The organism is Embleya sp. NPDC055664, from assembly GCF_053618075.1.
This window is the reverse complement of the sequence record NZ_JBSHGZ010000004.1, coordinates 340,506-396,386: the sequence shown is the minus strand read 5'-3', so window position 1 is coordinate 396,386 and position 55,881 is coordinate 340,506. Positions and strand designations below refer to the sequence as shown.

The 55,881-nt window shown below is 72.0% G+C and carries 52 protein-coding genes and 1 riboswitch (2 of these 53 running past the window's edge); of the genes, 26 read left to right on the top strand and 26 right to left on the bottom strand.

Annotated elements, in window-relative coordinates; translation table 11 throughout:
* The 5 genes from ACWGR4_RS09575 to ACWGR4_RS09555 all read left to right on the top strand — a co-directional run.
* Positions 1–94 carry the 3' portion of a hypothetical protein gene (locus tag ACWGR4_RS09575; protein ID WP_452128787.1) on the top strand. The gene continues 62 nt to the left of window position 1, outside the view, so 94 of the gene's 156 nt are visible here — the last part of the coding sequence; its start codon lies off the left edge, out of view; it ends in the stop codon at positions 92–94.
* 901 nt (positions 95–995) lie between these two features.
* Positions 996–2,030 (top strand): ADP-ribosylglycohydrolase family protein, encoded by a 1,035-nt coding sequence (locus ACWGR4_RS09570; protein WP_452128788.1) that lies wholly within the window; start codon positions 996–998, stop codon positions 2,028–2,030.
* A gap of 375 nt (positions 2,031–2,405) precedes the next feature.
* Positions 2,406–4,562, top strand: a complete 2,157-nt coding sequence (locus ACWGR4_RS09565) for an MMPL family transporter (RefSeq protein ID WP_452128789.1) — start codon at positions 2,406–2,408, stop codon at positions 4,560–4,562.
* On the top strand, positions 4,559–5,680 hold the full coding sequence (locus ACWGR4_RS09560) for a sensor histidine kinase (protein ID WP_452128790.1): 1,122 nt from the start codon (positions 4,559–4,561) through the stop codon (positions 5,678–5,680). Before ACWGR4_RS09565 ends, ACWGR4_RS09560 begins: the two co-directional genes overlap by 4 nt.
* Positions 5,681–5,786: 106 nt before the next feature.
* Positions 5,787–6,482, top strand: a complete 696-nt coding sequence (locus ACWGR4_RS09555) for a response regulator transcription factor (protein WP_452128791.1) — start codon at positions 5,787–5,789, stop codon at positions 6,480–6,482.
* 100 nt (positions 6,483–6,582) lie between these two features.
* On the opposite strand, the gene ACWGR4_RS09550 is transcribed toward ACWGR4_RS09555, so the two are convergent.
* Both ACWGR4_RS09550 and ACWGR4_RS09545 read right to left on the bottom strand, forming a co-directional pair.
* Positions 6,583–7,590 carry a transporter substrate-binding domain-containing protein gene (locus tag ACWGR4_RS09550; protein ID WP_452128792.1) on the bottom strand — a complete coding sequence of 336 codons (1,008 nt, stop codon included), beginning with the start codon at positions 7,588–7,590 and terminating at the stop codon, positions 6,583–6,585.
* A 281-nt stretch (positions 7,591–7,871) separates the two neighbouring features.
* A complete protein-coding gene (locus ACWGR4_RS09545; RefSeq protein WP_452128793.1) occupies positions 7,872–8,501 on the bottom strand; it encodes a TetR/AcrR family transcriptional regulator in 630 nt (209 codons plus the stop codon).
* A 127-nt stretch (positions 8,502–8,628) separates the two neighbouring features.
* On the opposite strand from ACWGR4_RS09545, the gene ACWGR4_RS09540 reads away from it, so the two are divergent.
* Positions 8,629–9,783: an FAD-dependent oxidoreductase gene (locus tag ACWGR4_RS09540; protein ID WP_452128794.1), complete on the top strand. Its 1,155-nt coding sequence runs from the start codon at positions 8,629–8,631 to the stop codon at positions 9,781–9,783.
* Between the two features lie 86 nt (positions 9,784–9,869).
* Here ACWGR4_RS09540 and ACWGR4_RS09535 read toward each other — a convergent pair whose 3' ends face one another.
* Positions 9,870–11,192: a trans-sulfuration enzyme family protein gene (locus ACWGR4_RS09535; protein ID WP_452128795.1), complete on the bottom strand. Its 1,323-nt coding sequence runs from the start codon at positions 11,190–11,192 to the stop codon at positions 9,870–9,872.
* Between the two features lie 60 nt (positions 11,193–11,252).
* Here ACWGR4_RS09535 and ACWGR4_RS09530 point away from each other — a divergent pair, with 60 nt between their 5' ends.
* The gene (locus tag ACWGR4_RS09530; protein WP_379998406.1) at positions 11,253–11,759 is read left to right on the top strand and encodes an Lrp/AsnC family transcriptional regulator; all 507 of its coding nucleotides are present in this window, start codon (positions 11,253–11,255) and stop codon (positions 11,757–11,759) included.
* Positions 11,760–11,774: 15 nt separating this feature from the next.
* Here ACWGR4_RS09530 and ACWGR4_RS09525 read toward each other — a convergent pair whose 3' ends face one another.
* Together ACWGR4_RS09525 and ACWGR4_RS09520 are read right to left on the bottom strand one after the other, a co-directional pair.
* A complete protein-coding gene (locus tag ACWGR4_RS09525; RefSeq protein WP_452128852.1) occupies positions 11,775–12,959 on the bottom strand; it encodes a low temperature requirement protein A in 1,185 nt (394 codons plus the stop codon).
* A 650-nt stretch (positions 12,960–13,609) separates the two neighbouring features.
* Positions 13,610–14,863 (bottom strand): lactate 2-monooxygenase, encoded by a 1,254-nt coding sequence (locus tag ACWGR4_RS09520; protein ID WP_452128796.1) that lies wholly within the window; start codon positions 14,861–14,863, stop codon positions 13,610–13,612.
* Positions 14,864–15,002: 139 nt separating this feature from the next.
* Here ACWGR4_RS09520 and ACWGR4_RS09515 point away from each other — a divergent pair, with 139 nt between their 5' ends.
* Entirely contained in the window at positions 15,003–16,283 is a 1,281-nt protein-coding gene (locus ACWGR4_RS09515) for an alpha/beta fold hydrolase (RefSeq protein ID WP_452128797.1), read from the top strand.
* An 89-nt stretch (positions 16,284–16,372) separates the two neighbouring features.
* Here the strand turns inward: ACWGR4_RS09515 and ACWGR4_RS09510 are convergent, their stop codons facing one another.
* The 7 genes from ACWGR4_RS09510 to ACWGR4_RS09480 form a co-directional block, all read right to left on the bottom strand.
* Complete coding sequence (locus tag ACWGR4_RS09510; RefSeq protein WP_078978057.1) at positions 16,373–17,056, bottom strand: GntR family transcriptional regulator; 684 nt, start codon at positions 17,054–17,056, stop codon at positions 16,373–16,375.
* A gap of 122 nt (positions 17,057–17,178) precedes the next feature.
* Positions 17,179–18,180: a proline racemase family protein gene (locus ACWGR4_RS09505; protein ID WP_452128798.1), complete on the bottom strand. Its 1,002-nt coding sequence runs from the start codon at positions 18,178–18,180 to the stop codon at positions 17,179–17,181.
* Positions 18,180–19,121 carry a dihydrodipicolinate synthase family protein gene (locus ACWGR4_RS09500; protein WP_452128799.1) on the bottom strand — a complete coding sequence of 314 codons (942 nt, stop codon included), beginning with the start codon at positions 19,119–19,121 and terminating at the stop codon, positions 18,180–18,182. Before ACWGR4_RS09500 ends, ACWGR4_RS09505 begins: the two co-directional genes overlap by 1 nt.
* Entirely contained in the window at positions 19,118–20,494 is a 1,377-nt protein-coding gene (locus ACWGR4_RS09495) for an FAD-dependent oxidoreductase (protein ID WP_452128800.1), read from the bottom strand. The genes ACWGR4_RS09500 and ACWGR4_RS09495 overlap by 4 nt, the downstream gene beginning before the upstream one ends.
* Positions 20,491–20,778, bottom strand: coding sequence for a (2Fe-2S)-binding protein (locus ACWGR4_RS09490; protein WP_379998393.1), 288 nt, complete (start codon positions 20,776–20,778; stop codon positions 20,491–20,493). Before ACWGR4_RS09490 ends, ACWGR4_RS09495 begins: the two co-directional genes overlap by 4 nt.
* Entirely contained in the window at positions 20,775–21,923 is a 1,149-nt protein-coding gene (locus ACWGR4_RS09485; protein WP_452128801.1) for an NAD(P)/FAD-dependent oxidoreductase, read from the bottom strand. Before ACWGR4_RS09485 ends, ACWGR4_RS09490 begins: the two co-directional genes overlap by 4 nt.
* A gap of 137 nt (positions 21,924–22,060) precedes the next feature.
* Positions 22,061–23,089 (bottom strand): glycerophosphodiester phosphodiesterase, encoded by a 1,029-nt coding sequence (locus ACWGR4_RS09480; RefSeq protein WP_379998389.1) that lies wholly within the window; start codon positions 23,087–23,089, stop codon positions 22,061–22,063.
* 141 nt (positions 23,090–23,230) lie between these two features.
* Between ACWGR4_RS09480 and ACWGR4_RS09475 the strand changes: the two genes are divergently transcribed.
* Positions 23,231–23,401 carry a hypothetical protein gene (locus ACWGR4_RS09475; protein ID WP_379998387.1) on the top strand — a complete coding sequence of 57 codons (171 nt, stop codon included), beginning with the start codon at positions 23,231–23,233 and terminating at the stop codon, positions 23,399–23,401.
* A gap of 183 nt (positions 23,402–23,584) precedes the next feature.
* Here the strand turns inward: ACWGR4_RS09475 and ACWGR4_RS09470 are convergent, their stop codons facing one another.
* On the bottom strand, positions 23,585–24,364 hold the full coding sequence (locus ACWGR4_RS09470; protein WP_452128802.1) for an SDR family NAD(P)-dependent oxidoreductase: 780 nt from the start codon (positions 24,362–24,364) through the stop codon (positions 23,585–23,587).
* A gap of 255 nt (positions 24,365–24,619) precedes the next feature.
* Between ACWGR4_RS09470 and ACWGR4_RS09465 the strand changes: the two genes are divergently transcribed.
* Positions 24,620–25,891: a TetR/AcrR family transcriptional regulator gene (locus ACWGR4_RS09465; RefSeq protein ID WP_452128803.1), complete on the top strand. Its 1,272-nt coding sequence runs from the start codon at positions 24,620–24,622 to the stop codon at positions 25,889–25,891.
* A gap of 21 nt (positions 25,892–25,912) precedes the next feature.
* On the opposite strand, the gene ACWGR4_RS09460 is transcribed toward ACWGR4_RS09465, so the two are convergent.
* Positions 25,913–26,716: an IclR family transcriptional regulator gene (locus tag ACWGR4_RS09460; RefSeq protein ID WP_379998381.1), complete on the bottom strand. Its 804-nt coding sequence runs from the start codon at positions 26,714–26,716 to the stop codon at positions 25,913–25,915.
* 132 nt (positions 26,717–26,848) lie between these two features.
* On the opposite strand from ACWGR4_RS09460, the gene aceB reads away from it, so the two are divergent.
* The 3 genes from aceB to ACWGR4_RS09445 all read left to right on the top strand — a co-directional run bounded on the left by aceB (position 26,849) and on the right by ACWGR4_RS09445 (position 29,432).
* Positions 26,849–28,468, top strand: coding sequence for a malate synthase A (gene aceB / locus ACWGR4_RS09455; protein ID WP_452128804.1), 1,620 nt, complete (start codon positions 26,849–26,851; stop codon positions 28,466–28,468).
* Between the two features lie 139 nt (positions 28,469–28,607).
* Complete coding sequence (locus ACWGR4_RS09450; protein ID WP_452128805.1) at positions 28,608–28,997, top strand: allophanate hydrolase-related protein; 390 nt, start codon at positions 28,608–28,610, stop codon at positions 28,995–28,997.
* Between the two features lie 84 nt (positions 28,998–29,081).
* The gene (locus tag ACWGR4_RS09445; protein ID WP_452128806.1) at positions 29,082–29,432 is read left to right on the top strand and encodes a hypothetical protein; all 351 of its coding nucleotides are present in this window, start codon (positions 29,082–29,084) and stop codon (positions 29,430–29,432) included.
* Positions 29,433–29,453: 21 nt separating this feature from the next.
* Here ACWGR4_RS09445 and ACWGR4_RS09440 read toward each other — a convergent pair whose 3' ends face one another.
* The 6 genes from ACWGR4_RS09440 to ACWGR4_RS09415 form a co-directional block, all read right to left on the bottom strand.
* A complete protein-coding gene (locus ACWGR4_RS09440) occupies positions 29,454–30,869 on the bottom strand; it encodes an 8-oxoguanine deaminase (protein ID WP_452128807.1) in 1,416 nt (471 codons plus the stop codon).
* A 34-nt stretch (positions 30,870–30,903) separates the two neighbouring features.
* Positions 30,904–31,818, bottom strand: a complete 915-nt coding sequence (gene pucL / locus ACWGR4_RS09435; RefSeq protein ID WP_452128808.1) for a factor-independent urate hydroxylase — start codon at positions 31,816–31,818, stop codon at positions 30,904–30,906.
* 4 nt (positions 31,819–31,822) lie between these two features.
* Positions 31,823–32,164, bottom strand: a complete 342-nt coding sequence (gene uraH / locus ACWGR4_RS09430) for a hydroxyisourate hydrolase (RefSeq protein ID WP_379998369.1) — start codon at positions 32,162–32,164, stop codon at positions 31,823–31,825.
* Entirely contained in the window at positions 32,161–32,658 is a 498-nt protein-coding gene (gene uraD, locus ACWGR4_RS09425) for a 2-oxo-4-hydroxy-4-carboxy-5-ureidoimidazoline decarboxylase (RefSeq protein ID WP_379998367.1), read from the bottom strand. Before uraD ends, uraH begins: the two co-directional genes overlap by 4 nt.
* Before the next feature lie 159 nt (positions 32,659–32,817).
* Positions 32,818–33,180: a helix-turn-helix domain-containing protein gene (locus tag ACWGR4_RS09420; RefSeq protein ID WP_452128809.1), complete on the bottom strand. Its 363-nt coding sequence runs from the start codon at positions 33,178–33,180 to the stop codon at positions 32,818–32,820.
* A complete protein-coding gene (locus ACWGR4_RS09415; RefSeq protein WP_452128810.1) occupies positions 33,177–33,434 on the bottom strand; it encodes a thiamine-binding protein in 258 nt (85 codons plus the stop codon). Before ACWGR4_RS09415 ends, ACWGR4_RS09420 begins: the two co-directional genes overlap by 4 nt.
* Positions 33,435–33,574: 140 nt before the next feature.
* Here ACWGR4_RS09415 and ACWGR4_RS09410 point away from each other — a divergent pair, with 140 nt between their 5' ends.
* From ACWGR4_RS09410 to ACWGR4_RS09375, 8 genes are all read left to right on the top strand, one after another.
* Positions 33,575–34,417 (top strand): hydroxypyruvate isomerase family protein, encoded by an 843-nt coding sequence (locus ACWGR4_RS09410; protein ID WP_452128811.1) that lies wholly within the window; start codon positions 33,575–33,577, stop codon positions 34,415–34,417.
* Positions 34,414–35,370: a 2-hydroxy-3-oxopropionate reductase gene (locus tag ACWGR4_RS09405; protein ID WP_452128812.1), complete on the top strand. Its 957-nt coding sequence runs from the start codon at positions 34,414–34,416 to the stop codon at positions 35,368–35,370. Before ACWGR4_RS09410 ends, ACWGR4_RS09405 begins: the two co-directional genes overlap by 4 nt.
* Positions 35,370–37,085, top strand: coding sequence for a glyoxylate carboligase (gene gcl, locus ACWGR4_RS09400; protein WP_379998357.1), 1,716 nt, complete (start codon positions 35,370–35,372; stop codon positions 37,083–37,085). Before ACWGR4_RS09405 ends, gcl begins: the two co-directional genes overlap by 1 nt.
* 157 nt (positions 37,086–37,242) lie before the next feature.
* Positions 37,243–38,364, top strand: coding sequence for a glycerate kinase (locus tag ACWGR4_RS09395; RefSeq protein WP_452128813.1), 1,122 nt, complete (start codon positions 37,243–37,245; stop codon positions 38,362–38,364).
* A complete protein-coding gene (gene allB, locus ACWGR4_RS09390; protein ID WP_452128814.1) occupies positions 38,361–39,707 on the top strand; it encodes an allantoinase AllB in 1,347 nt (448 codons plus the stop codon). Before ACWGR4_RS09395 ends, allB begins: the two co-directional genes overlap by 4 nt.
* A gap of 116 nt (positions 39,708–39,823) precedes the next feature.
* On the top strand, positions 39,824–40,870 hold the full coding sequence (gene alc / locus ACWGR4_RS09385) for an allantoicase (RefSeq protein WP_452128815.1): 1,047 nt from the start codon (positions 39,824–39,826) through the stop codon (positions 40,868–40,870).
* 290 nt (positions 40,871–41,160) lie between these two features.
* Positions 41,161–42,456: a family 2B encapsulin nanocompartment shell protein gene (locus ACWGR4_RS09380; RefSeq protein WP_452128816.1), complete on the top strand. Its 1,296-nt coding sequence runs from the start codon at positions 41,161–41,163 to the stop codon at positions 42,454–42,456.
* A 158-nt stretch (positions 42,457–42,614) separates the two neighbouring features.
* Positions 42,615–42,824: a CsbD family protein gene (locus tag ACWGR4_RS09375; protein WP_078978080.1), complete on the top strand. Its 210-nt coding sequence runs from the start codon at positions 42,615–42,617 to the stop codon at positions 42,822–42,824.
* A 271-nt stretch (positions 42,825–43,095) separates the two neighbouring features.
* On the opposite strand, the gene ACWGR4_RS09370 is transcribed toward ACWGR4_RS09375, so the two are convergent.
* The 5 genes from ACWGR4_RS09370 to ACWGR4_RS09350 form a co-directional block, all read right to left on the bottom strand.
* Positions 43,096–44,241, bottom strand: coding sequence for an XdhC family protein (locus ACWGR4_RS09370; RefSeq protein WP_452128817.1), 1,146 nt, complete (start codon positions 44,239–44,241; stop codon positions 43,096–43,098).
* A gap of 40 nt (positions 44,242–44,281) precedes the next feature.
* Entirely contained in the window at positions 44,282–45,787 is a 1,506-nt protein-coding gene (locus tag ACWGR4_RS09365) for an NCS2 family permease (RefSeq protein ID WP_452128818.1), read from the bottom strand.
* A gap of 232 nt (positions 45,788–46,019) precedes the next feature.
* Entirely contained in the window at positions 46,020–48,386 is a 2,367-nt protein-coding gene (gene pucD, locus ACWGR4_RS09360) for a xanthine dehydrogenase subunit D (protein ID WP_452128819.1), read from the bottom strand.
* 4 nt (positions 48,387–48,390) lie between these two features.
* The gene (locus ACWGR4_RS09355; RefSeq protein ID WP_379998340.1) at positions 48,391–48,891 is read right to left on the bottom strand and encodes a (2Fe-2S)-binding protein; all 501 of its coding nucleotides are present in this window, start codon (positions 48,889–48,891) and stop codon (positions 48,391–48,393) included.
* A complete protein-coding gene (locus ACWGR4_RS09350; protein WP_452128820.1) occupies positions 48,888–49,772 on the bottom strand; it encodes an FAD binding domain-containing protein in 885 nt (294 codons plus the stop codon). Before ACWGR4_RS09350 ends, ACWGR4_RS09355 begins: the two co-directional genes overlap by 4 nt.
* 302 nt (positions 49,773–50,074) lie before the next feature.
* On the opposite strand from ACWGR4_RS09350, the gene ACWGR4_RS09345 reads away from it, so the two are divergent.
* Positions 50,075–51,694: a PucR family transcriptional regulator gene (locus ACWGR4_RS09345; protein ID WP_452128821.1), complete on the top strand. Its 1,620-nt coding sequence runs from the start codon at positions 50,075–50,077 to the stop codon at positions 51,692–51,694.
* A gap of 111 nt (positions 51,695–51,805) precedes the next feature.
* On the opposite strand, the gene ACWGR4_RS09340 is transcribed toward ACWGR4_RS09345, so the two are convergent.
* Positions 51,806–52,591: an SDR family NAD(P)-dependent oxidoreductase gene (locus tag ACWGR4_RS09340; protein ID WP_452128822.1), complete on the bottom strand. Its 786-nt coding sequence runs from the start codon at positions 52,589–52,591 to the stop codon at positions 51,806–51,808.
* A gap of 157 nt (positions 52,592–52,748) precedes the next feature.
* Here ACWGR4_RS09340 and ACWGR4_RS09335 point away from each other — a divergent pair, with 157 nt between their 5' ends.
* The 4 genes from ACWGR4_RS09335 to ACWGR4_RS09320 all read left to right on the top strand — a co-directional run.
* Positions 52,749–53,993, top strand: coding sequence for a Tm-1-like ATP-binding domain-containing protein (locus ACWGR4_RS09335; RefSeq protein ID WP_379998332.1), 1,245 nt, complete (start codon positions 52,749–52,751; stop codon positions 53,991–53,993).
* Position 53,994: 1 nt separating this feature from the next.
* On the top strand, positions 53,995–54,858 hold the full coding sequence (locus ACWGR4_RS09330; protein WP_452128823.1) for a phosphoenolpyruvate hydrolase family protein: 864 nt from the start codon (positions 53,995–53,997) through the stop codon (positions 54,856–54,858).
* A 76-nt stretch (positions 54,859–54,934) separates the two neighbouring features.
* Entirely contained in the window at positions 54,935–55,270 is a 336-nt protein-coding gene (locus ACWGR4_RS09325) for an EthD family reductase (protein ID WP_379998328.1), read from the top strand.
* Positions 55,271–55,491: 221 nt separating this feature from the next.
* Positions 55,492–55,654: riboswitch (cyclic di-AMP (ydaO/yuaA leader) on the top strand.
* Between the two features lie 105 nt (positions 55,655–55,759).
* Positions 55,760–55,881, top strand: partial view of a transglycosylase family protein gene (locus ACWGR4_RS09320; protein ID WP_452128824.1) — the beginning only. It continues 499 nt past the right edge of the window; the window shows 122 of its 621 coding nt (coding positions 1–122); its start codon is at positions 55,760–55,762; its stop codon lies beyond the right edge, outside the window.

Genomic DNA, 55,881 nt, shown 5'->3' with positions numbered 1-55,881 from the left:
GTGGTCCGACCTCGGCAAGCCGGTCGACGTCACCGCGCCGTCCACATCGGACACCGTCGACCTCCCATCCGAGGTCACCAACCCCACGAACTGATCGGCCCCGGTCCCTACGGCGGCGACGGAGTATGTGCCCCGGCGTCCGGGCCGCCGGCCGTCTACGAACCGGACCGGCGCGCAGCCGCGCTTCGAGCCGGGCCTGTCGCTCGTCGGGTTGCCGCTCGGTCGCGACGGCTTGGTGTCCTCCCCGGCCCCGGGCGTGCAGGGCCCGAGGTTAGGGGGCGCTGGGTCAGTCGAGGGCCCCGCCCACCGCGCCGACGGTGGCCGGGGTGAGGTGGTCGATCAGCTCCGACGGCGTCTCGGCGAGCGAGGTACCGGAGAGCAGCGCTTCCGGCGCCGGGGCCGCCGGTCCGACCCTGGGTCGCCCGGCCCCATGTTTCCTGCGTGCGTTCGCCGCCCGAAGCGGTATCTCTCCACGAACCGTGCGCAGGCCCGCCGAGGAGTCGTCCCATACATCGAGGTCTTCGGTTCGGCAGTGGGTGCGGGGTGTCGGGGCCGGGAGCCGGGACGAGGGGTGACCGAGCATTGAGCGTCGAAGTCGACCGGCACGAAGCAAGAGGGTGAAAGCCAAGCATGTGAAGCGAATACAGTGAGCGACGATCGAATTCGTGAAGATTTGCTCGCGGGGTCGTCCGGGACAAGGTCGTCTTCTCGAGATGATTGGCTTTGACGGTGATTCCGGGGTGGGCCTGTGAGGTAACCCGATCAACGCGAGGACCGGCCCAAGATGGGCGAAACGATCGTTTACTTTGAAATGATTGGTGCACGATTGTGTGCTCTGGAGGCGGGTGCTGCAGAGATGGGCGGCACCGAGGTGTTTGACACCACGAATATTTGGCTTGAGACAAGTGCTTCGGAGGCGGTTGGCGCCACGATGCTTGCGGGGAGGATCGTCCTGGGCAAGAGCTTCTGGACCGGGCGTGATTCCTGGGAAGTCGATGGAGTTCGATGGCTTGCGGGGGGATGGATTGTTGCGAGACGAGTCGAGTCGGGAAAAGATCTCGGGGGTTGATGCGTTGGTTGATGAACTGCTGCCTCCGGCCGGGGGGATTGATCTGCCACCGGTTCGCGCCGTGTTGTTCGATCGGATCCACGGGGGATGGATCGGGCGATGCCTTGGCGCCCGTGAGGCGAGGCAGGGATTGGGTTCCGGTCCGGCCGAGGATCGCAGTGACGCGGTTGATCGGGCGGTTTTGAGTCTGCGGGTTTTGGAGTCGTACGGGCCGGGGTTCACGAGTGCGCAGGTTGGCGGATTGTGGTTGCTCACCCTGCCGTTCCTACGGGCCTTTGCGGCGGAGCAGGCCGCGTATCTGCGTTTGCTTGAGGGGGATTTGCCCCCGACCACGGCAGGTGATGGGAGCGGGTCGGGTGAGGCGATGACGCGGGCCGACCTGTATGGCTATGTGGCGCCCGGGGATCCGAGGCGGGCGGCTCGGTTGGCTCGGAAGGATGCGGTGGTGTCGCATGCCGGGGAGGGGGTGTACGCCGCCATGTGGTGTGCTGCCCTTGCGGCGGCGGCCTTCACGGCTCGGGATGCGGCGCAGGCGGTCGGTGTTTCGTTGCGGCACGTTCCGGTGAAGTCGGGGGTGTCGCGGGTGGTTCGGGATGTGTTGGTTGCGTCTGCGCGTGGGTGGGCCTGGGACCAAGTGGTCGCCGAGGTACGACGAGAGTCCGGGAGCGACGATCGGCACGACGCGTCGGGGAGCGCGGGGCTGATCGCGGCTGGGTTGTTGTGGGGAGACGCCGATCCCGCTCGGCAGATTGGGCTGACTGTGCGCGGCGGATGGGACGTTCATGCCACCGCGCCGTTGGTGGGCTCGATCGCAGGCGTGTTGCACGGTGCCGAGGCGGGATGGCCGGAGGGGGTGGCGACTCGGGTCGAGACCGCGCTGCCCGGGGAAGACGTTTGCGCGCTGCGGCAGTTGGCGCGGCGGACTCTGGCGGTGAGCGGAACCGAGTTGCCCCTGCGGTGACGTTGGACCATGGGCCGGGTGCCCGAGGCGGCTGGACCGTCGTTGGTGGCGGGGTGGCGGGGTGGCGGGGTGGCGGGTTCGTTTGCGGATTCGGGCGCCGGCGCACGTTGTGGTGGCTGGGATGCGGGTCCTGGCGGGGCCATTCGTACCGTGGCGACGGCTGACGACCGCCCTGGGGAGCCGTCGGTGTGCCGGTGGACTCGGGCCCGGGGGTTCTGGTGCTCGGGTTGCTGGGGACCTGGGCCTGGGCCCGGGCTGGGGAGGGGTGGGTTACTCCTCTGGGATTAGTGGGGGTTGCTTGACGTCGGCTGGAGTAATGCGGAGATCGGTCCTTGGCCGGACGAGTGGGGTGGGGTTGGGCGGAAGCCTTGGGGCATGGAGATTTTGGCGCGGGAAGAGAGCGGCTCGGGGGGCGACCCGGGTGTGCCCGTACGGTCACGGCCGCGGCCGTCGCGGCGGGGGCGGTTGTGGGGGTTGCCGTGGGTTGTGGTGGGCGGGTGGGTGTTGGTGGTGCTGGTGGCGGGGATGTTCGCCGCCAAGCTCGGTGACGTGCAGCGCAACGAGGCCGTGGACTACCTGCCCGCCAACGCCGAGTCCACCCAAGTGGCGCGGATCCAGGGCGGGTTGCCGGGCGGCGACGCGATGGACGTGCAGATCGTGTATCGCCGCGACGGCGGATTGACGCCCGCCGATCGGCAGACGGCCGCCGCGGGGGTCGCCGACGTGGTGGCTCGGCATCCGCTCGTGGGTGGCGCGGCGCCGGCCGCGCAGGAGTCGGTCGATCACACCACGCTGCGCTACGCGTTGTCCGTCGACCGCCGGGGCGCCGAACCGGACGACATCGTGCCGGACATCCGCACCCTCGTGGAGCGGCATCCCGACGGACTCAGCGTGCGTGTCGGTGGCCCCGGCGGCATCACGGCGGACATGCAGGAGGTGTTCTCGTCCATCGACGGGACGCTGATGCTCGCGAGCGTGCTCGTGGTGGCCGTATTGCTCATGCTGACCTACCGCAGCCCCTACCTCTGGATCGTCCCGCTCGTCTGCGCCGGAGTCGCCGTGGCCGTCGCGACGGCGACGGTGTACGGGTTGGTGCGCGCGTTCGGGATCACCGTCACCGGGCAGAGCTCCGGCGTGCTGACGGTGCTCGTGTTCGGAGCGGGCACCGACTACGCGTTGCTCCTGGTGGCCCGCTACCGCGAGGAACTACGAGTACACGAACGGCCGTTGGCGGCCATGCTCGCCGCGCTGCGCGGTTGCGGGCCCGCCGTGCTGGCCTCGTCGGGGACGGTCGTGGTCGGGCTGCTCTGCCTCACCGCCGCCGATCTGAACAGCAGTCGGGGCATGGGGCCGGTCGGGGCGGTGGGCGTGGTGTGCGCGCTCGCGGTGATGACGACCCTGCTGCCGGCGATCCTCGTGTTGCTCGGGCGGCGGGTGTTCTGGCCGTTCGTGCCGGTGTTCGGGAGTGCGCCGAAGCTGGGGCGTGGGGCCTACGCGCGGATCGGAACGGCGGTGTCGCGGCGGCCGATCGCCGTGCTCGTCACGGGAGTGGTGCTGCTCGGGGCCGGGGCGTTGACCGCATTCGGGCTGCCGGGCGCGCTGCGGCAGAGCGACGGCTTCACGAAGAAGCCCGAGTCGATCGTGGCCCAGGAGACGTTGAGCGCGGCCTTCCCCGAGCAGTCCGGTGCGCCGATCGCGGTGCTGGCGCGGAGCGAGCGGGCCGGGGACGTGCTGGCGGCGGTGGGCTCGACCGAGGGGGTCGAGCATGTGCGTCAGGGACGAACGGCCGGTGGTTGGACGGAGATCCAAGCCTTCGCGAAGGATCGACCCGAGTCGGCCGGGGAGCATGCCACGATCGAACGCCTGCGTGCGGTACCGGATGCCCGGGTCGGCGGCCCCACCGCGCAGCAGATGGACACCGCGCACACCACGGCCAGGGACCGCCGCGTCGTTGTGCCGCTCGTACTGCTCGCGGTATTGCTGGTGTTGATCGTGCTGTTGCGCAGCCTGGTGGCGCCGCTGATTCTGGTCGCCGCCGTCGGCTTGGTCTGGGCGGCGTCGCTCGGACTGGGCGGGCTGGTCTTCGAGCACGGCTTCGGGTACGCGGGCGTGGACGCGCAAACGCCGCTGCTGACCTTCGTGTTCCTGGTCGCGCTCGGGGTGGACTACGGCATCTTCCTGATGCACCGCGTGCGGGAGATGGCGCTGCGCGGGGATTCGGTGCGGATTGCCGCGCCGGCCGCGCTGGAGACCACGGGCGGGGTGATCGCCTCGGCCGGGTTCGTGCTCGCGGCGACCTTCTCGGTCCTCGCGCTGCTGCCGCTGGTCTCCCTCGTGGAACTCGGATTCGTGGTCGCGGTGGGGGTGCTGATCGATACGTTCCTGGTCCGGACGTTCCTGGTCACCGCGGCGAGCGTGGCGCTGGATCGGTGGATCTGGTGGCCCGGCCCGCTGTCCCGACGGCCCGCGCGGGACACGACCGGGACCCGGCAGGCGCAACCGCCCGTGTCGACCCGGAAGATGGCGGTGTGACGACACGAACGAGGTGGGGTGGGGCGTCCGTCGCGGACGCCCTGCTCGCCGTCCTGTTGGCGGCGGGGGCGCTCGGCGCGGCGCAGGTGTGGTCGGCGCAGCGGGCGCTGGACCCGGTCGGGGTGGCGCTGCTGGTGCTGACGTTCGCGCTCACCGTGCCCTATCACCACCGCGAATACCTGCACGAGAGCGCCGCGGTGCCGGCGTTGGTGGCGTTGGGGACATACGCGGCGTACGTGCGGCGCGGGGCGGCCGTCGTGGTCGGCGTGGCGGCGCTGACCGTGGCGGTCGTGGCGATGACCCTGGGCGGTACCGACGGGCCGAGCTGGCGCGATCGTTGCGGGATGGCGGGCTGGGTGGTCGCGGCGGTGGTCGCGGGCCAGGCGTGGCGCAGCCATCACGACTACGTGAGCGCGATCATCGATCGGGCCGAGCGCGCCGAACGCACCCGGGACGAGGTGGCCCGGCGGCGGGTCGCCGAGGAACGCCTGCGGATCGCACGAGACTTGCACGATCTGCTGGCGCACAGCATCACGCTGATCGGCGTCCAGGCGGGGGTGGCCGCGCACCTCGCCGCGCAGGAGCCGCCGGCCGACCCTACGGTCATGGTGGGCGCGTTGGACACGATCGCGCAGACCTGTCGGGACGCCCGCCACGAACTGCGGGCCACGCTCGCGGTGTTGCGCGATGCCGAAGAGGTCGCGTCGTACGAGGCGGTGCCGGGCCTGGCCGGTCTCGACGGCCTGGTCCCGCTGGCGGGCGCGGCCCGCTCCGCCGGCATCGACGTCACCCTGACCGGACACGACGGCCCGACGCCCGCGCCCGAGGTGGGCGTCGCCGTATACCGGATCGTGCAGGAGGCGCTGACGAACGTGGTCAAGCACTCGCATGCGCGCACGGTCCGGGTCGAACTGAGCGCCGACGACACCGAGTTGCGGGTGCGCGTGGTCGACGACGGGCACGCGAACGGGGTCGGGGAGGGCACCGGCTTCGGCATTCTCGGAATGACCGAACGGGCCCGCAGCGTTGGTGGCACGTTGGTCGCGGGCCCGGCTCCCGAGGGCGGGTTCGCGGTCTCGGCGGTGTTGCCGATGGCACGGTCGGAGGGCGCGGGGTGAAGGCGACTTCGTCGTGCCGACTGCCCGGCCGCGCCGGTCGTGCCGGCCGTGCCCACCGTCCCGACCGCCCCGGCCGGCGGGTTTCGGATGAACGGGGGAGTGTGTGATGGGCGATGCCTTGCGGGTGTTGCTGGCCGACGATCAGCATCTGGTGCGGTCGGCGTTCGCGATGTTGGTGTCCTCGGCGGCCGACATGGAGGTGGTCGGTGAGGCCGCCGACGGGCGGGCCGCGCTGGAACTCGCCCGGGAGTGCAGGCCGGACGTCGTGGTGATGGACATCCGGATGCCGATCCTGGACGGCATCGAGGCGACGCGGCTGATCGCGGCGGATCCGGAGTTGTCCCGGATCCGGGTGCTGGTGTTGACGACCTACGAGGACGACGAGAACGTGCTGGCCGCGTTGCGCGCCGGTGCCGGCGGGTTCCTGGTCAAGGACACGCGCCCGGCCGAACTCCTGGCCGCCATCCGCACGATCGGGGCCGGCGAGGCGCTGCTGTCGCCCGGCCCGACCGCACGGTTGATCTCGCGCGTGTTGCGGATGCCGGCGACGGCGAGCACGGGTACGCCGGGCTCGGCTCGGGTGGCCGACCTGTCGGCGCGCGAACGCGAGGTGTTGACGCTGGTCGGACGAGGGCTGACGAACGCGGAGATCGGCACGCTGCTCGGGCTCAGCCCGCTGACCGCCAAGACGCACGTGAGCCGCATCATGGCCCGGCTCGGCGCCCGGGACCGGCCGCAACTGGTGGTCATCGCCTACGAGTCTGGGCTGATCGTGCCGGGGGACGACCTGTCGCCGGCGTAGCGTTCGACAACGGTGCACCGCGACCGCGACCGCCGCCACCACCCCGACCCCGCCCGGGCGACGGACGAGCCGCGCCGCCCGCCCGGCTCCGCGCGCCCGCTCAGTCGCGGTACTCCGCCTCCGGCGCCGTCACACCCCCCGACTCCGGGATGTAGCGACCCAGGTAGGTGTCGAACAACCGACGCCAGGTGCCGTCGTGCCGGATGCGTTCGAGGGACGCGTTGACGAAGCGGACCAAGTCCGGTTTGCCCTTGCCGATTTCGAGCCCGTAGGGCTCGCTGGTCAACTTGGGCCCGACCACGCGGATGAAGCGGTCCTGCGCCTGGAGGCCGGCCATGACGGTGTCGTCGCCGACCGCCGCGTCGGCCTGGCCCTGCTGGATGCGGACGAGGCAGTCCGTCCAGTTGTCGCCGGTGACGTCGACCAGGCCCCGCGTGGTGTGTACCGCGTCCGCGGCGGTGGTGCCGCCGACCGTACACACCCTGGTCCCGGTCGGCAGACCGGCGAGGCCCTTCGCGTGGTCGGCGCCCGCGGCCGGGGTGTCGTCGACGATCAGTACCCGCTGGCCCGACTCGTAGTAGACCGAGCTGAAGTCGACCACGGCCCGCCGACGGCAGTTGACGGTGACGGACTTCGCCACGATGTCCACCGTGCCGTCCGCGACCGACTGTTCGCGGATGTTGTTCGGCACCACCCGAAAGCGCAGTCGGCTCGGGTCGTTGCCGCCGAACAGGTCCGCGGTGATCTCCCGCACCAGGTCGACGTCGAAGCCCTTGAGCCGGTTGTGGTCGGTCACGTCGGCGTAGCCGAACGGGTAGGCGCTCTGGTCGATCCCGACGGTCAGGTAGCCCCGCTCCAGGATGCGGGTGAGCGAGCCCTCGGTGCGGTAGTCGGCCGCGCGGGGCGGGCCGGAGGCGGGCCGCAGGCTCGCGGTGGGGTTCCCGCAGGCGGCGGCGGGTGGTTCGCCGGCGGCTCCGGGGGCGAACCCGGGTGCGGTCGCCCCGGCGTCGGGGCGTCCGGTGGGCGAGGCGGCGGGTGCGCCGGACGTCGTGGAGCGGGCGGACGTACACGACGCCAGCGCCGCGAGCACGATCAGCACGACCGCCATCGACAGCGCGGATGTCGGCCGAAGCGTGCGTCTCCGGCATGGCCCAAGCCGCATCCCTCGGTCGCCCCGGCGTCGCGGGTGTCGAGCCGCCGCACGCGGCGCCCACCCGTCGGGACGCCGAAGTCCGGTGAACGGTAGGGCCCGAAGCGGGCGGCGGGCCGTGCGATGCGGTCGAACCGCGTGCCTGTACATGACGCGCCACCTCCCGGGGCGGTGTGCGCGACACCGCTCGACGGAGCCGATACGGCCTCGATCGAGACGCTACCGGGCGAACTCGCGGACTACCGGGGGTAATCCCCCGAATCGTCGAGACCGTACGCGGGTGCCCGATCGGCGTCGGAACCGTCGGCCCCCAGGCTCCCCGTCAAGCAGCGTTGGATCTGGGGGCCGAGCCAGGCGACCACCTCGGGATGCGTCATGGCCACGATCGGCGGCAGCCGCAGGACGTATCGGCACAGGGCGAGGCCGAGCACCTGGGTGGCGATCAGGCCGGCGCGCCGGGGGGCCTCGGCGGGGTTCGGGCAGGTGCGGAGTACGAGCGGGGCGAGCTGGTCCGCGAAGACCGCGCGCATACGCTCGGCGGCGTCGTCGTTCGTCACCCCGGTCCGCAGCAGGATCAGCATCGCCTCGTTCCCCTCCCACCGGTCGAGGAAGTGCGCCGAGAGCACCGCTCCGAGCTGCGAGCGCGGGACCGCATCGAGCGCGGGCAACCGCAGATCGACGTCCGCCGCAGCGGCGAACAACTTCTCCTTCGTGCCGAAGTAACGCATCACCATCGACGGATCGATCGCCGCATCCGAGGCGATCGCCCGAATAGTGGCCCGCTCGTAGCCGTCGGCGCCGAATCGTTCCCGGGCGGCGGCCAGGATCACGGCCTTGGTCTCGATGGACGACCTTCGCGGAGTACTCATGCCAACGATTGTAGGCCAACACATGTTGACTTACCGTCGCGGGAGCGCCATGGTTATGCCAACAGGCGTTGGCCAACAGACGTTGGCCTTCGATCCCGGCCTCCGATCCCCACCCGAGGAGCCCCCGATGAGCACCCGACTCCCCGCCACCACCGACGTCCTCGTCGTCGGCGCCGGCCCCGCCGGACTGACCCTCGCCCTGGCCCTCGCCGCCCAGGGCCGGGACGTCACCGTCGTCGACGCCCACACGGCCGCCGAGCAGACCTCGCGCGCCGCCGTCGTGCACGCCCGCACCCTCGAGGTACTGGCCCCTCTCGGAGTCGCCGCGCCGCTCGTCGCGCAGGGCATCCCCGCGCCGACGTTCACCGTCCGCGACCGGGACCGCGTGGTGGTCCGGATCGACTTCACCGACCTGCCCACGGAGTACCCGTACTCGCTGATGGTCTCCCAGGCCACCACCGAGGCCGCCCTCCTCGACCGCCTCACCGCACTCGGCGGCACCGTCCTGCGGCCGTACCGGGTGACCTCCCTCGACCAGGACGCCGACGGCGTGACCGCGACCTTCGAGAGCGGCGAACGTCTCCGCGCCGGCTGGGTGGTCGGCGCCGACGGCATGCACAGCACGGTGCGCGACCAGGCCGGGATCGGCTTCCAGGGCGGCACCTACGCCGAGTCGTTCGTCCTCGCCGACGTACGGCTGAGCGGCGCGGTCGCGGCCGACGAGGTGGTCCTGTACTTCGCGCCCGCCGGCCTCGTCGTGCTCGCCCCGCTCCCGGGCGGTCGGCACCGGATCGTCGCGCCGGTCGCCGACGCGCCGCACGAGCCGTCGGCGGCCTACGTCCAGGAACTCCTCGACGTACGCGGTTCGAAGACCGGCCGCGTGGTGGTCGAGGAGGTCGTCTGGGGATCGCGCTTCCGGGTTCACCACCGGATCGCCGACACCTACCGCGCGGGCCGGATCCTGCTCGCCGGCGACGCCGCCCACGTACACAGCCCGGCCGGCGGCCAGGGCATGAACGCCGGCATCCTCGACGCGGTGACCCTGGCCGAGGCGCTGGGCTCGGTATTCGACGGCGGCCCCACCACGGCCCTGGACACCTACGGCGCCACCCGCCGCCCGATCGCCGAACGCATCGTCAGGCTCGCCGACCGGATGACCCGGGTGGCCACCCTCACCCCGGCGCTGCGCCCCCTGCGCAACACCGTGCTGCGCACGCTCACCCGGATCCCCGCCGTGCGCCGCCGACTCGCCCTGCAACTCTCGGGCTTGACCTACCGCTGACCCCGCCGGGACCGGCCGCGCCGCGAAGCGCGCCGCCACCGATCCCCGGCCCGCGAGGACACCGGACCCACCCCGGCCCCGCCCCCTCAGACCCCCACCGGCCACAGCGCCGCGCCCGGCGCCGCGTCGCCCACCCCGACCTGCGCGTCCGGAACCGGCGATGCCCCGACGTGCTCGACGCCCGTCCGGTCCAGCGCCGCCGACAGGTCCGCCCACAGGTCCGCCTCGTGTTCCAGGCCGATCGACAGGCGGAGCAGGTGCGGACCGATGTCGCCTTCGGTGCGCGCCGCGTCGTCGATGACCCGGTGGGTCAGCGAAGCCGGGTGCTGGATCAGGGTGTCGACGCCGCCGAGGCTCACGGCGGGGGTGATCAGGCGGAGAGCGCCGACCAGCCGCATCGGGTCGCCGGTCGGTTCGAAGGCCACCAGGGCGCCGCCGATGCTCGGATAGTGCACCCGCGCCACCGCCGGGTGTGCGGCCAGTCGGGCGGCCAGCGCGGCGGCCGTCGCGGAGGCCCTGGCGACGCGGATCGGCAGGGTCGCGAGGCCGCGCAGCAGCAGATAGCCCGCCAGGGGATGCAGCAACGCCCCCGTTGCGAACCGGATTTGCCGCAGCGCCTTGGCCCACTCCGGATCACAGGCCACCACACCGCCGAGCACGTCGCCGTGTCCGCCCAGGAACTTGGTCGCACTGTGCAGGACCAGACGGGCACCCGAGGACGCCGGCTGCTGCAGGACCGGTGTGGCGAACGTGTTGTCCACCAGCAGCGGTATCTCGCCCGCCTGCGCCGCGAGTTCGGCCAGATCGAGTTCGGCCAGCGTCGGATTGGCCGGTGTCTCGACCATGACCAGGCCCGTGTCGGGCCGCAACGCCGCGGCCACGCCGTCCGGTTCGACCCAGGTGACCTCGGTGCCGAGCAGGCCGCCGGAGAGCAGGTGGTCGGTGGTGCCGTACAGCGGCCGGACCGCGACCACGTGCCGTCGGCCCTGCGCGGCGGCGGCGAGCAGGCACGCGGTGACCGCCGCCATGCCGGTCGCGAACGCCACCGCGTCGGCGCAGCCCTCCAGTTCGGCGAGCGCCTGCTCGAAGCGGCGCACGGTCGGATTGGTCAGCCGACCGTAGATCGCCGAGCCGTCGGGCAACTCACCCTCCGCGTAGGCGTCCAGGGCGAGCGCCGCGGCCGGCAGGTCCGGCAGGGGATAGGTGGTCGACAGGTCGATCGGCACGGCGTGTACGCCCAGCGCGGCCAGGTCGTCGCGGCCGGCGTGTACCGCGCGGGTCTCGAACGTGTGCCGCGCGAGGGGTCCGGCGGGGGTGGAGCCGGCAGGGGCGGCGCCGGCAGGGGTGAGGCCGGCGGGCGCGGTGTCGGTGCGGCCGGCGGTGGCGGGGGAGTCCGGTCGAAGGTCCATGGACGTCATCCTGGGGCGACCTCCGGAGAAGCTGCCCGGACGCCGAATTATCATCGCCGGATGAGCCAATCCATCGCCCTCGATCCGACCGACCTCGGCATTCTCCGGGCTCTCCAGAACGATGCCCGGATCAGCAACAAGGCGCTCGCGGCCGAGGTCGGCATAGCGCCCTCGACCTGCCTGGACCGGGTGGCCCGGATGCGCGCCGCCGGCGTGGTGAAGGGCGCGACGGTGGAGGTGGACGCGGCGGCGCTCGGGCGACCGCTGCAGGCGATGCTCGCGGTGCGGGTACGGCCCCATCACCGCGTGGTGCTCAACCCGTTCGTCGGGCATGTGCTGAAGCTGCCGGAGACCCGCGCGCTGTACCACCTCGCGGGTCCCGACGACTTCCTCGTGCACGTCGCGGTCGCCGACGCGACCGGGCTGCAACGGCTGGTGGTGGACGGCTTCACGGCGCGCACCGAGGTGACCCAGGTGCACACGATGCTGATCTTCCAGCAGTGGTCCGGCGGTCCGCTCCTCCCGCCCGAACCGTCGGTGCCCGCACGGCGCCTGACGGCGGGTTAGCGGTACACCCCGGACTCAGTCGGCCTCGGGCACCGGCTCCGGGCGCGGGTCGACGTCGCCGGCGCCCTCGCCCTGTCGGGCGGACAACACCACCCCTGCGGCCACGGTCAGCGCCGCCACCGCTCCGGCCGCCGGCACCGCCGCCTCGCCCAGGAACGTGCAGGCCAGGACCAGGACCGCGGCGGTCGGCAGCAGTATCTGCTGGGCGGCGCCGCGCTTGTGGTGGCGGGCGTGCAGCGCCCATGTGGTGACCAGGAACAGCCCCGCGGGGATCGTGACGCTCGCCGCGGCGGCGACGTCGGAGATGTGCGCCTCGCCGACGGCCTGCTCGACGGCGACTTCGAGACCGGCCCCGATCGCGGCGGCGGAGCCGAAGATCACGTAGTGGCCGTAGCCCCACAGGAACGCCTGACGACTGGATTGCAGGTATTCGTGGATCGGTGCCGCGAAGTAGATCCAATAGGCCGCGAACACGATCAGCAGCCCGCCGGCGGCGATCGGCAACAACTCGTCCAGTGCGGCCTGGTCGTCGAGCGCGGTCTGGATCGCGACGGTCGCGGCGGACACGCTCTCGCCGAGCATGATGATGGTGAACAGGCCGTAGCGCTCGGCGATGTGATGCGGATGCCAGCTGGTGGAGCGCCCGCGTTCGGCGATGGCCGGTACCGCCATCTCGGCGATCGCCAGCGGCGGGAAGCCCCAGTTCCAGGCGGCGTCGGGGAGGAGCAGGAGCACCACCCAGCCGATCTGGACCAGCACCACGCCGGCCGCGTAGCGCAGCGCGGTGCGGCGGGCGGCCGGGTCGGTCTCGTCGTGGGCCGCGCGCAGCCACTGGAAGGTCAGCGCGAGGCGCATGATCAGGTAGCCGACGATGGCGACCGTGTAGTCGCTGTTCTCGAACGCGCGCGGGACACCGGCGGCCAGGACCAGGACACCGGTGATCTGGACGAGTGTGGCGACGCGGTACAGCGGGTCGTCGCAGTCGTACGCGGAGGCGAACCAGGTGAAGTTGACCCATGCCCACCAGATCGCGAAGAACACGAGCAGGTATCCCGTGATCCCGTGCCCGGGGTGGCCTTCCGCGAGCGAGTGCACCAGGCGGCTGCCGGCTTGCGCGACGGCTACCACGAAGGTCAGGTCGAAGAACAACTCCAACGGCGTGGATGCGCGGTGCGGCTCCGTGGAACTGCGCGAGGTCATGCGGCGCAGGATGGCGGTGGGGCGCGCGGGGTTGGTCACGGGGTGGGTCCTCTCGATCCGGGCGTGATCATGCGCGGAGGGTATCCGAGAGGGGCGGGCAAAACGGGGTAATCCCAGCGGGCGGTGTCGTCGAGGTGACCTGGGGTCGACGGGGTGGCCGGCCTGCGGTTGTCCTCAAACGCCGGACGGGCTGGGGGGTTGGTGGGCTCGCGCTGTGATGTGTCGCCGTGCGTTGGGTTGCGTTTGTGGTGTCCTCAAGCGCCGGACGGGCTGAGGTGGGTGGGCTCGCGCGCTGTGTTGTGCCGTGATGCGGTCGGTTGCGCAGGCGTTGTCCTCAAACGCCGGACGGGCTGGAGGGGTGCTGGATGGGCTGGAGCGTGCCGGAGGGGCTGGATGCCGGACGGCCCGGAGGGGTGCCGGATGGGCTGGAGCGTGCCGGAGGGGCTGGATGCCGGACGGGCTGGAGGGGTGCCGGACGGGCCGGAGCGTGCCGGACCGGCTGGAGGGTGCCGGAAGGGCCGGAGCGTGTCGGACGGGCTGGAGGGTGCCGGACTGGCCGGAGAGCGTTGGGCAGGCCGGAGAGCGTCGGACTGGCCGGAGGGTGTTGGGTGGGATGGAGAAGGTTGGGTGGGTTCGGGTTGGTTGGTGGGTTAGGTCAGGGTTGAAGGGGTTAGGGTTTGTGGGTGGGTGTGGCCTGATAGGGACATGGATAGGTCGAACTCGGCCAGTAGGCAGCGGAGTACGTGGGTGATGCCTGGGGTGCCGCCCAGGGCCAGGCCGTAGATGTAGGGGCGGCCCAGGAGGACTGCGCGGGCGCCGAGGGCCAGGGCCTTGAGGATGTCGGTGCCGGTGCGTACGCCGCTGTCGAACAGGACCGTCAGGTCGTTGCCCACCGCTGCTGCGATCTGCGGCAGGGCATCCAACGCCGGGATTGCGCCGTCCAGTTGGCGGCCGCCGTGGTTGCTGACCACGATGCCGTCCATGCCCGCGTCTCGGGCCTTTCGGGCGTCGTCGGGGTGGAGGACGCCCTTGAGGACGATCGGGCCGATCCAGTTGTCGCGCAGGAACGCCAGGTCGGACCAGGTTTTGGTCGGGTCGGAGAACATTCCGGCCCAGTGCACGATCGCGGCCGTCGGGTCCTCGGCGATCGGGCGGCTCAGGCCGGCCAGGAAGGCCGGGTCGCTCAGGTAGTTGGCCAGGCCGATGTGCCGCAGGAAGGGCAGGTACGCCCGGTCCAGGTCGGTCGGCCGCCAGCCCAGATACCAGGTGTCCAGGGTGACCACCAGCGCGGTGTAGCCGGCCGCCCGCGCCCGGGCGAGCAGGCTGATGGTCACGTCGTCGTCGCGAGGCCAGTAGAGCTGGAACCACCGGGGGCCCGAGCCGGACGCGGCGGCGACCTCCTCCAGGGAGTACGAGGACGCGGTGCTCAACACCATCGGCAGCCCGAGCCCGGCCGCCGCCCGCGCGGTCGCCAACTCGCCCTCGGGATGCACGATCGACTGCACGCCGACCGGCCCGAGCAACACCGGCGCGGGCGAGTCGGTGCCCAATACCGAGCAGGACAGGTCCCGGGCGCCCACGTCCCGCAACATGCGCGGGACGATCCGGCGCCGCTCGAACGCCTCGCGATTGGCCCGCATCGTCGCGCCCTCGCCCGCGCCGCCCAGTACGTAGCCGCGCGGCCCCGGATCGAGCCGTTCGCGCGCCGCCTCCTCCAACGCGCTCGCGCCCGTGGGGTACGGGGGTGTCTCCCCGGTCAGCAGTCCGTCGAGGTAGATCGAGTCCTGAAACGCGGAGAAGGCCCCGGCGGTCTGCGCCGTACCGGCCTGCGGCTCACCGGACTGCGCCTCACCGGGCTGCGGCCCATCGGCCTGCGCACCATCGGACACCGGGCCATCGACCATGACTGACACCCTTTCGCCGCACGGGATCCCGCAGAACCCTGCCGCAGCAATCTTCCCGATGCGGCGGGACAACAAGCACCTTCCTCCGGTGGAATGTCACAGCACACCCGAACGCCACGCACCCAGGGGAGGAATCCGCATGACCCGCACGACCCGCAGCACCCGGATCCCGGGGATGGCCCTCACCGATCACACCTTCGTCGTCCCGCTCGACCACGCGCGTCCCGACGGGCCGACCATCGAGGTCTTCGCCCGCGAGGTGGTCGATCCCACCGCGACGGGTCGCAACCGGCCGTGGTTGTGCTTCCTCCAGGGCGGCCCGGGACAGAAGGCGCAGCGGCCCCCACGCGCCAACGGCTGGCTGGCCCGTGCGCTGAAGACCCACCGGGTGCTGCTGCTCGACCAACGCGGTACCGGACGCAGCACGCCTGTCACACCGAGCCTGGCGGCGCGCACCCCACCCGACGAACTCGCCGCCCTGCTACGGCACATGCGCGCGGACTCGATCGTCGCCGACGCCGAGCTGATCCGCCGTCGACTATGCGGCGACGAGCCGTGGGAGACGCTCGGCCAGAGCTACGGCGGCTTCATCACCCTCGCGTATCTCTCCCGAGCCCCCGAGGCGCTGAAGTCCTGTTACGTCACCGGGGGTTTGATCGGCCTGGACGTCACCGCCGAGGACGTCTACCACCGCACCTACCCGAGGGTGCGGACCAAGAACGCCGAGTACTACGCACGCTACCCGGACGACGTGGAGGCGGTTCGCCGGCTCGCCGACCACCTGGCCGCGCATGACGTGCGGCTGCCCGACGGCGACCGACTGACCGTGCGCCGACTGCAGTTCCTCGGCTCGGTGTTCGGCATGGGCGACGGTTTCGAGCGGGTGCACTGGATGCTGGACGAGGCGTGGGACGGCGACCGGGTCTCGGACACCTTCCGTGCCGCCGCCATGCAGGCCACCGCGCTGACCGACCAACCGCTGTGGGCCGTGCTCCAGGAGCCGATCTACGGGCAGGGCAAGGTCGCCACCGGGTGGGCCGCCGAGAAGGTGCGCGCGGGGCTGCCGGAGTTCGCGGAGAGTGCCGATCCGCTGCTGTTCACCGGGGAGATGATGTACCCCTGGATGTTCGAGGAGATGGCCGCGCTGCGCCCGTTCCGCGAGGCCGCCCACCTGTTGGCCGAGCAATACGACTGGCCCGTCCTGTACGACGTCGAGCGACTGCGCGCGAACGCCGTCCCGGTGGCCGCGGCGGTCTATTTCGACGACATGTACGTGGACGCCGACCTGTCCCTGGAGACCGCGCGCGAGGTGGGCAACCTGCGCGCGTGGGTCACCAACGAGTGGGAGCACGACGGCTCCCACGCCTCCGGCGGCGCGGTCCTCGGCCGTCTGATGGACATGGTCGCCGGCAAGGTCTGACGCCGCCGACCGGGCCCGGTCGGCGGTGGGCACGTGATCCGGGGGCGCGGAGCCGGCGACGCGACGTCGATCCCGATCCCGCCCCCGGCTCAGCCCTCCCGCTCCGGCCCCGCCCACAGATTGCGGACGTGGCCGATGTGCCGGGCCATCACCTGCTCGGCCGCGGCCGGGTCGCCGCTGTCGAGCGCGTCGAGCAGTTCGAGGTGCTCGGCGGCGGACGCGGCGAGTCGGCCGCCGCGCGCGAGCCGGGACAGCCCGTACAGGCGCGACCGTTTGCGCAGATCGCCGACCACCCGGACCAGGTGTTCGTTGCCCGCCAGCGCGAGCAGCGACAGGTGGAAGCGGCGGTCCGCCTCCACGTACCTGATCAGGTCGCCCGCCTCGGCCGCCGCGACGATCTCCTCGGCGACCGGGCGCAGCGCGGCGGTCTGGGCCGGGGTGACCACGCCCGCGAGGCGGGCCACCACCGGAACCTCGATCAGCGCGCGCACCTCGGTGAACTCGTCCAACTCGCGGTCGGACAGCTCGGTGACGCGAAATCCCTTGTTGCGTACGGCCTCGACCAGTCCCTCGTTGGCGAGGTCGAGCATCGCTTCACGCACGGGCGTCGGCGACACGCCGAACTGAGCGGCCAACGCGGGCGCGGAATAGACCACGCCCGGCCGCATCTCACCCGCGATCAACGCCGCGCGCAACTCTCGTGCCACCCGATCCCGCAGGATCGGTCGATCGTCGAAGGACGGCAGCGCGAGCGCTCCGTGTCCCGTGTCCATGGTGCCTCCTCCCGCCATGTTACTGACGGTCAGTCACCGCTGGGGCGGGATCGCGACTCCGCGTGTGGAAGATCACCGAGGGTGAGCAAGGAACCGGGCGGAACCGCCCGCCCGGCCGCCCCTCAGAGCCGGAACCCCGCCGGGAACGGGTCCTCCGGGTCGAGCAGATACTGCGCGGTCGCGGTGATCCACGCCCGCCCGGTGATCTCCGGCACCACCGCCGGCCGCCCGCCGACCTCCGCCTCGGCGACGATCCGACCGCGAAAGCGCGTCCCGATGAACGACTCGTTGACGAACGTCTGACCCACCGTCAACTCGCCCCGCGCCGCCAACTGCGCGATCCGCGCGCTGGTTCCGGTGCCGCACGGCGAACGGTCGAACCAACCGGGGTGGATCGCCATCGCGTTGCGCGACAGCGCCGCGTCCGAGCCCGGAGCGAGGAACTGCACGTGGTGGCAGCCCGCGAACTCCGGATGCTCCGGATGCACCGGCCTGGCCTGCTCGTTGATCGCCGCCATGATGGCGAGGCCGGTCTCCAGGATGCGGGTGCCCTCGGCCCGGTCGAACGGCAGGCCGACCTTCTCGATCGGCAGGATCGCGTAGAAGTTGCCGCCGTACGCCATGTCGTAGGTGACCGCGCCGAGCCCCGGCACGTCCACCGTCGCGTCCAACTCGTGGGCGTACGCGGGCACATTGCGCAAGGTCACCGAGCGGGCGGCGCCGTCGCGGACCTCGACCTGGGCGACCACGAGCCCGGCCGGGGTGTCCAGGCGGACCGTGGTCACCGGCTCGACCACCTCGACCATGCCGGTCTCGACCAGGACGGTGGCCACCCCGATGGTGCCGTGTCCGCACATCGGCAGACAGCCCGACACCTCGATGAACAACACGCCGTAGTCGGCGTCCGGCCGGGTCGGCGGTTGCAGGATCGCCCCGCTCATCGCCCCGTGCCCGCGCGGTTCGTACATCAACAGCGTGCGGATGTGGTCCAGTTCGGCCATGAAGTGGCTGCGCCGCTCGGCCATCGTGGCGCCGGGGATCACCCCGATGCCGCCGGTGATCACCCGAGTGGGCATGCCCTCCGTGTGCGAGTCGACCGCGTGGTAGACGTGTCGGGAACGCATCAGTTCAATCCCTCCGCGAGCGCCTTCTCGGTGGATTCCCGGACGAAGGCTTCCTGTTCGGGCGACAGCGGCAGCCGTGGCGCGCGGCACGGCCCGCCGCGCAGGCCCGCCAGATCCATCGACAACTTGATCGACTGCACGAACTCGGTGCGCGCGTCCAGCCGCAGCAGCGGGTGCAGCAGGCGGTACAGCGGCAATGCCGCGCGCGGGTCGCCGTGCACGGCCGCGCGGTACAACTCCACGCTCGCGCGCGGGAAGACGTTGGCGTAGCCCGCGATCCAGCCCACCGCGCCGGCCAGCCCGAACTCCAGGGTGACGTCGTCGCTGCCGATCAACACATCGAGTCCCGGGGCGAGTTCGGCCACCTCGTAGGCCCGGCGCACGTCCCCGGTGAACTCCTTGACGCCGACCACGAGACCTTCCTCGTACAGGTCCGCGAGCAGTCGGGGGGTCAGGTCGACCTTCGTGTCGAACGGGTTGTTGTAGGCCACGATCGGCAGCCCCGCCCGGGCCACCGTGCGGTAGTGGTCCATCACCGTACGGGTGTCCGCACGATAGGAGTTCGGCGGCAGCAGCATCACCGCACGAGCGCCCGCCTCGGCCGCCTGCTCGGTCCAGCGCAGCGACTCGGCCGCGCCGTACGCCGCCACGCCCGGGAGCACCCGGTCGCCGCCCACCGCATCGACCGCGACCTGCACCACGCGGGCGCGCTCCTCCGGGGTGAGCGATTGGTACTCGCCCAGCGAGCCGTTCGGACAAACCCCGTCGCAGCCCGAGTCCACGAGCCACCGCACGTGTTCGGCGTACGCGTCGAAGTCCACCGACAGGTCTTCGCGCAGCGGCAGGGCGGTGGCCACCACGACGCCGTGCCACGGCTTGCGGTCGGCGCCGTCCTGCGGGGCGGAGCGCTCCGGGGCGGGAAGGTGCGGGCTTGTGCTCATGAGGCTCCTTGGGCGAGATCTCCGAGACGGATGGGGACAGCGATCGGACGGGTGGGCGCGGGCGCGGCGATCGGCCGGCCCAACACGTCGGAGAGCACGCACGCGGTGGCCTCGGCGCACATACGGCCCTGACACCAGCCCATGCCCGCGCGGGTGAGCAGCTTGATCGAGCGCACGTCGTCCGCGCCCTGCCGCGCCGCGTCCGCGATCCGACCGCGCGGCACCTCCTCGCAGCGGCAGATCGGGGTGTCCTCGTCGGACCACGACGGCCAGCCCGACCGGATCGGGTACAGCGCGCGCAGCCCGCCGGCGAAGCGGGTGAGCCGGGCCCGCCGGCGCAGCAGCGCCTTCGGCGGCGTCCGGCCGGCGACGGCGTAGGCGGCCAACTCGCCCTCGACCTCGGACAGTTGGGCGCCGCCGATGCCGGTGCTCTCGCCGGCGGCGTACAACCCGGGCAGGTCGGTGGCCTGGCGGGTGTCGACCGCGACGAAGCCGTCGGGGGTGCTCGCGCAGCCGAGTTGGCCGGCGAGTTCGAGTTGCGGGGTGAAGCCGTAGCCGACCGCGAGGGTGTCGCAGGCCAGTTCGCTTTCCGTCCCGGGCCGCACCCGCCAGTCGGCGTCGAGCCGGGCCACGGTGACCGAACCCAGTACGCCCGCGTCGCCGTGCGCGGCGACCACGGCCCGGCCGGTGCGGTACGGGATGCGCCGCCGCGCCAACGCGGCGGCATATCCCGCGGCCTCGACCACCCGTGCCGGGCTGTGCGGGGCAAGCGCGGCGGCCCGCGGCGTGGGGCGCGAGGCCTCGACCACCGCGAGCACCCGCACACCCGCGTCGGCGAGCCCGACGGCGACCGGCAGCAGGAACGGACCGGTACCGGCCACCACCGCCCGCCGCCCGGGCGTGACGCCGTTGCCCTTGAGCAGGGCCTGCGCGCCGCCGGCGGTGAACACCCCGGGCAGATCCCAGCCGGGGAAGGGCAGTTGCCGGTCGTAGGCGCCGGTGGCCAGGAGCAGCCGACGGCCGCGCACGGTCACCGCGACGCCGTCGCGCTCGCCTGCCACGGCGTGCACGGTGAAGTGGTCGTCGCCGCGTTCGACCGCCCAGACCCGGTGTTCGGCCAGGTGCTCGACGGTGTGCAGGCGCGCGAGCGGCGCCCACGCGGGCGGCCGGCCCGCACGGTGTCGGTAATACTGGCCCCCCGCCCGGGCGTTGGTGTCCAGGACGGCGACGCGCAGGCCGAAGCCGGCGGCGGTGACGGCGGCGGCGAGCCCGGCCGGCCCGGCGCCGACGACGACGAGGTCGTGCAGAGTGTCGCGGCCACCCGAGTCGGGGCCCTTCTCGTGGTTCATTCCCCGGCCCATCTCGTCGCTCATGACGTGCTCACCTCGTCATCGGGGCGCGCGGTCACCAGGCAGGCCCGCAGTGACGGCGTGCCGTCCACCGTGACCAGACAGTCGAAGCACACCCCGATGCCGCAGAACAGGCCGCGCGGCTTGCCCGCGAACCGGGTGGTGCGCCAGGACCGGATCCCGGCGGCGAGCATCGCGGCGCCGACCGTCTGGCCGGGCTCGACCGGGATGCGGCGGCCGTCCACGGTCAGGTGGAAGCCGGCGTCGCCGGGTCGATCGAGGGGGGCGGGGCCGGTTTCGTCGGTCACGCGGCTACCTCCGCGAAGCGGGTCGGGGCGAACGGGGCGAGGTCGACGTCGGGGCGCTCCCCGGTCAGCGTGCGGGCGATCAGCAGGCCGGTGGCGGGTGCCAGACCCACGCCGGCGCCCTCGTGGCCGCACGCGTGCAGCAGGCCGGGCGCGCGCGGATCGGGGCCGACGACCGGCAGGTGGTCCGGACAGTACGGCCGAAAGCCCCGATAGGCGCGCAGCACCGAGGCGCCGGCCAGGACCGGGAACAGTTCGATCGCCTGTGCGGCCAGTCGGCGCAACACCGGCACCGGGAACGAGGGGTCGAAGTCCACCCGCTCCCGACTGGCGCCGATCAGGACGGTCCCGGCCGGGGTGCCCTCGATCACCGGCGACGAGGCGAGGTCCGCCTCGTCGCCGGCCACGTCCCCGGCATAGGCCGCCGCGTACACCTTGTGTCGCACGATCGGCGGCAGCGGCTCGGTGACCAGCACGAAGCCCCGGCGCGGCAGGATCGGCAGGGCGATCCCGGCCAGCGCGGCCACCTCGCCGGACCAGGTGCCGGCGGCGTTGACCACCGCGCCGGCGGCCAGGTCGCCGTGTGAGGTCCGCACGCCCACCACCCGCTCGTCGGCCCCGCGCAGGAAGCCGGTGACGCTCACCCCGGTGTGCAGCCGGATGCCGTCGGCGCGCAACATCGAGGCGGCGGCCAGGGCCGGCTGTACCTGGGCGTCCTGCGGATAGTGGGTGCCGGCCACGACGGCGCGCGACAGGTGCGGCTCGTAGTCGGGCAGGCGCGCGGCGTCGACCGCGTGCGCGGTGACCTCGCAGGCGCGCTGGGCCGCCGCCGTCGCCGCCATCGCGGCGGCCTCGGCCCCGGTCCGGGCGACGATCAGGCCGCCCTTGGGCTCGTATTCGAAGTCGTCGCGGCGTTCCGCGAGTTCGGCCCACAGGCGGAGCGAGAGCAGGGCCAGCGCGAGTTCCGGGCCGGGCTCCTTGTCCGAGACGAGGAGGTTTCCCTCACCCGCGCCGGTGGTCCCGCCCGCGACCGGACCCCGGTCGAGCACGGTGACGGACAGGCCCGCGCGCGCGGCGAAGTGGGCGCACGCGGCACCCACCACGCCCGCGCCGATGACGACGACATCACTGGGACGGAGTTGGCTCACGTCAGTAAAATGTCACATTGCCCTTACGAGGTAAAGGGTTTGTCGACGCGGTTCCGTGGACAGGACGGCCCGCGACCCGTCCGAAAGCGGGTTTCGGGTCGGTCGCGGGCCGTTCACGGGCCGTTCGTCGGCTCGGCTCAGTGGCGGGCGCCCTTCCCGGGGGTGTGCTGCCCGTTCCACGCGACCAGGTCGGCGCTGCGGTTGGTGATGATCCCGTCCACCCCCGCGTCGTTCAGCTTCGACCACTCGTTCGGGTCGTCGGGGGTCCACGCGAACACCGCGACGCCGGCCGCGTGCAGTCGGCGGACCAGGTCGGGATGTTTGGCGACCAGGTAGTAGGAGGGGTTGTACGAGGTCAGCCGCAATTCCCGGGCCAGTGCCACCGGATCCGCCTCGTCCTCGTCGCCCAGCAGGCCGAGCGGCAGGTCGGGGGCGAGATCGCGGGTGATCCGCAACGACTCCCGATCGAAGCTCTGTACGAACACCCGGTCCGACATGCCGCTGTGGCGCACCTCGTCGACGATGCGGGCGATCTCCTCCCGGGTTTGCGGGTTCTTGATCTCCAGGAGCAGCCGCCCGCCCCGGGAGCGCAGATCCGCGAGTTGCCCGCGCAGGGTCATCACCTTCGTGCCGGCGAACTCCGGCCGAAACCACTTCCCGGCATCCAGAGCGGCCAACTGGGCCGAGGTCAGATCGCGAATGCGCCCGTGTCCGTCGGTGGTTCGATCCACCGTCTCGTCGTGCATGATGTGCGGCACGCCGTCCCGGCTCGGCTGCACGTCGTTCTCGATCCAGTCGGCACCCGAACGCCGGGCCGCCTCGTCGGAGGGCAGCGTGTTCTCCGGGGCCAGCGTCGGCGCGCCGCGGTGCGCGAACACGGTCACCCGGGCGCCGGCGGATCGCATGTACCGGCGACCGTCGATCACCGAGGAGCCGTTCGGGGCGCCGGCGCCGGCCGAGGACGGGCGCATCGCGGCAGGCTGGGGCGGCTCGGTGGTCGTCGACACGCCGCCGGCGGACGCCGTCTTGCCGTCCTTGTGCATCCAGGCGGGCTCGGCGCACTGGACGGTGCCGACGGCGATGCCGACTATGGCGAGCGCGACGCCGATCCGCCGCACGGGGTATCCCCGGCGGCGGTGCCGGCGTTGGGGTGGATCGATGGGCATCCCGGCATCGTAGAAGGTACGTCGAGCTGCCATTCGAATCCCCCCTGGATGACGGCGTGTGATGCTCGACATGCGTACCGTCACGAACGGTGTGAGAGTGGTCGATGACCGCCCAACGGCTCTCTCCAGGAGGAAACGGTCATGGCCAAGCAGAAGCAGAAGCCGCATCTGAAGAACAAGAACCCGCTGCTCGCCGACACCGGGCGCAACGAGTCCGCCCCGGCGCAGCCGACCGAGGCGATCGACACGCTCGAAGCCCCCAAGGCCGCCCGGCGCGGCAAGAGCGAGCGGCCCAAGGGCCGTCGTCGCTGACCGTCCGGTCGCTCCGAGGCGACGGTCCCGGAGTGTCGACCCGAAGACTTCGCGGATACCCGGGGGAGGGGCGTGACGGACACACCGCCCCGCCCGGACGCACCCGAGGACCCCGCCGACCACCCGTCGGCGGGGTCTTCGGTGTCCCACCCGGAGCGTGGGCGCCGCGACCGCGGGCAGGCGCTAACCGCGCGTGGGTCCGTACACCCGACCGGTCCGGGTGGACACGCTGCCGAACAGGGCGCGCGGGGTGAGCCGGGCCAGGGCGACCACCGCCTTGTAGCGCAGGTCCGGCACGCTGACCGACTTGCCCAGCGCCAGGTCCCGGATCGCCGCGGCGACCACCCGATCGGCGTCCAGCCACATCCAGTTGGGGATGTTGGACGTGCCCATCCCGGCCCGCAGGTGGAACTCGGTCCGCACGAAGCCCGGGCACAGCGCCATCAACCGCACACCGCTGCCCGCGAGTTCCTTGGCCGCGCCCTCGGTGAAGCTCACCACCCACGCCTTGCTCGCGCCGTACGTGCCGCGCGGCAGGAAGGCGGCGACGGAGGCCACGTTCACCACCCAGCCGCGCCCGCGCTCGCGCATCGCCTCGCACGCGGCGGCGGTCAGCCGCAGCACCGCCTCGCAGTGCACCTTGAGCATGCGCAACTCCTCCGCGGTGGAGATGGCGAGGAAGCCGCCCTTGCTGCCGAACCCGGCGTTGTTGACCAGTACGTCCACCGGCGCCTCGCGGTCGGCCAGGCGTGCCTCGACGGCGGCGATCCCCTCGTCCAGCGACAGGTCGGCGGCCAGCACCTGCACCGAAACGCCGTGCTCCTCCCGCAGTTCGCGGGCGCATTCGGTCAACCGTTCGCGGTCGCGCGCGACCAGGACGAGGTCGTGCCCCTCGTGGGCGAGGCGCCGGGCGAACGCGGCGCCGAGCCCTGCGGTGGCACCGGTGATCAGTGAGGTCGTCATGCCTCCGCAGCCTAGGGCGTGTCTTCAAACCCCCGTCGGGCTCCGCGGCGTGAGCGCAGCGAGGAGCCCGAAGGGCGGATGCCGTGCATCGGCGTGCCGGAGAAGCAGGTGCATAGTGGTTCCATTCGCCTGTTTCTCCGGGGCGGCGAGGTGCGGTGCCGGGCGTCGCGGAGCTCGGCGGGGGCTTGAAGACACGCCCTAGTGATCGCGACAGGTGGCCCGGTCCTCTCCATCGGGGCGGGGCGGGTTCGGCGCGTGGCCGCCGCGGGCGGCGGCCGGCTGGAACAATGGCGCGCGGGGGCGGATCCCGGAGGGAAGTACGCGATGGCGGCTGCGGTGCGCAAGGTCGGCGGACTCGTGCCGCCCGCCCGGGGGACCCGGCCGCGCAATCGACGCGAACTGATCCTGGCCGCGGCGGCCGACCTGTTCTACCGCCGGGGCTACGCCGACGTGGCGATGAGCGACATCGCCGAGGCGGTGGGCATGGGCCCCTCCGCCCTGTACCGGCACTTCCGCAGCAAACAGCACCTGCTCCTGCAGGTGGTGCTCGACGGGATCGCGCCGGTGCGCGACGCGCTGGCCCGCAGCGCCGTGGACGACCCGGACACCGTGCTGCGCGCGGTGGTCGCGGCCACCCTCGACCACCGCGAGGTGGGCGTGTTGTGGCAGCGCGAGGGCCGGTTGTTGCCGCCGGCGGAACGCGCCGAGGTACGCCGCGAGGTGCGCGCGGTCACCGCCGTGGTCACCGCGCTGATCCGCAAGGCCCGCCCGCGACTGTCCGCCGGGCAGGGCGAGGTGCTGGCCCGCAGCGGCCTCGGGGTGCTGCTCAGCCCGTCCTTCCACCGGATCGACCTGCCCCGTCCGGAGTACGTCCGCCTCCTGGTGGACCTGTGTCGGGCGGCGGTCACCGCGGATCCGGTGGCACTGGGGCCGATCGCCGAGGCCCCGGCGCCGGCCGGGATCGGGCTGCGTTCGCGGCGCGAGGCGCTGCTCGGCGCGGCGGTGCGGATGTTCGCCGAGCAGGGCTACGCCGGAGTGGCCATCGAGGACATCGGCGCCGCCGCCGGGATCGCCGGCCCCAGTGTGTACAACCACTTCGAGAGCAAGGCCGACCTGCTGTGCGCCGCGGTCACCCGGGGCCTGGAGTGGCTTTTGCTGGACATGACGCGCGCGCTCGCGGGCGCCGACGACGCCGAGACGGCACTGCGCGTACTGCTGCGGTCGTATGTGCGCTTCTCCCTCGACCGCAACGATCTGGTGCAGTTGTTGGTCGCGGAGGTTTCGCACCTGCCGACGCAGGCGCGGCATCGGGCCCGGCAGGCGCGGGTGGACTACCTCATGGAGTGGAACCGGTTGTTGTGCGCGGTCCGGCCGCACTACGGCGCCGCCGAGGCGCGGATCCGGGTGCACGCGGCGCTGAGCGCGATCAACGACGTGGCCCGGGTGCGGCATCTGCGTGACACCGACGGCGTGGCGCCGACCCTGGCGGTGGTGGCCGGCGCCGTGCTCGGCCTGACGCCGGCCTGACCCCGCTCGGCGGGTGGTGGCTCAGTCGGCGGCCAGGGGCTCCGGGAGCGGATCGGTGCCGCCGAGGCGTTGGCCCAGGCGGACGGCGATCTCCTGCATCCGGCTGGTCATCCAGCCCTCCTCCATCGCCCGGATGCGCGCCTCGGGGCCGGAGATGGACAGCGCGGTAGCGGTCGGCGCGCCCGGTACCACCACCGCCACGCAGCGCACGCCGAGTTCCTGCTCCTGGTCGTCGATCGCGTAACCACGGGCCCGGATCGTCGGGAACTGGGCCAGCAGCTCGGCGGGATCGGTGACCGTGTGCTCGGTGTGCGAGGCCAACGGGCGAGCGCCGAGTACCCGCGCCGCGTCGGCCTCGGGCAGTTGGGCGAGCAGCACCTTGCCCACCGCCGTGCAGTGCGGTTGCACCCGGCGGCCGACCTCGGTGAACATTCGCATCGAGTGCCGGCTGGGCACCTGGCCGACGTAGACCACCTCGCCCGCCTCCAGGACCGCGAGGTTGGCGGTCTCGCCGGTGGCCTCCATCAGCTCGGCCAGATACGGCCGGGCCCAGCTGCCGAGCAGCCGGCCCGCGGTCTCGCCCAGCCGGATGAGCCGCGGGCCCAGGGTGTAGCGGCGCGACGCGTCCTGGCGCAGATAACCCGACGACACGAGGGTGCGTACCAGGCGGTGGATCGTGGGCATGGGCAATCCCGAACGCGCGGCGAGTTCGCTGAGCGTCAGCACCCCGCCGGCGTCGGCGAGCAGTTCGAGGAGGTCGAACGCGCGTTCCAGGGACTGGACACCGCCGCCCGTGCCGTTGCTGCCTGCGTTGACTGCGGCCACCGACGATCCTCCACACGACTCGGTTCGACGAGAGATTCGTCGAGACTGAGTTCAACATGTTGTTGAACTTCCGTTTCCCGGAAACTAATGTCCACTCTACAAAAGAACGTCGACGGCGAAGGAGAGCCACCCATGAGTGCACCGACCATCGTGGTCAAGCACGGCGGCGCGACCGGCGGCTCCGTGCCGCGGGCGGACGAAGTGCTCGGCCCCGAGGCGCTGCGCTTCGTGGCCGCGTTGCAGCGCCGGTTCGGCGGTCGCCGCCTCGAACTGCTCGACCGGCGACGGGCCCGACGCACGGAGATCGCCCGCACCGGCCGGCTCGACTTCCTCCCGGAGACCGCCGACGTGCGCGCCGCCGACTGGCGCGTCGCCGAGGCGCCGCCCGCGCTGCGTGATCGCCGGGTCGAGATCACCGGACCGGCCGACCGCAAGATGACGATCAACGCGCTCAACTCCGGGGCCCGGATCTGGCTCGCCGACTTCGAGGACGCCTCCGCGCCCACCTGGCACAACGTGGTGGCACACCAGCTCAACCTGATCGACGCCTACGACCGGCGGATCGACTTCTCCACCGCCGAGGGCAAGAGCTACCGGCTGCGCCCGGACGACGAACTGGCCACCGTGGTGATGCGTCCGCGCGGATGGCACCTGGACGAGCGGCACATCCTGGTCGACGGCGCGCCGGCGTCCGGTGCGCTGGTCGACTTCGGGCTGTACTTCTTCCACAACGCGGCCCGGCTGCTCGACCGGGGCCTGGGACCGTACTTCTACCTGCCCAAGATCGAGAGCCGGCTCGAAGCCCGGTTGTGGAACGACGTGTTCCTGCACGCGCAGGACCTGCTCGACATCCCGCGCGGCACGATCCGGGCCACCGTGCTGATCGAGACGGTGACCGCCGCGTTCGAGATGGACGAGATCCTGTACGAACTGCGCGAGCACGCCTCGGGGTTGAACGCCGGGCGGTGGGACTACCTGTTCAGCATCGTGAAGAACTTCCGGGACGCGGGCGAGGCGTTCGTGCTCCCCGACCGCAACGCGGTCACCATGACCGCACCGTTCATGCGCGCGTACACCGAACTGCTCGTGCGCACCTGCCACCGGCGCGGCGCGCACGCCATCGGCGGGATGGCGGCGGTGATCCCCTCCCGCCGGGACGCGGTGGCCAACGCGGCCGCGCTGGCCAAGGTGCGCGACGACAAGGATCGTGAGGCCGCGGACGGCTTCGACGGGTCGTGGGTGGCCCACCCGGACCTGGTCCCGGTGTGTCGCGAGGCGTTCGACGCGGTGCTCGGCGATCGGCCGAACCAGCTCGAACGTACCCGCGACGAGGTCGAGGTGACGGCGGATCAGCTGCTCGACGTGGGCTCCGCCCAGGGCTCGCCGACCGGCGCCGGACTGCACGGCGCGGTCGGTGTGGGCCTGCGCTACCTGGAGGCGTGGCTGCGCGGATACGGCGCGGTCGCCGTGTTCGGCCTGATGGAGGACGTCGCCACCGCGGAGATCTCCCGCTCCCAGGTGTGGCAGTGGATCAACAACGGCGTGGTGCTCTCGGACACCGGCGAGAAGGTCACCGCGGACTTGGTCCGCCGCCTGGTCGTCGAGGAACTGGGCGCGCTGCGCGAGGACTTGGGCGATGAGAACTTCGACGCGGGCCGCTGGACGGACGCGCGCGAGCTGTTCCTGCGGGTCGCGCTCGCCGAGGAGTTCGTCGACTTCCTCACCCTGCCGGGATGCGAACTCCTCGACTGAGTCGAGCCGTTGGTCCATCCCCCCACATGCGCGGAACGGCCGGGTCCAACCCGGCGGTCGTGGGGCGCGTCCGATCGGACGGGCCCGGCCGTTCCGCACTCTCCCCACACCCCTGCCGACTTCGAACAGGAGACAGCCGATGGCCCGCATGTTCCTCAATGGTCAGGCGATGGAGGGTGGCCCGTTCCACCACCACCTGGAGGGCGCGCCGCTCGTCGCCCGGACGCGCACCGCTCCCGGATACCGCTTCTTCTCGATCGGCGACCGCTGCCCGGGACTGCTGCCCGACCCGACGAGCGAGGCACGGATCGCGGGCGAGGTGTACGAGGTCCCCGACGAGGTGTTGCGGGACAACCTGCTGCCGACCGAACCGCCGGAGTTGGAGTTCGGGATCATCAAGCTGGAGGACGGCTCGGCCTGCTTCTCGATGATCCTGCGCCGCGGCGAGTCGGAGTCCGGCCGGCACAAGGAGATCACCGAGTTCGGCGGGTGGCGGGCGTACCTGCGCACGCTCGGGCGCGAGGCGTAGCCGCCGGCGTGGGGTGTTCCGCCGACCCGAGCGCGGGCGCGACGTGTGGGCGAAACGCCGTGCCGGCGCCCATATGATCACGGTATGACTGCCGAGAACGCCGCCCTGGCCGCCGTCCTGGAGGACCCCGACGGGGAGATCGACCCCGCCGACCTGCTCGCCGCGATCGTGGCCGGCGGGGTGGTGGTGGCGATCGACGACACCGAGTCGGTGGTGTTCATCCACGGGCAGGACGGCAAGCCGTGGTTGGCGGCCTTCGTCGACGCGGCCACCTGCGCCCGGGACGTCCCGCACGCCCGGCCCTACGTGTGCGACGCGGCCCGACTGGTGGACATCGCCGGGCGGACCGGGGTGCGGACCATGACGGTGGCCTCCGCGACGCAGTGCGCGACGGTACCGCTGGCCCTGGTGGCCAAGGCGGCGGCCCGGGACTGACCTCCCGTCCGCCGCACGGCGCTACTTCGCGCGCAGTCGGGCCGCCGCTCGGCTCACGTTGCGGGCGATCTCCTCCTCGTCCACCCGGGACAGGTGCCCCTGCTCGACCACCTCGCGGCCGTTCACGAGCAGCAGGGTCAGCGGGGCGGCGGCACCCAGGACCAGCGCGGCCACCGGGTCGGCGATGCCCGAGTGCAGCACGTCGTCCACCCGCCACATGGCAAGGTCGGCGAGCTTGCCAGGTTCCAGGGAGCCGATCTCGTGCTCCCGGCCGAGCACTTTCGCGCCGCCCACGGTGCCCAGGCGCAGCGCCTGACGGACCGTCAACGCGCCCGGGCCGCCGCGCAGTCGGGCGATCAGCAGCGCATTGCGCAGCTCGGTACCCAATTCCCCCGACTCGTTGGAGGCGGCGCCGTCCACGCCGAGGCCCACCGGGACGCCGGCGGCCAGCATGTCCGGCACCCGGGCGATGCCCGCCGCGATCCGGGCGTTGGAGGAGGGGCAGTGCGCCACGCCGGTGCCGGTGGCGGCGAACTTGGCGATGTCCGAGTCGTCCATGTGGATGCAGTGCGCCATCCACACGTCCTCGCCCAACCAGCCCAGGCTCTCCAGGTAGTCGGTCGGCCCCATGCCGAATCGTTCCCGGCAAAACGCCTCCTCCTCCACCGTCTCCGCGCCGTGGGTGTGCAGCCGGACCCCCTTGGCGCGGGCCAACTCGGCAGCTCCGCGCAGCAGTTCGGGGGTCACGGAGAAGGGCGAGCAGGGTGCGGCGGTGACCCGGACCATCGCGTCGAAGGAGGCGTCGTGCCAGCGGTCGATCGCCTCGGCGGTCGCGGCGAGCGCCGCGTCGGTGTCCTCGACGCACGCGTCCGGCGGCAGTCCCCCCTGCGACGTGCCCAGGTCCATCGATCCCCGGGTGGGTTGGAACCGCATGCCCAACTCGGCCAGTGCGCGGATCTCCGCGCCCAGGATGTCGCCGCCGTCCTTGGGGAAGACGTAGGCGTGGTCGGTGGAGGTGGTGCAGCCCGAACGCAGCAGCGCGGCGGCCGAACCCTGCGCCGCGGCGTGGCACATCTCGTCGTCGATCCCGGCCCAGACGGGGTAGAGCGTGACGAGCCAGTCGAAGAGGTTGCACTCCTGCGCGAGGCCGCGCGTGATCCATTGGTAGAAGTGGTGGTGGGTGTTGACCAGGCCCGGGGTGACCAGGTGCCCGGTCCCGTCGATCCGGCGCACGACCCGTTCCAGGCCGGCGGGGGCGGGCCCGGCGCCGACCGCCTCGATGCGGTTGCCGGCGACCACGACGTGGCCGGAGTCGTATTCCGTGTCCCCGGCGTCGACGGTGGCGATCGCGCAGTTCTCGATCACGATGCGCCCGGGGGCGGTGGTGTCGCCGGTGACGGCGGAGGCGGTGGAGCCGGTGGAGTTGTCAACAGACATCGGCGGTCCCTTTGCGGCAGCGGTGTCGGTGGGTTCAGTCCACCGGGATCAGTGGTGTGACACCCTCGCGGTGCACCGTGCCCTCGATCAGACCGTAGGGCCGATCGGCGGCGTAGTACACCTCCTTGTCGTTCTTGATGCCCATCTGCTCCATGTCGACCAGGAAGTGGTGCTTGTTCGGCAGCGACAGGCGGACCTCGTCCACCTCGTGCCGATGGGTCAATACCCGGTCCGCCATCGCGTACAGGCTCTGCTGGAGCGAGTGGGAGTAGGTCTCGGCGAACGCTTCCAGCAGATGCCGGCGCACCTGCGTGTACGAGCGTTCCCAGTCCGGTTCGCCCGCGCCGGCGGAGGTGTCGAAGGAGAACCGCCAGCGGGCGCTGACCTTGGTGGCCAGGATGCGGTCGTACGCCTCCTGGAGGGTGGTGTAGCGGTCCTTGATGTAGCCCCGGAATTCGGAGGCGGTCGTGTTCATCACGACCAGGTCCTTCAGCCCGGAGATCACCTGCGCCCGTTCGTGTTCCCAGACGATCTCGGTGGTGCGGGTCTCGCTCGCGTCGCGGACGAACGAGTGGCGGATCTCGTCCGCGCCGACGAATCGATCGCGCCCCGGGGCCGAGGTGATCCGGTTCCACGGGTATTCCTCGATCCGGATCCGGGCCCGGGTGATCGACGGCTGCGATTCGACGAAGTGCCGGGCCAGCCGTATCCCGTAGGCCTCGATGGAGTCGACGCCGTGTTCGCGGGCGAAGGCGAACACGGTGTTCTTCATGGTGTCCGTCGGCAGCACCTTGTCGTTGCCGCCGGTCAAGTGGGTGTCGGCCAGGTCGCCCGACAGCGCGACGCCGACGTTGAGGTCCTTGACCTCGTGCCGCTCGGTGTCGCGGCGGACCCGGACGACGCGGGTCTCCGCCTTCCCGTACTGGTTCTGCCCGAGCACCATCGGCATGTCGTCAGCTCCCTCGATAAACGGAGTATCCGTACGGGTTGAGCAAGAGCGGTACGTGGTAGTGCGTTTCGGGATCGGCGGTGAAGACCACCCGGACCTCCGGGAAGAACGGCGTCTCGCCGCGGGCGCGCCGGTAGGCGCCGACGTCGAAGACCAGGCGCACGTCGACGGGGCCGGCGGCCGGGTCGACGCCGAGCGCCGGCAGGTCCGGGCAGCGGCCGTCGGCGTTCGTCGCGGACGTGCCGAGCACGATCCAGGTGCCGTCGGCGGTGCGTCGGGACAACTCGACGGGGACGTCGGGGGCCGGGCGGCCCTCGCTGGTGTCGAGGATGTGGGTGGAGATCACGCGCGGATCAGCCCTTCCAGGCGCAGGCGGTTGATCTTCCGCAACTCCTCACGGGTGACCTCCCACTCGGTCGTCGGGTCGTTGTCGAGTCGGTGGCGCAGTTCGGCCAGGATCTCCACGGCGCCGCGCCCGCTCGCGCAGGTCAGGAAAACCCGACCGAACCGGTCTCGGTACGCGATGTTCCCGGCCCGCAGTTCGGCCGACAGTGTGTCGTCCGCCTGCTGTACGCCCGCCTGTTCGCGGGTCGACCGTGGATCGTCGTGCCGGGGGCGCCCGATCACGGCGTGTCCGTCGATCGCCTCCAGCAGATCGTCGGTGGTGAGAGCGGCGGTCGCCGCGTCGGAGCCGGCGAACAATGCGTCCGGGTCCGCGTAGGGGCGTCCGGCCAGCACCGCCGCGATCCAGGCGCGACTGGCGCATACCTCCCCGAGCAGTCGGATCCCCTCGTCGGTGGACGCGTCGTCGAGCCGTTTCAGCCCTGGGGTCGATGGCATGTCGAGACCTCCTCGCTCCGCGGGTACTCCCGTCCAGAGGTGAGCACCACGCCCGAGCGAGTACCCGGCGTCGGCACTGGCCGGAACGCTAGGCGTTGCGAATCGCGATCGTCAACAGTTTGTTGAAGTGCATCGTCGGAGCGATCGTGCGGTCTCGGATCAGGGGCGCGCGTCGCGGTTCAGGTAGTTGTAGACGGTGAAGCGGCTCACCCCGAGGGCCGCGGCCACCGTCTCGACGCCGTGCCGGACGGTGAACGCGCCGCGTTGTTCGAGGGTGCGGACCACCCGCTGCTTGTCCTCGCGGCCGAGGTCGGCCAGCGGGCCGTATTGGCGTTCGGCCTCGCCGAGGAGGCGGTCCAGAGCGCTGCCGAGGCCAGGCAGGCGTACGGCGACGGCGGGGCGGCCCTCCCAGTCGAGCACGACGTCCTCGGGGCCGGCGTCGCCGACCGGGACGAATTCGGCGCCGATCGCGGTCACCAGGGGCTTGATCGCGGCGGACAGGGGATGTTCGGCGGTGCTCACGCCCGGCCTCCCGGCGTCTGCGGCATGGTCGTCACCTGGATGGAGATGCGGGACGCGCCGACCCCGAACGCGCCTCGGCACACCCGGTCCAGTGCCGCGAGCACCGCCGCGGCCTCGCCCTCGGCGGTCGTGCCGAACGGGCCGACCTCCACGTCGAGACCCGCCTCGTCGAGCACGCGTCGGGCCTCCAGGGCATGGGCCGGCACGCCGTCCAGATCGAACGGCTCGGTCGAGAACTCCATCCGCAATCGCACGCCCGAACCCTAGCCGGCCGATCCCCGGCAGGCCAGGCTGCCCGCACCACCCTTGACAAACTGTTGAAGCCGCGTGGCATGATTTCGGTGATCAGAATATTACTTCCGCATTATGGAATCGACGTGGAAGAGGTGATCCCGTGAGCGCTCGCGAACTGCGCTTCGACGTCAATCTTTCGATCCTCTTCACCGAACTCCCGCTCCTCGAACGGCCCGCGGCCGCCGCCGAGGCCGGCTTCACCGAGATCGAGCTCTGGTGGCCCTTCGCCGGGCCGACCCCCGCCGACGCCGAGCTGGACGCGCTGGCCCGGGCCGTCCGCGACGCCGGCGTCGCCCTGGTCGGGCTGAACTTCGACGCCGGGGACATGCCCGCCGGGGATCGTGGCCTGCTGTCCCGGCCCGCCGAGGCGGCGCGCTTCCGGGCCAACATCGACGTCGCGACCGGCTTCGCCGGGAGCCTGGGCTGCCGCGCGCTGAACGCGCTGTACGGCAACCGGGAGGACGGCGTGGATCCGCGGGCCCAGGACGAACTCGCCCTGGAAAACCTGGTGTCGGCGGCCGTCGCCGCCGAGCGGGTCGGGGCGACCGTGCTGATCGAGGCGCTGAACACGCCGGAGAACCCGCGCTACCCGCTCGCCGGCGCGGCCGACGCGCTCGCCGTGGTGGACAAGGTGAACGCCGAGACCGGCCTGGGCAACACGGCCTTCCTGGCCGACTTCTACCACCTCGCCCGCAACGGCGAGGCGCCGGCGGAGGTGATCGACGCCCACGCCGATCGCTTCGGCCACGTGCAGATCGCCGACACCCCCGGACGGGGGCAACCCGGCACCGGCGAAGTGGACTTCGACGACCTGTTCCGCCGACTCGTCGCCGCCGGGTACACCGGGCGCGTCGGCCTCGAATACAAGCCGGTCGGCGCCGCCGCGGACAGCTTCGGCTGGCTCGCACGCGAGCTGCGCGACAACAGGGGAGGGACCGGATGACCGGCGCGGCGGACACCAGGCGGATCGGGTTCATCGGACTGGGCATCATGGGCGGCCCGATGGCGGCCCACCTGGTCCGGGCCGGCCACCGGGTCACCGGATACGACCTGGAGCGGGCCGCGATCGACCGGCTGATCGCGGCCGGCGGCGAGGGCGCGGCGGGCATCGCCGACGCGGCGCGCGACGCGGACGTGGTGATCACCATGGTCCCGGCCGATCCGCAGGTCGAGCGGGTGATGTTCGGCGCGGGCGGCGTCCTGGAGAGTGTCGGGCCCGGCACGCTCGTGATCGACATGAGCTCGATCAAGCCCGGCACCTCGATCGCGGTGGCCCAGGCCGGCGCCGAGCGCAAGCTGCGGGTGCTGGACGCGCCGGTCAGCGGCGGCGAGGCGGGGGCGATCGAGGCAGTGCTCTCGATCATGGTCGGCGGCACCGAGCAGGACTTCGCCGTCGCACTGCCGCTGTTCGAGGTGCTCGGCCGCACGATCGTGCACGTCGGTCCGCACGGCGCGGGCCAGACGGTCAAGGCCGCGAACCAGCTGATCGTCGCGGGCAACGTCCAACTCGTCGCCGAGGCACTGCTGTTCCTGGAGCGCGCGGGGGTGGACACCGAGGCCGGGCTGAAGGTGCTCGCCGGCGGACTGGCCGGCAGTACCGTCCTGGACCGCAAGGGGCGGGTGATGCGCGACCGCGACTTCGAGCCGGGGTTCCGGATCGACCTGCACCACAAGGACATGGGCATCGTCACCGAATCGGCCCGCGAGTTCGACCTCGTGCTGCCGCTCGCCGGACTCACCGCGCAACTCGTCGCCTCGCTGCGCGCCCAGGGCGGGGGCGGGCTGGACCACTCCGGCCTGCTGCTCGGCCTGGAACGGCTCAACGGCGGTCCCCGCGAGGGCGGTTCGCCGACCGCCGGCACCAAGGACAGTGCTTCGAAGCAGGGAGACAACTGATGGCACCCCGTCGTGTTCCGGTCATGAACGCGGTGGTGGAGGTGCTGAAGTCGGAGGGCGTGGACACCGCGTTCGGCTGCCCCGGTGCGGCCATCCTGCCGCTCTACGCGGCCCTGGAGGCGGTCGGCGGGATCGAGCACCTGATCGTCCGGCACGAAGAGGGCGCGACCCACATGGCCGACGGCTGGGCCCGGACCAACGGCGGTGTCGGCGTCGCGATCGGCACCTCCGGTCCGGCCGGCACCAACATGATCACCGGCCTGTACACCGCGCTCGCCGACTCCGTCCCGATCGTGTGCATCACCGGTCAGGCCGTGTCGAGCAAGCTGCACCAGGAGGCGTTCCAGGCGGTCGACATCGTGGAGATCGCCAAACCGGTGACCAAGTGGTCGGTGCAGGTCAAGGAGGCCGCACAGGCTCCCTGGATCTTCCGCGAGGCGTTTCGGCGGGCCCGCTCGGGCCGCCCGGGCCCGGTGCTGATCGACCTGCCGCTGGACGTGCAGCGCCAGGAGATCCGGTGGGACTCCGCGGTGGACGCGCCGCTGCCGGTGACCGAGGTGTACCCGCACCAGCCGCGGGTGGACGCCGCGTTGGACCTGCTGCTCGCCGCCGAACGCCCGCTGCTGCTCTCCGGCGGCGGGGTGATCATCGGCGAGGCGCACGAAGAACTGGTCGAACTCGCCGAACTGCTCCAGGTCCCGGTGCAGGTCACCCTGATGGGCAAAGGGTCGATCGACGAGGACCACGCGCTCTACAGCGGGATGACCGGTGTGCAGACCTCGCAGCGCTACGGCAACGCCTCGTTCCTGGAATCGGACCTGGTGCTCGCGCTCGGCGCCCGCTTCGGCGACCGGCACACCGGCACACTCGATGTGTACCGGGGGCAGCGGAAGTTCATCCACGTCGACATCGAACCCACCCAGATCGGCAAGGTGTTCGAGCCGGATCTGGGCATCGTCTCGGACACCCGGCTGTTCCTCCAGGCGATCCTGGCCACCGCCAAGGAGCGCGGCATCCGCCGCGAGGCGGGCGCGTGGGTCGCGCGGATCCGGGAGTTGCGCGCGTCGTTGACCCGGCGCGAGGACTTCGACACCGTGCCGATCAAGGCGCCGCGCGTGTACAAGGAGATCAACGAGATCTTCGACGCGAACACCTACTTCGTCACCGCGATCGGGCTCTACCAGATCTGGGGCGGCCAGCATCAGAAGGCGTACAAGCCGCGCCACTACCAGGTCTGCGGTCAGGCCGGCCCGCTCGGCTGGGAGATCCCGGCGGCGATCGGGGTCAAGAAGGCGCTGCGGCACAACGATCCGGACGCCGAGGTGGTGGGCATCGTCGGCGACTACGGCTTCCAGTATCTGGTCGAGGAACTGGCCGTGGCGGCGCAGTACAACGTGCCGTTCGTGATCATCATGATCAACAACGAGTATCTGGGCCTGATCCGGCAGGCGTCGATCCCGTACGAGATGAACTACCAGGTCGACATCCACTACGACGAGGTCGGCACCGACAACGTCAAGTTGATGGAGGCATACGGCTGTTCGGGCACGCGGGTGATCGAGCCGGGCGACATCCGCCCGAGCATCGAGTGGGCTCGCAAGGAGGCGCGGCGCACCTCGCGGCCGGTCCTGGTGGAGATCATGATCGAGCGTGAGGCGAACACGCCGCACGGGCCGGCGATCGACGCGGTCGAGGAGTTCGAGCCGGTGCCGTAGCGGACCGCCGCTCCCATCGATTCCGTCCGGTGGCGTCGACCCCATTCCGGTGTCGTGCCCGCGTCACCGGGCGGTTGCCGGCCTCGTCGGTCCTGCCCGAAACGGCGGCCGCGTAGTTGACTGTGCTCCTGGCACAGCCCACCCGAAGGAGCAGCGCATGGGTCCGGTCGTCGTGCTGGCCCCCGACAAATTCAAGGGGACCCTGACCGCGGTGGAGGCTGCGGCCCGGATCGGCGCCGGGATCCGCCGGGCGCGCCCGGACGCGGAGATCCGCGTGTTGCCCGTCGCCGACGGCGGTGAGGGCACGGTCGACGCCGCGGTGGCGGCCGGCTTCACCCGGATCCCGGCGCGGGTGAGCGGTCCCACGGGGCGGCCCGTCGACGTGGCGTTCGCCGTGCGCGGCGCCACCGCCGTGGTGGAACTGGCCGAGGCTGCGGGGCTCGCCCGGCTACCCGGCGGATTCGAGCCGCTGACCGCCGACACCACCGGGGTGGGCGAGTTGATCGCCCACGCGCTCGAACTGGGTTGCACCCGGATCGTGCTCGGCCTGGGCGGCGCCGCCGCCACCGACGGCGGCTCGGGGCTGGCCCGGGCGCTGGGGGTGCGCCTCCTCGACGCGGCCGGGGCGGACTTGCCCCGGGGCGGGGCCGCGCTGCGCGACCTGGACCGGATCGACGGAGCCCCGGCCCTGGCCGCACGGCTGGCCGGCGTCGAGGTGGTGATCGCCTCGGACGTGGACAACCCGCTGCTGGGCCCCAAGGGCGCGGCGGCGGTGTACGGGCCGCAGAAGGGCGCCACACCCGACGACGTGGCCGTGCTCGACGCGGCCCTCGCGCGCTGGGCGGAGGTGGTCGCTCCGGACCTGGCCGACGTCCCCGGCGCGGGAGCGGCCGGCGGCGCCGGTTTCGGCGCGCTGGCGCTGCTCGGCGCGACCGTGCGCCCCGGCATCGCCCTGCTGCTCGACCTCCTGGGCTTCGCGGAACTGCTCGACGGGGCCCGGCTCGTGGTCACCGGCGAGGGCAGCCTGGACGCACAGACCCTGCACGGCAAGGCACCGGCCGGGGTGGCCGCCGCCGCCCGGGCCCGGGGGGTGCCCGTGGCGGTGGTGTGCGGCCGCGTCGAGTTGAGCCGGGACCGACTCGACGCGGCCGGCATCGTCGCCGCCTACGCGCTGACCGATCTGGGCCCCGACAGCCTGACCCGCGCCGGCGCCCTCGCCGAGATCGCGGGCGAGCGGTTGGCCCGGGACCTGCTCACCGCATCGGAGGACGCGTCGTGACCCACACCCCCACCCTCGTGCTGCGCTCGCGCCGGGTGCTCACCCCGGACGGCGAGCGGCCCGCCGACGTGGTCGTGGCCGGCGACCGGATCGCCGAGGTGCTGCCCCACGGCACCGCCGCCGGCGGCGCGCCGATCGAGGATCTGGGCGACGTCGCCCTGCTGCCGGGCCTGGTGGACACCCACGTACACATCAACGAGCCGGGTCGCACCGCGTGGGAGGGCTTCACCAGCGCCACCCGGGCCGCGGCCGCCGGCGGGGTGACCACCCTGATCGACATGCCGCTCAACTCGATCCCGGCCACCGTCACGATCGACGCGCTGCGGGTCAAGCGGGACGCGGCCCGCGGGCGGGTGTACGTGGACGTGGGCTTCTGGGGCGGGGCGATCCCGGGGAACACGGGCGAATTGGCCGCGCTGCACCGGGCCGGCGTGTACGGGTTCAAGAGCTTCCTGGCGCCGTCCGGCGTGGACGAGTTCCCGCACGTGAACGCCGCGGAGCTGGCCGAGGCGCTGACCGAACAGGCCCGGCTGGGCGCGCTCGCGATCATCCACGCCGAGGCGCCGCAGGTCCTGGACGCCGCGCCGCAAGTGCCCGGTCGGGCCTACGCCGACTTTCTCGCCTCCCGACCCGACGCGGCGGAGACGGTCGCCGTCGGGCAACTCTTGGACACCGCGGGGCGCACCGGCGCGCGGGTGCACGTGCTGCACGTGTCCTCGGCGGACGTACTGCCGCTGCTCGCCGCCGCCCGTGCGGACGGGATCGCGGTCACCGCCGAGACGTGTCCGCACTATCTGACCCTGGCCGCCGAGGGGGTGCCGGCCGGCGACACCACGTTCAAGTGTTGTCCGCCGATCCGCTCCGAGGACAACCGCGAGCGGCTGTGGCGCGGGGTCGAGGCGGGCGCGTTCGCCGCCGTGGTCTCCGACCACTCGCCGTGCACCACCGACCTCAAGCGGCTCGACGTCAGCGACTTCGCCGCCGCGTGGGGTGGCATCGCCTCCCTGCAACTGGGTCTGCCCGCGGTGTGGACCGCGGCCCGGGCGCGCGGCCTGGCGCTGGCGGAGGTGGTCGCGCTGATGTCGACCGGACCGGCGCGGCTGGTCGGCCTGGCCCGCAAGGGCACCATCGCCCCCGGATACGACGCGGACCTGGTCGCGTTCGACCCGGACACGGTGTTCACGGTGGATCCGGGCGGGCTGCACCACCGCAATCCGGCCACCCCCTACGCCGGCCGCACGCTCACCGGCGTCGTCCGCACCACGTGGCTCGCGGGCGCGCCCGTGAACGTACACGGCACCCCGCGCGGGCGCCTCCTGGATCGTGTGGGGACGGCCGCGTGATCACCCCCGCCATGCGCCGCCTGCGCGGCCACGGCCCACCTCCCTCGAGTGGTCCCCAGTAACCGCGAGCGCCCGCCCGCGGTTGTCGACTCCCGTTCCGGGCGAGGAGATTCCCCATGACCACCGACTTCACCGCATACGTCAATCTGGCCTCGCGCGCGCTCGGCGCCGGCGTGGTCGCTGCCAACGACGAGTGGTTCGCCGAGAAGGAGAACCTGCTTCGGGCCGAACCGCCGGTCTTCGCGCCGCACACGTTCGGCCCCAGGGGGCAGATCATGGACGGCTGGGAGACCCGCCGCCGGCGCGGCCGCTCGGCCGCACACCCGCACCCCGAACCGGACGCGCACGACTGGGCGATCGTGCGCCTTGGCGTGCCCGGCATCGTGCGCGGGGTCGTGATCGACACCGCGTTCTTCACCGGCAATTATCCGCCGGGCGTCTCGGTCGAGGCCGCCTCCGTGCCCGGCACACCCTCGGTCGAGGAACTGCTCGACCCGGCGGTCGCGTGGGCCACGATCGTCGCCCGCACCGAGCTGCGGGGCGACACCGCGCATCCCTTCGAGGTCGCCGTGGCACGGCGGTTCACCCACGTACGGCTGAACATCTTCCCCGACGGCGGGGTGGCCCGACTGCGCGTGCACGGCGAGGCGGTACCGGATCCGGCCTGGCTCGACGGGCTCACCGTGGACCTCGCGGCGCAGGAGTACGGCGGCGTCGCCGAGGCGGCCAGCGACCGCTACTTCTCCTCGCCGCACAACCTCAACGCGCCGGGCCGCTCGCGGGTGATGGGCGAGGGTTGGGAGACCCGCCGGCGGCGCGACGCCGGCCACGACTGGGTGCGGCTGCGGCTGGTCGGACGGGCCGAACTGCTCGGCGCCGAGGTCGACATCGACAACTACCTGGGGAACGCGCCGGGTTGGATCGCGCTGGCCGGCAGCGACGCGAGCGTGGATCCCGACGCCTGGTTCGAACTGCTGCCGCGCACCAGGGTCCAGCCGGACACCCGACACCGATTCCGCTTCACCGACGTGCCCCCGGTCACGCACGTACGCATCGAGGTCTTCCCGGACGGCGGGGTGGCCCGACTGCGGCTGCCGGGCCGACTGACCGCGGCGGGCCTGACCGCGCTGCGCGAGCGCTTCCACAGCGCCGGACCCGCATAGCCGACGGGGAGTCGGATCCGAGATGAGCGTGCAGAACCCGCGGGAAGCCTCCGTCAGAGCTGCTTAGCCACTTCGCACCCCTATCAGTCTCACTCGTTCGGGTAATGGCCGGCCGTCGGCGCACCGGCAACGATTGACCGCGCAAACGGGTTCATCCAGGGGAGGCGGAATCGTTGTCGATCGATGCTGGGGCGCGCACGGAAGGTGACGCCCAGGACACGCAGGCCCGTTCGAGTCTTGCGACGGAGGCGGCGCGAAATCTCGCGACGACCACCAAGACCGTCCCGCAGATGCAGGACATCACGTCGCGATGGCTGCTGAAGATGTTGCCGTGGGTCCAGGTATCGGGTGGTACATACCGGGTCAACCGACGGCTGAGCTACCGGGTGGGGGATGGCCGGGTCCAGTTCGTCCAGACCGGTTCCGATGTGCGGGTGATCCCGGCGGAGTTGGGCGAGCTGGCGCCGCTGCGCGGGTTCGAGGACGAGGAGGTGCTGCGCGCGCTGGCGGACCGGTTCGTGCGGCGGGAGTTCGCGGCGGGGGAGACGCTGACGACCCTGGGGGAGCCGACCGACCGGGTCTTCCTGGTCGTGCACGGCAAGATCAACCGGTTCGGCGAGGGCCGCTACGGCGACCGCACCGTGCTCGGACTGCACGGCGACGGCGACCACTTCGGCGAGCGCATGCTCGTCGACGGGGACGCGACGTGGGGGTACACGGCCACCGCGGCCACCTCGGTGATCGTGCTGGAGATGACCCGGGAGGCGTTCGACGCGGTGCGGGCCGACGCGTTGCGCACGCACCTGGCCGAATACGCCGAGGACACCAGTCGGCCGCAGAACGCCAAGGGCGAGGCGGAGATCCCGATGTCCGCCGGCCACCGCGGCGAGGCGCTGCTGCCCGGCAGCTTTGTGGACTACGAACTCAAGCCGCGCGAATACGAGTTGAGCGCCGCGCAGACCGTGCTCAAGGTGCACAGCCGGGTCGCGGATCTGTACAACCACCCGATGGATCAGATCGAGCAACAATTGCGGCTGACCATCGAGGCGTTGCGCGAGCGCCAGGAACACGAGCTGATCAACAACCGCGAGTTCGGGCTGCTGCACAACGCCGACTACGACCAGCGCATCCAGGCCCAGTCCGGCCCGCCCACCCCCGACGACATGGACGAACTGCTCAGCCGGCGACGCGGCTCCAGGCTCTTCCTGGCCCACCCGCGCACGATCGCCGCGTTCGGCCGCGAGTGCAGTCGGCTCGGCCTGTACCCGACCACGGTCGACGTGGGCGGCAACCAGATCCCGGCCTGGCGCGGCGTGCCGATCTTCCCGTGCAACAAGATCCCGATCTCGGAGGGGCGCACCAGTTCGATCCTGGTGATGCGTACCGGCGAGGACGACCAGGGTGTGGTGGGTCTGCATCAGACCGGCCTGCCCGACGAGTACCAGCCGGGCCTGTCGGTGCGCTTCATGGGCATCAACGAGCAGGCGCTGATCTCCTACCTGGTCACCGCCTACTACTCGGCGGCGGTACTGGTCCCGGACGCCCTGGGGGTCCTGGAGAACGTCGAGATCTCGCGGGCCCGATGAGCGGGAGAGGGCGCCCCGTGCGAGACACGGGTGACCGGATGAGAAAGATCACGAAGACTATGTATAGGTGTCAAACCGGTCGTTTCCGGTTATAGGTCGGGCCGGACGTCGCGCGATCAACGGACGCGCGCGGTCTACCGCGACAGGAGACCCGAGACATGGGCATCGACGACAACATCCGCAACAAGGCCCAGGACGCAGCCGGCCAGGCCAAGGAGAAGGTCGGCGAGGCGACCGGCAACGAGGACCTGCGGGACGAGGGTCAACAGGATCAGGGCTCGGCCAAGGCCAAGCAGGCCGTCGAGGGCGCCAAGGACAAGGCCAACGAGGCGATCAACAAGATCAAGGGCTCGCTCAAGCGAGACTGATCGTCTCGTTCGAGCGGGACTGATCGCAGGGCCCGCCCGGTCGCCGCGTGCGACGGGAGTCGGGCAACCGCGAGGCCCCCGGTGCGCCGGGGGCCTCGCGGCGTGGGTGAGCGGGTCGGCCGGGACGGGTCGGCCCACGCGGGTCGGTTCCGACGAATTGGCCCGAACGGGCGGCGGTCGGCCCGCGGCGGCACGACTACGGCGATCGCGAGCGCGGCGGCCCGGGCGGGGGCGTCGACGAGGTCGGCTTCGGCACGACGGGGTGGCGGGGTCAGGTCGCCGTGTGGTGGATCGGGCCCGTGGCGGTGCGCAGGGGGCGGGCCGTGGCGCCGGTTCGGGTGGCCACCACCTCGGCGAAGATGGACAGGGCCGTCTCGTCGGGGGTGCGAGCGCCGAGGTCCAGGCCGATGGGGGAGTGCAGCGCGGCCAACCGCTTTTCGGTGAGCCCGATTTCGCGCAGCCGGGTCAGGCGCGCCGCGTGGGTGCGGCGCGAGCCCATGGCGCCGACGTAGGACAGATCCAGGCGCAGCGCCAGGTCCAGGAGTGGGACGTCGAACTTCGGGTCGTGGGTCAGAACGGTGATCACCGTGCGGGCGTCGAGGGTGTTCGCGATCGAGGCCAGGTGGCGGTGCGGCCAGTCCACGATCACCTCGTCCGCGTCGGGAAAACGCCGCCGGGTGGCGAACACCTCCCGCGCGTCGCACACCGTCACCCGGTAGCCGAGCAGGTTGCCCATGCGGGTCACCGCCGCCGCGAAGTCGATCGCGCCGTAGACGAGCAGGCGCGGCGGCGGGGTGCGGGTCTCCACGAAGACGGTGACGTCGTCGGGGTCCGATTCCGGACATGGGCGGCCGTCCGGGCGCAGCGTCACCGGGCCGGTGCGGCCCAGGGCGAGCATGGCTCGGGCCTCGGCGACCACGGATGCGTCCAGCGCGGGATCGGCGCCGAACGTACCGGTCACCGCCGACTCCGCGGGGTGCGCCCCTCGCGCCGCGCCCACGACCGTGATCGCCCGCCCCACCAGCGCCGCCGGTCCCGCCACGACGCGGGCCGCAGCCACGGGGATGTCCCGTTCGGCCGCGGCCAGGGCCGCCTCCACCGTCGCGTCGCCGGCGCGTTGTACGAAGATGTCGAGCACTCCGCCGCAGGTCAGCCCCACGGCGAAGGCGTCCTCGTCGTTGTAGCCGAAGCGCTGGAGCACCGGGGTGCCGCACTCCAGCGCCTCGCGGCACAAGTCGTACACCGCACCCTCCACACACCCGCCGGAGACGCTGCCGACGACCGTGCCGTCGGCGCCCACCGCGAGCGCCGCGCCCGGGGGGCGGGGGGCGCTCCCGCCGACGCCGACGACGGTGGCCAGGGCGTATGGCGTTCCCGCACGGCGCCATGCCGCGAGTTCGCTCCCGAGGTCGAGCATCGACGTCTCCTGGGGGTGTGGGTGGTGCGATGTGCGGGCGTCAGCTGACGCCCAACCACTCCTTGATCGGATGCAGGGCGAAGAACACGAGGAAGGCCAGGGTGAGGACCCACATCAGCGGGCCGATGTCGCGGAACCTGCCCTGGGCGGCCTTGATCAGCGTGTAGACGATCACGCCGGCGGCGACGCCCGCGGTGATCGAGTACGTGAACGGCATCAGCACGATGGTCAGGAAGGCGGGGATGGCCGCGGCCCTGTCGTCCCAGTCGATGTGCTTGACCTGGGTGATCATCATCGAGCCGATCACCACGAGCGCGGCGGCGGCGACCTGGTCGGGGACCACGCCGGCGAGCGGGGTGAAGAACAACATCAGGCCGAAGATCGTGCCGGTGACCACGCCGGCCAGCCCGGTGCGGGCGCCGTCGCCGACGCCGGTCGCCGATTCGATGAAGACGGTCTGACCCGACGAGCTGGTCACCCCACCGACGATGCCCCCCGCACCGTCGATGGCCAGCGCCTTGGACAGCCCGGGCATCCGGCCCTTGTCGTCCACGAGCTCGGCCTCGGTGCCGATGCCGATGATGGTCGCCATCGCGTCGAAGAAGCCCGCGAAGACGAGAGTGAACACCAGGACGGAGGCGGTGATGCCGCCGGCCTCGGAGAAGCCGCCGAACACGCTCACCTCGCCGAACAGCCCGAAGTCCGGCGCATCGACCACCTTGTCCGGCAGGTTCGGCACACCACCGCCCCAGGTCTTGTCGGATATGTCGACGATCGCGTTGACCACGATCGCCAGCACGGTGCCGAAGACCAGGCCGATCAGGATCGCGCCGCGGATGTCGCGGGCCATCAGCATGAAGATGGTGAGCACCGTGACCGCGAAGATCAGCACCGGCCAGCCGGCCAGTTCACCGGCCGGGCCGAGCGTCACCGGCGGTCCGCCGGGCGCGGCGTTCTCGGTCACCACGCCCGCCTTGTTCAGCCCGATCATCGCGATGAACAGGCCGATCCCGATGGTGATCGCGTGCTTGAGCGCCATCGGAATGGCGTTCATGATGCGCTCGCGCAGCCCCGAGACGACCATCAGCATGATGATCAGGCCGTAGATCACGCACAGGCCCATCGCCTGCGGCCAGGTCATCTCGGCCGCGACCTGGTTGCCCACCACACCGGCCACCGACAGGCCCGCGGCAAGCGCCAGCGGCACATTGCCGATCAGGCCCATCGCCACCGTGGTGATGAACGCGGCCAGCGCGGTCATCGTGGTGATCTGCGCGGGGTCGAGCTGGTGCCCCTTGACGTCCTTGCCGCCCAGCAGGATCGGATTGAGCAACAGGATGTACGCCATCGCCATGAACGTGGTGAGACCGCCGCGCAGTTCGCGGCCCACCGAGCTGCCGCGCGCGCTGATCCGGAAGTACGTGTCCAACGCGCCCGAACCGGACGAGCCGGCCGGCGGCGGATCGCCGGCCCGGGTCGCCCCGGATCCGCGCGGCGGATTCGGGGGATTCTCGCCGGGTTCCGTCGGAACCGATGTCTGAGGCACTTTCCCACTCCCAAGTGTCCTAGGTGTTGTTGGGGTGGAGCCGGTCGCCGCGGCGCAGCCGCCCGGAGCCTGTTCCGGGCAGGCGGGCGCGACGACCTTCCTGCGTGGGGGCGCGTCCGCTCGACGGCGCGGCGATCGGCCGTGCGGGGTCGAGCCGGTCCGGCCCCGGGGGCCGCGTCTGCGCCGCCGCCGGGACCGTACTACGGTGATGAGAACGGGAACTGACGGTGTCTCAGAGCCCGGTGAGGTGTTCCGGCCGGACCGGCACCCGGTTCAGGGCCAGGCCGGTCGCCGCGCGAATCGCCGCGACGATCGCGGGCGTCGCGGACAAAGTGGGTGCCTCGCCGGCTCCGCGCAGCCCGTACGGGGCGTGCGGGTCGGCCAGTTCGAGGACGTCCACCGGCATCGGTGGGGTGTCGAGGATGGTGGGGATCAGGTAGTCCGTGAAGGACGGATTGCGCACCCGCCCCTCGGCGACCACGATCTCCTCCATCACCGCCAGACCCAGCCCCTGGGTGCTGCCGCCGTGGATCTGGCCGAGCACCGCGAGCGGGTTCATCGCCTTGCCCACGTCCTGTGCGGCGGCCAGTTCGACCACCTTGACCAGGCCCAGCTCCACGTCCACGTCCACCACCGCGCGGTGTGCGCAGAAGGTGTACTGGACGTGTCCGAAGCCCTGTCCGGTGGTCCGGTCGAACGCCTGGGTGGGGCGGTGCCGGAACTCGACGGTCTCGTCCACGGGTTCGTCGCCGAGCAGGTCGGCCAAGTCGGCGACCACCGCGTCGGCGCGGTCGACCACCTTGCCGCCGACCAGGCGCAGGCCCGCCACGAGATCGGGCGTCCAGCCGTGGCGGAGCCGGCCGCGCTCGAACACCGTGCCGCGCACCGCCTCGGCGGCCAGTTTGACCGCACCGCCCGTCATGTACGTCTGCCGCGACGCGGAGGTCGACCCGGCGGAGCCCACCCGCGTATCGGCCGGCGCGATGGTCACCAGGTCCACGCCCAACTCGGTGCGCACGATCTGCGCATGCACCGTGACACCGCCCTGGCCCACCTCGGCCATCGCGGTGTGCACCAGCGCGACCGGCGCGCCGCCCACCACCTCGAGCCGAACCCGTGCGGTGGAGTAGTCGTCGAAGCCCTCGGAGAAGCCGACGTTCTTGATCCCGACCCCGTAGCCGATCCCGCGCACGACGCCCTCGCCGTGCGTGCTGTTGGAGACCCCGCCCGGCAACTCGCGCACGTCCACACCGTCGCCGGTGTGCCGGTGCTCCGCCGCCGGCAGCGGCATCGCCTCGACCCGGCGCAGCAGTTCGGCCACCGGCGCGGGCGCGTCCACAACCTGGCCGGTGGGCAGCACCGAGCCCTGCTCCATCGCGTTCAGCCGCCGCAACTCCACCGGATCCAGGCCCAGTTCCGCGGCCAGCCGGTCCATCTGGCTCTCGTAGCCGAAGCACATCTGGACCGCGCCGAAGCCGCGCATCGCGCCGCACGGCGGGTTGTTCGTGTACACCGCGGTCGCGTCGATCGAGGCGTTCGGGATCACGTACGGACCGATCCCCAGCGAGGCCGCGTTGCCGACCACGGCGGGGGAGGATGATGCGTACGCGCCGCCGTCCAGCACGATCTCCGCCCGGACGAACACCAACCGGCCGTCCCGCGTGGCGCCGTGCTCGAAGACCATCGTCGCCGGGTGGCGGTGCACGTGGCCGAAGAACGACTCCTCGCGGTTGTAGACGATCTTCACCGGCTTGCCGGTGTACTGCGCGAGCAGACACGCGTGCACCTGCATCGAGAGGTCCTCGCGCCCGCCGAACGCGCCGCCGACGCCGGCCAGGGACAGTCGTACCTTCTCCGGCGGCAGACCGAGCACCGGGCACAACTGCTCTCGGTCCACGTGCAGCCACTGGGTGGCGATGTACAGATCGATCCCGCCGTCCTCGGCGGGCACCGCGAGCCCCGACTCCGGGCCCAGGAACGCCTGGTCCTGCATGCCGACCTCGTACTTGCCGCGCACGATCACATCGGCCCGTGCGCGCACCTGCGCCGAGTCCCCGTCGCCGTGGTGGATGTGCTGGCTGTGCACGATGTTGCCGAAGGCGTGCGCCTTGTAGTCGGCCGGCGCGTGCACGTAGCCGTATCGCTCCGGATCCAGCGCCTCGACCGGTCCGATCGCCGGCAACACGTCGTAGTCCACCGCGATCCGGGCCGCCGCGCGCCGCGCGGTCTCGGGGTGGTCGGCGGCCACGATCGCGATCGGCTCGCCGTGGAAGCGCACCTCGTCGATGGCAAGGACCGGCTGATCGGCGATCTCCAGGCCGTAGAACCTGCTGCCGGGGATGTCCTCGTGGGTGAGCACCGCGTACACCCCCGGCAGGGCCAGCGCCGCGGACACGTCCAGGGATCGGATCCGGGCCCGGGCGTGCGGGCTGCGCAGTGTCGTGCCCCACAACATGTCCTCGTGCCACAGGTCCGAGGCGTAGGCGAAGTCGCCCTTGACCTTGAGGATCCCGTCGGGTCGCAGCGGCGACGCGCCGATGCCGTCCCGACCGGGCGCGGCGACGTCGAGCAGGTTCTTGGGCATGGTCGGACCGGCCATGGCGTCAGCCCTCCGAACCGGCCGGCGCCGTACCGCGCGCGTCGGCCTTGCGCGCGGCCGCCAACCGGACCGCGTCCATGATCTTCTCGTAGCCCGTACAGCGACACAGATTGCCGGACAGCGCCTCGCGGATCTCCGCGTCGGACGGGTGATGCGCCCGGTTGAGCAGGTCGTGCGTCTGGACCAGCAGGCCCGGCGTACAGAACCCGCACTGCACCGCGCCCGCGTCCACGAACGCCTGCTGGACCGGATCCAGCGTGTCCCCGTGGGCCAACCCCTCGACCGTGCCGACCTCACGATCCTGCACCTGTCCGGCGGCGACCAGACACGCGCACACCGGGGCGCCGTCGAGATAGACCGTGCACGAGCCGCACTCGCCCTGCTCACACGCGTTCTTGGACCCGGGCAGCCCGACCCGCTCGCGCAGGACGTAGAGCAGACTCTCGCCCTCCCACACGTCGTCCGCCTCGGTCGGGCGGCCGTTCACGGTGAATGTGACCCTCATGCGGCGGCCCTCCCGGTGGCGCGGTGGTCGTTCCAGGTCCAGAGCAGGGTGCGGCGCGCCATCACGGCCAGCGCGTGGCGCCGGTACGCGGCCGACCCGCGCACGTCGTCGATCGGCGCGGCGGCCGCCGCCACCAGTTCGCCGAAGCGCCGCGCGGTGGCCTGCGGCAGTTCGCCGCCGGAGGTCCACAGGCCGCTCTCGTCGAGTTCGGCCCGGATGAACTCCTCCGCCTCGCGCGCCCGGCGCGGGGTGGGCGCGGCGGAGCCGATCCCGGTGCGTACATCCCGGGTGCGCGGGTGCAGCGCGACCGCGAACGAGCAGACCGCGATCACCATCGCGTTGCGGGTGCCGATCTTGGCGAACTGCTGCGGCCCGGTCGCCGACGGGATGTGGATCGCCCGGATCAGCTCGTCCGGCTCCAGCGCGTTGCGCTTGACCCCGAGATAGAAGTCGTCGATCGGGATCAGCCGGGTGCCACGCACCGACGCCGCCTCCACCGTTGCGCCCGAGGCGAGCAGCGGCGGGTGCGCGTCGCCCGCCGGCGAGGCGCCGCCGAGGTTGCCGCCGACCGAACCCCGGTTGCGGATCTGCGGCGAGCCGACGGTGCGTGCGCCGAGGGACAACCCCGGCAGCCGGTCGTGCAGCGACTCGATGATCCGCGCGTACGGTACGCAGGCGCCCAGACGCACCGTGTCGTCGTCCTCGATCCGCCATTCGTGCAACTCGCGGATCCGGTTGAGATCCACCAAGGCATCGGGGCGACGCCGGTCGAAGTTCAGCTCGACCATCACGTCGGTGCCACCGGCGATCGGGACCGCGGACGGGTGCTGCGCCTTGACGGCGAGCGCCTCCTCCCACGTCGCGGGCCGCAGGAATTCCATGTCGGGTGTCTCCTTCTGCCTTGCGTATGGCCCTACCGTCCTTGTACCCGTCGCGGGGGGCGCGTCGCTCGGGGCGTGGTGACCGCTCGTTTCGTGACCGGTCGTTTTTGTGGATGGGAGGGTGCGCACCAGTACACCGAGACGGAGGTCACTGCGAGTACCCACCGAAGACATGACCCAGGCGTGTCACACGGGCGGTGTTCCCGTACTTTTCTCCAAGTGCTCGTCCGGTCGCCGAACCGGTATGACGGATCCGCCGCGCGGCCGACGCCGTGGCCGGCTCGATCGAGAGGGGGCCGTCGATGCGATTGCGCGCGCTTCTCGGCGATGGCACGACCGGCGTCGGCATAGCCGGCATCCGTCTGCTGGTGGGCGAGGGGGAGCTGGATCGTACGGTGCGCGCGGTGATGACCACCGACCTGCACGACCCCAGCCGCTACCTGACCGCCGGGGCCCTGGTGCTGACCGGGATGGGCTGGCGCTCGGGCCCGGGCGACTCGGACCGCTTCGTCCGGGTGCTGACCCGGGGCGGCGCCACCGCGCTGGCCGCGGGGGAGGCGGAGATCGGCGCCATCCCGGCCGATCTGGTGGACGCCTGCGAGCGGCATCACCTGCCGCTGTTCGCGGTCGAGGAGGAGTTGTCCTTCGCCCACCTGACCGAGTTCGTGGTCCGGCGGATCTCCGCCGAGCGGGCCGACGACCTGACCGCGGTGGTCGACCGGCATCGACGTCTGGTCCAGGCGGCGGCCGGCGGGGCCGGGCTGGACGGGGTGCTCGGGCTGGTCGCGGCCGACATCGACATCCACTGCTGGGTGCTCTCGCTGACCGGGCGGCAGGCCGCCGCCGGCGGGCCGGACCTGGCACCGGGGTTGCGGGTCAAGCTGGCCCGCGCGCACTTCGCCGCCCGCGAGCGCCGGGCCCGGGGGCCGTTCCGGCACCGGGCCGACGGGCGCTCGTTCTCGCTGCTGCCGGTGCCCGAGGCGGGTGGGGCGGCCGACCCGGACGCGTGGGGCGACTGGTTCCTGGCGGTCGAGGACGACGTGAGCGACTGGCCCGACCGGCACCAGGCGCTGCTGGGCGAACTGGTCCGGCTGGTCTCGGTGGGCCGCGAGCGGGTCGAGGACGGGCGCCGGCACACCCGACGCGTGGCCGAGGACGTGCTGAACCTGCTCGCGAGCGGCGCCGATTCGTTCGAGGTGGCGACACGCCTGCGGGTGGCCGAGCCGGACGAGGGCGACACGTGGCACCGGCAGTTCGTCACCCTCACGCTGCCCGACGTGCCCGTGCGCGACGCACCCCGACTGGCCCGGGTGCTCCTGGAGGAGGCGCTGGCGGATCGACCGACGCCCGCCTTGGTGTCGGCGGCCGGCTCCGGCGCGGTGGCGCTGATCTCGTGCGAGAGCGGGGACGACCGGGACGGCGCCGAGCCGGATCCCACCGCGGGCCTGCTGCGCGAGCGGCTGGCCGCGTTGGACGGGCCCGCGACGGACGACCTGCGGGCGCACATCGGGGTGAGCGCCCGGGTGGACCGCGCCGACGCGCTGCGCGGCGCCTTGGAGGAGGCCTGGCACGCGGGCCGGATCGCCGGGACCAGGACGGGCCGGATCGAGGTGGTCGGGCATGCCGAACTCGCCTCGCACGTGGCGCTGCTGGCCGCGGTGCCCGAGGACGTGCGCCGGGCCTTCCGGGGCCGGTTGCTGGAACCGCTGCGCGCGTACGACGCGAGCCATCAGGCGGACCTGATCGGCACGTTGGAGGTGTTTTTGGACTGCGACGGGTCGTGGACCAGGTGCGCCGCGCGGTTGCACGTACACGTGAACACGCTGCGCTACCGGATCGGCCGGATCGAGGAGCTGACCGGGCGTCAGTTGGCTCGTCTGGAGGACAAGGTGGACTTCTTCCTGGCGCTGCGGCTGCGCTGAGCGGGCGCGAACGGGCGTACCGGCGGCCCGGCTTCCCCGCCGATGCGTCGAAATCGGATCGGTCGGGCGGATCCCGGGTCGGCCGATGGGTCGAAAATCGTGCCGGCCGGGTCAGCCGAAGGAGACCCCCGACGTGACCGGGACGACCGTGCCGGTGATTGCCCGGGCCCGGTCGGAGGCCAGGAAGGCGACCGCGTCGGCGATGTCCTCGGGCCGGGTGATCCGGCGCAGCGCCGAGGACCGGGTCAGCTCGGCCCGTACCTCGCTCTCGGGCACCTCCCGGCGCGCGGCGATGTCGGCGATGCACCCGGCGAGTTTGGCGTTCTCGGTGTAGCCCGCGACGACCACGTTGACCCGGATGCCGTCCGGCCCGACCTCCTTGGCCAACACCCCGGAGGCCACCTCCATCGCGGCCTTGGTCGCCGCGTACGCGCCCAGCCCGACGAGCTTCGCGCGCGGCGCCTCCGAGGAGATCTGCACGATCGAGCCGCCGCCGACCGCGCGCAGATGGGGCAACGCGGCGCGGGAGACGGCCAGTACGCCCAGCACGTTGATCTCGAACGCGCGCCGGAACTCGTCCGGGTCCAACTCCTCCAGGCGTCCCGACGGGTTGTACGTCGCCACGTTCACCACCACGTCCACCCGGCCCGATTCCCGGGCCGCGGTGTCCACCAGCGCGCGGCAGGCGCCCTGGTCGGCCAGGTCGGTCGGCACCGCGAGCACCCGACGGCCCGTCAGCTCCCGGATCTCGTCCGCGAGTTCGCGCAGCGGTTCGGGGCGGCGGGCGGCCAGCACCAGGTCCGCGCCGTCGCGGGCCAGCGCCAATGCCGACGCGCGCCCGATGCCCGCTCCGGCTCCCGCGACGATTGCGACCCGTGCGTCCGGTTCCTCCGCCATCGACACCCCTTTCACGTGCGCGAAATCCGCGACTCGCCACCCGTCCTATCGCACGGTGCTTTGCATTGCCATGATCATCCGGTTGGGTTACTGTGCGCGGCCGTTCGCCGCCGAAGCGTCAACCCGGCAAGCCGTACCGACACCACCGGAGGCACCGATGCCCACCGTCGTACTGATCGGAACGCTGGACACCAAGGGGTCCGAATACGCGTGGCTGGCCTACCGGCTGCGGGCCAGAGGAGCCGAGGTCCTGCTGATGAACGTCGGCGTCCTGGGCGACTCGCTGGCCCAGGCCGATGTACAGGCGGGCGAGGTCGCCGCCGCGGCGGGCACCGATCTGGAGGACCTGCGCACCCGCGCCGACCGGGGCGCGGCGACCACCGCGATGGCCGAGGGCGCGGCCTCGATTCTGCGCGAACTCTTCGAGCAGGGAAGGGTGGACGGGGTGCTCGCGATGGGCGGCTCGGGCGGCTCGGCGATCGCGTCCCACGCGATGCGCGCGCTGCCGGTGGGCGTGCCCAAGCTGCTGGTGTCCACGATGGCGGCGGGCGACGTGTCGCCGTACGTCGGCGCGGTGGACGTGACGATGATGTACAGCGTCGTGGACATCGCCGGGATCAACCGGCTCTCCGAACGCATCCTGGGCAACGCGGCGGACGCGATCGCGGGCATGGCCGGCGGCTACGCCGAGGACCGCGCGGCGGTCGCCGGGGTGACCGGCGAGGGCCGACCGCTGGTGGCCGCGACCCAGTTCGGCGTGACCACCCCGGCGGTGGACGCGGCGCGCGAGCGGCTCAACGAACTGGGCTACGAGGTACTGGTGTTCCACGCCACCGGGGCCGGCGGCCGGTCGATGGAGAACCTGGCCGAGGGCGGCTTCCTGGCCGGGGTCCTCGATCTGACCACCACCGAGCTGGCCGACGACCTGGTCGGCGGGGTGCTCAGCGCGGGCCCGCAGCGGCTGACCGCGGCCGGGCGGATGGGATTGCCGCAGGTGGTCAGCGTGGGCGCGCTGGACATGGTCAACTTCGGCCCCCGCGACACCGTTCCGCCGCGTTTCGAGGACCGGCTGTTGTACGTGCACAACCCGACCGTGACACTGATGCGCACCACACCGGCCGAAAACGCCGAACTGGGACGGCGGATCGCGGCCAAACTGATCGACGCGACCGGGCCCACCGCGCTGTACCTGCCGCTGCGCGGAGTCTCCGCGATCGACGTCGAGGGCGGACCCTTCTACGATTCCGACGCCGATACGGCGTTGTTCGACGCGCTGCGCGCCGGCCTCGACGGGACCGCCGTCGAGGTGCGCGAGGTCGCGACGGACATCAACGATCCGGCGTTCGCCAAGGCGGCGGCGGATCGATTGCACGAATTGATCACGAAGGGACACGTGGACTGAGATGAACGGACGCGAGGCGCGGGGCCGACTGCGCACGACGGTCGAGCAGGGCGGCGTCGTGATCGGCGCGGGCGCGGGCACCGGATTGTCCGCCAAGTGCGCCGAGGCCGGGGGTGTGGACCTGATCATCATCTACAACTCGGGCCGCTATCGCATGGCCGGCCGGGGTTCGTTGGCGGGACTGCTGCCGTACGGCGACGCCAACGCGATCGTGGTGGAGATGGCGGGCGAGGTGCTGCCGGTGGTGCGCAGTACCCCGGTCCTCGCGGGGGTGTGCGGCACCGATCCGTTCCGGATCATGCCGCACTTCCTGGACCAACTCGCGGCCATGGGCTTCGCGGGAGTGCAGAACTTCCCGACGGTCGGCCTGTTCGACGGTGTCTTCCGGCAGAACCTGGAGGAGACCGGGATGGGCTACGACCTGGAGGTGGAGATGATCCGGCTGGCGGCGGAGCGCGGCCTGCTCACGGCGCCGTACGTCTTCGATCCCGAGCAGGCCCGCGCGATGGCGGCGGCCGGCGCCGACGTGCTGGTCCCGCACCTGGGGCTGACCACCAAGGGCAGCATCGGCGCGACCACCGCGGTCACCCTCGACCAGGCGGTGGAGCGGGTGCAGGAGATGCGCGACGCGGCGGCGGAGGTCAACCCCGACGTGCTGGTGCTGTGCCACGGCGGGCCGATCGCCGAACCCGAGGACGCGGCGTACGTCCTGGCCCACACCACCGGCGTGGTCGGCTTCTTCGGCGCCTCCAGCATGGAGCGCCTGCCGACCGAGGTGGCCATCACCGAGCAGGCGCGGGCGTTCAAGAGCATCACCCCGAGTGGGGGCACCGCCACGGCGGGCGACACTCCGGCACATCCGTAACCAACGCGCCCGGCAGTAGATGCGTGGCGCACGCGCACGTCCGTCCGTCCGACAACCACGAGCGTGAGGACCCGGCATGTACAAGTTGACCGTGCTCTACGGCCACCCCGAAGACCCGGCGGCGTTCGATTCCTATTACTGGGACAAGCACGTCCCGCTGGCCCGCACCATGCCGGGACTGACCGGCTGGACCATCGGCAAGTGCGAACCGGATCCGTCCGGTGCGAAGCCGCCCTATTACCTGGTGGTCGCGCTGTACGCGCCCTCGCGCGCGGAACTCGAGGCGGTGCTGGATTCGCCCGAGGGGCGGGCCACGGTGGCCGATGTGCCCAATTTCGCGACCGGCGGCGCGACGTTCCTCTGGGACGAGGAGCGGGTAGTGGTTCCGGTAGAGCTGCCCGCGACGGAATAGCCCGTCGTTGACGCACGCGTGACCACGCGGCCGCGCACCGTGTACGCCGGAGCCGTGACCTGCAAAGACGGCGACAAATCGGGCAAATAGGTGTTATTCCTCCCTATGGGGGACGTCACAAACCACCCGAAATGTTTGCCAACCCGGCGAACCGGTGCGTAGCTTCGTGGTTGTTCGCACAAGCGGACTCCCCGGGCGGTACGCCGAATCCTGCCGCCGTCCGAGGGAAGCAGTCGATATCGACTGGCGGCAGGAGCGGGGGAACCAAGTGAGCCGACATCGGCACTGCCGATGCCTGGGGTGAAGCCATGCCTGTGACAGGCGAGGCCGGGCCAATCGTCCGAACCCGACAGCTAACTTCGTAGGCGCCCGACGAGGTAATCAATGACCTTCCGTGCCATCACCGCTCCGGTTCGTTCGCTCTCTCGTGGCCGTCGCGCCGGCATCGCCGTCGCCGCAGGTGCGGGTCTCGTCCTTCCCCTCGTGGGCATGGCGGGCAGCGCGAACGCCGCGACTTCGTCCACCTGGGACGCGGTCGCCCAGTGCGAGAGCACCGGAAACTGGGGCATCAACACGGGCAACGGCTTCTCCGGCGGTCTGCAGTTCACCCC

What these genes read in the sequence shown, in the direction of transcription:
- ACWGR4_RS09570 (WP_452128788.1), top strand. Translation starts at nt 996, where the DNA reads ATGGAGTTCGATGGCTTGCGGGGGGATGGATTGTTGCGAGACGAGTCG.
- ACWGR4_RS09565 (WP_452128789.1), top strand. Translation starts at nt 2,406, where the DNA reads ATGGAGATTTTGGCGCGGGAAGAGAGCGGCTCGGGGGGCGACCCGGGT.
- ACWGR4_RS09555 (WP_452128791.1), top strand. Translation starts at nt 5,787, where the DNA reads ATGGGCGATGCCTTGCGGGTGTTGCTGGCCGACGATCAGCATCTGGTG.
- ACWGR4_RS09550 (WP_452128792.1), bottom strand. Translation starts at nt 7,590, where the DNA reads ATGGCGGTCGTGCTGATCGTGCTCGCGGCGCTGGCGTCGTGTACGTCC.
- ACWGR4_RS09545 (WP_452128793.1), bottom strand. Translation starts at nt 8,501, where the DNA reads ATGAGTACTCCGCGAAGGTCGTCCATCGAGACCAAGGCCGTGATCCTG.
- ACWGR4_RS09540 (WP_452128794.1), top strand. Translation starts at nt 8,629, where the DNA reads ATGAGCACCCGACTCCCCGCCACCACCGACGTCCTCGTCGTCGGCGCC.
- ACWGR4_RS09535 (WP_452128795.1), bottom strand. Translation starts at nt 11,192, where the DNA reads ATGGACCTTCGACCGGACTCCCCCGCCACCGCCGGCCGCACCGACACC.
- ACWGR4_RS09530 (WP_379998406.1), top strand. Translation starts at nt 11,253, where the DNA reads ATGAGCCAATCCATCGCCCTCGATCCGACCGACCTCGGCATTCTCCGG.
- ACWGR4_RS09525 (WP_452128852.1), bottom strand. Translation starts at nt 12,959, where the DNA reads ATGACCTCGCGCAGTTCCACGGAGCCGCACCGCGCATCCACGCCGTTG.
- ACWGR4_RS09520 (WP_452128796.1), bottom strand. Translation starts at nt 14,863, where the DNA reads ATGGTCGATGGCCCGGTGTCCGATGGTGCGCAGGCCGATGGGCCGCAG.
- ACWGR4_RS09515 (WP_452128797.1), top strand. Translation starts at nt 15,003, where the DNA reads ATGACCCGCACGACCCGCAGCACCCGGATCCCGGGGATGGCCCTCACC.
- ACWGR4_RS09510 (WP_078978057.1), bottom strand. Translation starts at nt 17,056, where the DNA reads ATGGACACGGGACACGGAGCGCTCGCGCTGCCGTCCTTCGACGATCGA.
- ACWGR4_RS09505 (WP_452128798.1), bottom strand. Translation starts at nt 18,180, where the DNA reads ATGCGTTCCCGACACGTCTACCACGCGGTCGACTCGCACACGGAGGGC.
- ACWGR4_RS09500 (WP_452128799.1), bottom strand. Translation starts at nt 19,121, where the DNA reads ATGAGCACAAGCCCGCACCTTCCCGCCCCGGAGCGCTCCGCCCCGCAG.
- ACWGR4_RS09495 (WP_452128800.1), bottom strand. Translation starts at nt 20,494, where the DNA reads ATGAGCGACGAGATGGGCCGGGGAATGAACCACGAGAAGGGCCCCGAC.
- ACWGR4_RS09480 (WP_379998389.1), bottom strand. Translation starts at nt 23,089, where the DNA reads ATGCCCATCGATCCACCCCAACGCCGGCACCGCCGCCGGGGATACCCC.
- ACWGR4_RS09475 (WP_379998387.1), top strand. Translation starts at nt 23,231, where the DNA reads ATGGCCAAGCAGAAGCAGAAGCCGCATCTGAAGAACAAGAACCCGCTG.
- ACWGR4_RS09470 (WP_452128802.1), bottom strand. Translation starts at nt 24,364, where the DNA reads ATGACGACCTCACTGATCACCGGTGCCACCGCAGGGCTCGGCGCCGCG.
- aceB (WP_452128804.1), top strand. Translation starts at nt 26,849, where the DNA reads ATGAGTGCACCGACCATCGTGGTCAAGCACGGCGGCGCGACCGGCGGC.
- ACWGR4_RS09450 (WP_452128805.1), top strand. Translation starts at nt 28,608, where the DNA reads ATGGCCCGCATGTTCCTCAATGGTCAGGCGATGGAGGGTGGCCCGTTC.
- ACWGR4_RS09445 (WP_452128806.1), top strand. Translation starts at nt 29,082, where the DNA reads ATGACTGCCGAGAACGCCGCCCTGGCCGCCGTCCTGGAGGACCCCGAC.
- ACWGR4_RS09440 (WP_452128807.1), bottom strand. Translation starts at nt 30,869, where the DNA reads ATGTCTGTTGACAACTCCACCGGCTCCACCGCCTCCGCCGTCACCGGC.
- pucL (WP_452128808.1), bottom strand. Translation starts at nt 31,818, where the DNA reads ATGCCGATGGTGCTCGGGCAGAACCAGTACGGGAAGGCGGAGACCCGC.
- uraD (WP_379998367.1), bottom strand. Translation starts at nt 32,658, where the DNA reads ATGCCATCGACCCCAGGGCTGAAACGGCTCGACGACGCGTCCACCGAC.
- ACWGR4_RS09405 (WP_452128812.1), top strand. Translation starts at nt 34,414, where the DNA reads ATGACCGGCGCGGCGGACACCAGGCGGATCGGGTTCATCGGACTGGGC.
- gcl (WP_379998357.1), top strand. Translation starts at nt 35,370, where the DNA reads ATGGCACCCCGTCGTGTTCCGGTCATGAACGCGGTGGTGGAGGTGCTG.
- ACWGR4_RS09395 (WP_452128813.1), top strand. Translation starts at nt 37,243, where the DNA reads ATGGGTCCGGTCGTCGTGCTGGCCCCCGACAAATTCAAGGGGACCCTG.
- alc (WP_452128815.1), top strand. Translation starts at nt 39,824, where the DNA reads ATGACCACCGACTTCACCGCATACGTCAATCTGGCCTCGCGCGCGCTC.
- ACWGR4_RS09380 (WP_452128816.1), top strand. Translation starts at nt 41,161, where the DNA reads ATGCAGGACATCACGTCGCGATGGCTGCTGAAGATGTTGCCGTGGGTC.
- ACWGR4_RS09375 (WP_078978080.1), top strand. Translation starts at nt 42,615, where the DNA reads ATGGGCATCGACGACAACATCCGCAACAAGGCCCAGGACGCAGCCGGC.
- ACWGR4_RS09370 (WP_452128817.1), bottom strand. Translation starts at nt 44,241, where the DNA reads ATGCTCGACCTCGGGAGCGAACTCGCGGCATGGCGCCGTGCGGGAACG.
- pucD (WP_452128819.1), bottom strand. Translation starts at nt 48,386, where the DNA reads ATGGCCGGTCCGACCATGCCCAAGAACCTGCTCGACGTCGCCGCGCCC.
- ACWGR4_RS09355 (WP_379998340.1), bottom strand. Translation starts at nt 48,891, where the DNA reads ATGAGGGTCACATTCACCGTGAACGGCCGCCCGACCGAGGCGGACGAC.
- ACWGR4_RS09350 (WP_452128820.1), bottom strand. Translation starts at nt 49,772, where the DNA reads ATGGAATTCCTGCGGCCCGCGACGTGGGAGGAGGCGCTCGCCGTCAAG.
- ACWGR4_RS09345 (WP_452128821.1), top strand. Translation starts at nt 50,075, where the DNA reads ATGCGATTGCGCGCGCTTCTCGGCGATGGCACGACCGGCGTCGGCATA.
- ACWGR4_RS09340 (WP_452128822.1), bottom strand. Translation starts at nt 52,591, where the DNA reads ATGGCGGAGGAACCGGACGCACGGGTCGCAATCGTCGCGGGAGCCGGA.
- ACWGR4_RS09335 (WP_379998332.1), top strand. Translation starts at nt 52,749, where the DNA reads ATGCCCACCGTCGTACTGATCGGAACGCTGGACACCAAGGGGTCCGAA.
- ACWGR4_RS09330 (WP_452128823.1), top strand. Translation starts at nt 53,995, where the DNA reads ATGAACGGACGCGAGGCGCGGGGCCGACTGCGCACGACGGTCGAGCAG.
- ACWGR4_RS09325 (WP_379998328.1), top strand. Translation starts at nt 54,935, where the DNA reads ATGTACAAGTTGACCGTGCTCTACGGCCACCCCGAAGACCCGGCGGCG.